The organism is Roseibium sp. AWQ4_254 (assembly GCF_056161025.1).
Genome location: NZ_JBSWYH010000030.1, coordinates 1 through 57,181 on the forward strand (window position 1 = coordinate 1; position 57,181 = coordinate 57,181).

Below are 57,181 nucleotides of genomic sequence, written 5' to 3' on the forward strand. Positions count from 1 at the left end.
ATCAACGAACTCATGCCTTGGTGTTACGCTGCAAAAGCAGCGTAACAGAGCGCGCCGCCGCCATGAAGACCGGCTTCACCGGACGGACACCCTACGTGCGGGAGACGCATAGGAGAGATACACACGGAAATAGTTTCCAGCCACCGCCCCACCCTCCTGTTATCGCAGAATAGCCACGGAATCGCGCCAGAATCACCACTGCTATGTCCTGTCAGTGAGGCCTTTTCCAACGGGGCGCCCGAACAGCTGAAGGAGACCGAGAACAAAAGACCCGGTTCGGCCTGCAAAAAAACGGAGGCAAAGCGTCTGCCTTGCCTCCGCATTCTATAAGCCCCCGCCGCTCCGGGCGGAAACGGTCAGATGATCATGTCGCTGTCCAGGGGGGTCAGCAAATGCCCGTCAGCATCATAAACGCTTGCATCCGCATCGACGTAAAAGACACGGTCTTCCTTGTAGCGGGTGGAAATCAGCACATTGAACATGTCGCCGTCGATTTCCATCTGCCCATCGTAGCGCACCGAAAGGAAGCTCTCGCTGTCATCGATGACAACGGTGTCGCCCTGGTTGGCAAAGATGAACAGACCGTCAGATGAGTCCAGCTTGCCGGCATCGCCGTGATCAACAATGAGCTGCTGATCTGCATCATTGTCGATATCAATGCCTTCAACCCCTTGAACATAGGCACTTAGAAGGCGCATATCCACCTGATCCAGGCTTTCGTCAAACTGCAATTTGTCGAAGCCTTCACCGCCATCGATACGCTTGTCGTCGTAATCAACGATGATTGTATCGTTACCGCTCCCTGCGATCAGCGTGTCTGCTCCTGCACCACCGACCACAATGTCATCACCGCCATAGGTCGCAATCACATCATCGCCAGCCTTGCCGTCGACATATTGACCGTCAGAGCTGCCGGCAAACATCGTATCATTGCCGTCGGTTCCGAACTCACCGTTTTCAGTGCGGTCGTCCTCGTCGATAACAGGAATTTCGTTGTCGTCCGTGACATCCCCGCTCGTATTGTCCCCCGTATCGGATCCGCCGCTATCGCCACCCAGATCGCTCTCTGCCAGGACTGTGACGCCGGAGGCCACTTCTTCTTTGGTAAGGTCATAACCGACAAAGGACAGGTCGGAAATGGCCACACCGAGATCCTTGTCGCTGTAAGGATCTCCCAGAAGCAGACTATGGCTGGTGCTGCCAATCTGCACCTGTCCTTCAAGTCCGGTCACCTCTTTCAGAAGCTCCCCATTGAGATAAACAGCTGCGACACCGGTTTCCCCGTTGAATGTGAAGGTCACATCGTTCCACTCATCAGCCGTCAGCTGCGGGAAGGACGACTTGATCCAGGTGCTGCCTTGATCGGTGGTCAAGGCTACGTTCAAAGATGTCGGAGTCATGAAGACAACGAAGCTGGAGCTGAAATTCAGCACACGGCCGCCGGCGCCGGTTTCCGAATTGAACGCGATGTCAAAGGAAACCGAGTATTTGGAATTCACAAAGAAATCCTGGCTCGCACCCACCTTGACCTTATCGCCGTTGAGGACCAGTCCCTCTTGACCATCGATCGTTTCCACCGCGACGTTCTCCCCGAGGGAAATCGTGTTGGCTTCGGAAGTGTTGTCGACAGCGACGCCACCCGAAATGTCAAGATCAAGGTAATTGGGGGATTCCAGGATGACCGACTTTTCGAGGACCACCTGCTCCCCACTCTCGTAGGTGATGGTCGCAGTCGCGGACTGCTTGCCATAGCCCGAGAAGGCGTGCTCCACCGCCGCACCCGACGCAGTCCCGCCGTCGGAGAAGGTCCACTCAACCGATGTTGCACCATCCGTCTGGTAATCTTCCAGCTGATAGCTCACCGAATTGGCGTCACGCCCGGTTCCAACATCCGCAGACACAAAGCCATCAAAACCAACGCCGGACAGGTCCGCACCCGCTGAGTCAGACAGCTCATCCGAGACAACCACAAGGTCCTTCAAAGACATCGTATCGGAGAAGTAGTTCGCGAAGACATCGCCAGCGTAATTTTCACCGTAAGGATTGTTTGTTTGAATGACCGTATTGTCGCTGGCGACTTGAGTGTCTTCATTCAGGCTGATTTTCGTTTCCGTGATGTTGTCCGTGACCGTCACATTCACGGCAGATTGCCTGATATTGATCGCCGGAACCTCGATCGACGACGGGGTGTCCTCCTTGCTGACCAGAGTGTTGTTGGCAATCACAAGGCCATCCGTTTCCCCAACAGTGATCCCGTGCAGGTGGCTGTTGATGATCAGATTGTTCTGGATCGTGAGGTTCTGGTAGTACATGTCCTCACCGCCGCCCAGCGAATCCACAACCTCATTGCGGATGAAAATAGACTGGGTCGGGTTGCCGTCCGCCTGATCCAGAATGTTGTTCTGAATGACAACGTTCTTCGTCGGCTCATCCGTACCGCTCGTCCAGAACTGGATCATGTCCAAGTGTGACTTGGTGTCCGGATGGGCGTCAAAATCATGGAGGTGATTGCCCTCAATGAGCACATCCGTGACCTCGGCAAAGTCCAGCCCGTCACTGGCCATGTTGTGCACATCGTTGTTCGTGACGGTCAACCCGTCCGTCTCGACGAATACCGCACCGCGGTAGAAATCGTACATTTCCGTGTTTGTCAGCGTGATGTTCGTCGAATCGTCGACGAACAGACCGAAAGCATTGCCGTATCCATCCGCCTTCGTGCCGGTGCCGGACGCATCGTCACCGTCAAACACGGAATTCGAAATCGTGATGTTTTCCGAATTGAGGACCTTGAAGGGTTTTACGTAATTCGGATCGCCTTCTTTATAGTCATAGTCGAAGGTGATGCTATCCAGCACAACATTCGAGGAATTGCCGACATAAAGCGCAGATACTGAAGCGGGATTGTCAGGGTCAGCAGACTTGATTGTGACTGTTGATGCCGGGTTGAAATCACTCAGCCCCAGACCGCCCCAATCTCCGCCTTCCAGGAGGATCGTTTCGCCGCCATTTGCCTTTGCGAGAGCTTCCTGCAGCTCTTCAGAGTTCGAGACCCGGTAGGTCGTCGTGGATTCCGATGTTGCGTCAAGCGTAGTTCCGGACATTGTTTGCCTCTCATAATGACCGTGCTGAGAGGAACCTACCAAGCCGCTGTTGATTGCCGGTTTAATACTGGAGTGACTATTGATGCAAAGTTTAAATAACTCTGTATTACCTTGTAGAACCGCATTTCCGCAATATTCCCTTAACGCTATTTTTTGTGAATCATGCAATAATTCACCATGTTTTCTCTGCGTATAAATTAAGGAATTGCGATTTTCTACTCTATTATCACTACCTACCACCGGCAAATAAAATGAATAAGCACTCACAACATTTATGCAAACCAGAGAAATTACACCAAAAGCAACCAAAAACAATTGACGCAGAGACGACCCTAACTTGCTCTTTTTTATTCCGAGCATACTATCAACCCCTTTTGAAAATTTCTTGACCGTTCACAGAAAAATTTTCGCATTCAGGCCCTAAACTCTCATGTGAATATTTCTCCAATAAGAAATCGAGCAATGCAATCAAAATTCGCGTTTCTTCCGAATGGCTGCGGCCGCAGGCTGTTAACGAAGCGATAACCAATTGATAGCCATGCGACCTTTCGCATGATAAGGAGTGCGCTGTTTTTTAAAAAGTGAGTTTTCCGAATGGATCTGTCCATTGTGATCGTCAATTGGAATACCATCGACATGCTGCGGGATTGCCTGAAGAGCACATTTCAGGGGCTGGGCGATTTGGCCGCGGAAGTCATCGTAATCGACAACGCTTCTTCCGACGGTTCACCGGATATGGTTGAACAGGAATTCCCGGATGCCGTCTTGATCCGCAATAGCGAGAACCGGGGGTTCGCAGCTGCGAACAATCAGGGTTTCGCCAAAGCTGCCGGACGGCATATCCTCCTTTTAAATTCTGACACACTTGTCCACGGAACCGTGTTGCCGGAAACGGTCCGGTATCTCGACGCGCATCCCGATATTGCTGTGCTTGGCTGCCGTGTTCTCAATCCAGACGGCACCATGCAGCCAAATACCAGCCGGTTTCCCTCCCTTATCAATCTGGTCATTCTGTCATCGGGTCTGTGGCGTTTCAAAGGCGTGCCCTTTTTCGACCGCTACCGGATGCTCAATTGGGACCGGCGCGACGCACGCGATGTTGAGGTTGTCGCGGGCTGTTACATGGCCGTACGAAGGAGCGCCATGGACCAGGTCGGGGTTCTGGATGAGGATTTTTACTTTTTCGGAGAAGAAGTGGATTGGTGCGTACGGTTCCGGAAAGCCGGCTGGCGCGTCCATTGTGCACCTGTCGGAGAGATCACCCATTTGGGCGGCGGCTCGGCACGCAAGCTGAACTTCAAACGCGACGTCATGCTGACGGACGCCACGATCCGCCTGCACCGCAAACACTACGGCAAGGCGAGCCGCTTTGGCGCCTGGACGATCCTGATGCTCTTTAATGGCAGCCGGTATCTTTACTGGAGCCTCATAGGCGCACTGACCCGCAAAACCGCAGCGCAGGACCGTGCCCACCACTTCCGCAAAGTGGTTGCTGAAATGCCAAAGAGTATCTGACCGTATTCCCTCCAGCTTCATCCGGGCCGCTTCATGGGACATGACGACAAATTGAAGGTGCTTGTCGTGGCACCGCATCTGAGCCTGCACGATGTCGGCGAAGGACCTCTCGCTCACCATCTGGTGAAAGCCATGTGCGCCCATGCCAACCTCACCGTCCTGGCGCTCGAAGCACCGAACGGGCCTCCCCTGGCGCAGCAACTGCCTGATGCCGACGTAATCACCTGGCCGGAGCCAGCCTGGACGGGCAAAAACCGCTTCGTCCGGACCATGCTTAAACCGCATGTCTTCTATCTGTCCAAATGTGTGAAGGCTTGGCTCAGCAAGGAAGTAGCCAACGGGCGGACGTTCGACATCGCCCATCAGATGCTGCCTGCAGCCCCACGATATCCGACGGCTCTGCGCTTCTTCCAGATCCCCTATGTGATCGGTTCCTTGGGCGGCGCCTTGCCAACCCCCAAAGCGTTCCGGGAGGAAGCCGGCACGGAAAAACTATCCACCAAGCTCAGGGTTCTTGATCCTGTGCGGTTCCGTTTCGACCCCTGGCTTCGGGAAAGCTATCGCAAGGCTGCCCTCGTTCTGGGCGTTGCGCCTTATATGCAGGAAGTCCTGTCTTCTGCGCCCATCCGCCGGTTTGAACCTTTCCTGACGATCGGCCTCGACACAGTCCCTCCCCCCGTCATGCGGTCCCGTAAGGCCGGTGAACTGACCCTTTTGAGCGTTGGCCGGACCACGCGTACAAAAGGGCTGCGCGATACGATCCGGGCGCTGGCCCAGCTCAAGGACCTGCCCGGCGTCAAGCTGGTCTGTGTTGGCGATGGCGACGACCTGCCCGCCTGCCGGGCAGAAGCTGAACAGCTCGGGGTTCAGGACCGGATCACCTTCGCCGGACGCCTCCCGCGCGACGCGGTTGAACACCACTATAAAACGGCTGATGCCCTGATCTTTCCGAGTTTTCGCGAAAGTATGGGGGCGGTTCTTTATGAGGCGATGCGCTGGAGCCTTCCCATCATCACCACCCGCATTGGCGGCCCTGGCAGCATTGTCGATGACACCTGCGGGCTTCAGGTGGATGTCGACACTCCGGCCCAGCTTGCCAGCGATCTGGCGGAAGCGATCCGCAAACTCGCGCTTGATCCGGATTACGGGCACCGGCTGGGAACGGCCGCCCGGACAAAGGTGCTGAGCAAAGCCCTTTGGGAGAAAAAGGCCGAGGAATTGATCAAGATCTATGACAGCGTCCTGGTAACACAAGCGGCATGATCATGTGCTTCCGCCAACCTCAACGGATCGAAAGGCACCGGTTTGCTTCGACGCATTGCAGTGGCGTCAACTTTTTTAACAAAGCGAATTGTGGCCGATGCCGGGACCTGATAACCGTCTCCAGACTTCAAACTGACGTTGTTGCGATTGTAAAAAGTGTTTCTTCATGACTGAGTTTCATTTCGTAGTACCCGTCAGACATCCAAAAAATGTGCGCAATGCCGACGAGCGATACGCAGCCATGGAAGAATTGTTCCATTCTTTCTCTGACCAGTCGATGCCGAAATTTGTCGTCAACATCGTTTGCAATCACGAACAGGACCTGCCAGAGCGGCCCAGCTTCGTCCAGCGGATTAATGTTGATTTTCCGCCGAATGAGATCATTCAGACAGCCTCATCTCCCAAGGCCGTCTATCAGTCTGTCCGCTTCGAAAAGGGGCACCGCGTGCGTGCCGGTTTCATGTCTTTGGCTCCGGAAGACTATGTCATGATTTGTGACGATGACGATCTCATCTACAGACATCTCGTCCAGACTGTGCTCGACGGTGATCCTGAAACCGCACGCTTCATTCGAAAAGGCTATTCTTGGATTTCAGGCACCCGGCAGATGAAAAAGCGGGTGCCTTTTCACAAGTTCTGCGGCACATCGCTGAACATTCCGGCCAAATTCTACAAATTTCATGACAAGAGGTCATCCGAAGAGGAGATCATTCAGGAGTTGGGCAGCCATCTCCTGCCTTTTGACAATATGCAGTCTGCGGGACGTAAGTTCAAAGCAATCGACTATTTTGCCGCGCTGTACCGGCTTCAAAGTGCAAATTCCACGCAGGTGGAGGTGAACCGCGCCAAACGCACTTCAGCGCCGTCCCCTCTCACCTTTCTTCACAAAGTAGGCCGGAGAACCAAGAGTCTCCTGAGGCCGGGAGGGTTTTCCGCGTCGGAGAACGCGTCTGCGGTTGCCTTTGAGGCCGGCGACTGGATGGAAAAGGACTTTCTCGGGCGCCCCCTCCTTGCCCACACGACAGCTCCGCTGGACAACAACCTTACAGACCGGGCTTGACCGAATGCTGCACACTCAAACTCCTGTGCCTTGCACGCCCTCTATCGAAAGCAAATCCGGCAGAAGTGTGAGCCGGTTTTGCGTCCAGATCAGCGAGGGCAGCGGCAAAGCGAATAATGATTAGACAAGTCGCATATCTGTTTGCTGGCAACGGGGCCGCCGCGGTCATTCCGTTCGTGCGCAATATCCTGATTGCACGGCTGATTTCCGTTGAAGACTTCGGCATCGCAGCAACATTTGCGTTGACATTCTCACTGATCGAGATGGTGACAAATGTCTCGCATGGACGGCTGCTCGTTCAGGCGCAGGAAGGCGACAGCGAAGAGTTTCAGGGCAATCTGCAAACCCTCCAGGTGTTGCGCGGTCTGTTGAACGCGGCGCTTCTTTTCGCCATTGCCCATCCTTTTGCAGCCTTCATGCAGGTTCCCCAGGCGGCCTGGGCCTATCAGGTCATTGCCCTGTGCCCGTTGCTGAGAGGATTGTCGCATTTCGACATTGTCCGCGAACAACGAGGCATGAAGTTCTCCGGTATTGCAATTGCGACTGCAGTGCCGGCGTTCGTGTCGCTTGTTTCGGCCCTCGGACTGTCTCTGGTGTTCGACGATTACCGGATCATGTTGTGGGCAATCATCCTGCAGCAAGCGTCCTATACCCTGGTCTCTCACATTCTGGCAACACGCCGCTACCGGCTGGACTGGGACTTGGCTGTCTTAAAGCAAGCGTTCTCTTTCGGCCTGCCCCTGTTGGGCAGCAACATCCTGATGTTCTTGATCTTTCAAGGGGACCGCCTCCTGATTGGCAATCAGATGGGACCTGAAGTCCTAGGCTGGTATTCCGTCGCCTTTCTGCTGGTTGCCACCCCCAGTCTCAATCTTGCCAACACCTATCAAACCCTGACACTGCCTGAGCTGGCCAAACGGCAGACGGACAATCCTGCATTTCTGGATCAGGCCCAGATCACTATCGAAGGCATGCTGTTTCTCGCTGCGGGTATGGTGCTTGGGGTTGCCTTCTTCGGACCCGCCGTCCTGATCCCGGTGTTCGGCACGAAATATGAGCCAGCCCTGTCGATTTTGGTGATTTTTAGTTGTGCACAAGCGCTGCGCCTTCTCCGGGCTGGGATTGTCATCACCTGGATCGCGCGCGCCAATACCAAATTGGTCCTCTACACCTCGCTCATTCGAGTTGTCGCCCTGCCCTGCGGCTATGCCACGCTGGTCAGCGGGTATGGCGTGAACGCGCTTCTGTTCTGCAACATTCTGGGAGAAATCCTTGCCATAGGTTTTGCGCTGGTCTATTCGAACCGGAAAAACTTGCTTCGGCTGCGGAACGCCCTTGTGCCGCTTGCAGCATTTCTCGCGGTTCTGACGCTCGCGATCGCAGATGCCCTGTTGTTCCCGCCTACTGCGGATCTTCTTAACAATCTTCACGTCTTTCTGTGCCTGCCCGTCCTGGCCTTCCTCTGTCTGACGTGGTCTCTGCATGCTGGCAGACGCTATCTTGGAGAGACTGTCTGGGAGCGGTACCGTGGCCGACTCTCGCTGAAAAGGAAGACAAATGGCTCCTAACTTCACCGAAAAAGCGCTGCATGCGGACCGTTCGGAGCCAAACCGGCTCCTTTTGCGCCTCTGGCGCTACCGGCGTTTGAGAAACCTTTGCTCCAAGCTGCTTTACCGGATGGAAGGCCCGCCCATGGTTTCGGCAACCCACCGGGCGATCCTGCAGCACTATCTGGATGTCGAAGTGGGGCTTCACAGCTATGGCGATATTCTTGGTTTCGGACGGTTGCCGCGCGGAACCCGCGTGGGCGCCTGGTGTTCCGTCGGACAGGAACTGATTGTACGTCGGCGGGATCATCCTGCCGAACGGCTGACGCAGCACCCTTATTTCTACAATCACAAACTAGGCTTTCTGGAAAAGGATTCCATCCAGTCCGACACGGACAACCCGCTCACCATTGGCAATGACGTGTGGATCGGCGACCGGGTGACGATCCTGTCCGGCTGTAAATCCATCGGCAATGGTGCAATCGTCGCAGCAGGTGCCGTCGTCACCAAGGACGTCCCCCCATACACGATCGTTGGCGGCGTTCCAGCAAAACCGCTGAAAATGAGATTTGACGAGGCGACGATTGCCCACCTCGAAGCGTCAAAATGGTGGCGCCTGCCCCTAAGACAGCTTCTGGAGCAAAAACATTTGCTGCTTGAGCGTCTGGGCGTGGAACAGGCCGCAAAAATTGAAAAATGGGCACAGCAACATTTTCACAACGCGAAGAAGGTATCATAAAGTTCAGTCTGGCGATTATCGCCATTGCGTTGCAGACAACCGGCAAAAACGTACAAGATCACTTAGCGAACGATAATTCCATTCTCATCCTAATTGCGCCCTTAATCATTCCCAGCGAGATCTTATGAGCATTTTGACAATCGGCCTTTTGTGGCACTCGGCGAATTCGGACAATCTGGGCGTGGGCGCCCTCACGGCATCCAATATCGCCATTATTGAAACGCTCTGTGCGCCGCTGGGCCTTGAGCCCCGCTTCAAGGTTCTCGGATGGCGTGACCCGGGACCCTGCTATATCGAGGGCGATAATGTGGAGGTTGTATCGCTCCGGACGCGCGATCTTGTGATGCCTTCAAAATTGCATTCGGCAATACGGGCCTGTGATCTGGTCATTGATATCAGCGCAGGCGACAGTTTCGCCGATATCTATGGCGCCGGACGCATCAACAAGAACTTTCTCGGCAAGCTCGCTGTCCTTCTGGCCGGAAAACCACTCATTTTCGGCCCCCAGACCATTGGGCCTTTCAAGGCACGCTGGGCCCATGTTGTGGCCAGCCTGTTCATGAAACGGGCCGCGCTTGTGACAACCCGGGACCGTCTCTCCAGTGAGTTCATTGCACCGCTCCAGCTTGGCGACAAGGCCATCGAGTCCACGGATGTGGCGATGCGCCTGCCCTATGATGCCAGCGCCTACCCGAAGGGGGGACGGCCGAGCATTGGCCTCAATGTCTCTGGACTTCTCTTCAATGGCGGCTATACCGGCAAAAACATGTTTGACCTCAAGGCCGACTACCCAAGCGTTGTGCGGAAGATCGTCCGAGCCCTACTGGAAGATGACAGCAAGCCGGAGATCCATTTTGTCGGACATGTCAATTCCGATATTCTGCCCGTTGAAGATGATTTCCGCGTGGCCGAGGCACTGAGCCAGGAGTTTACGGGAACGGTCCTTGCCCCGCGCTTCAAGAGCCCCTCTGACGCAAAGAGCTATATTTCAAGCCTGGACTTCTTCGCCGGAGCCCGCATGCATGCGTGCATTGCAGCTTTTTCTTCCGGTGTTCCTGTGGTGCCCATGGCCTATAGCCGCAAGTTTGAAGGCCTGTTTGGAACCCTCGGTTATGCCCGCACGACTGACTGCCGGACTGAAAGTGAAGAGCAGATTGTTGCCTCCGTCGTCAGCGGCTACCGGGACCGGGCGGTGCTCAAGGCTGAGGTCCAAGACGCCTTTGCAAAGGCGGATGCCCGCCTGAAGACGTATCAGGACCGGTTGATTGCCGAGATCGGAAAAGTCCGGGGCTAGCAGAAGATGACCTCTTTCAGATCCCCGGTGTTGAAAAAAGTCATGGACGCCAATCTGTGCGCCGGCTGCGGATTGTGCGCTGGTGTTTCCGGGGGGGCTGTCCAGATGCAGCTTGACGGCCAAGGGTATCTGCGCCCTCATCAAACTGGACCTCTCTCGCTGGGCAGTGAAAGAAAGCTGGAAGCAGCCTGTCCTGGCGTGACCGTTTCCCGGTCCATGACGGGCAGCAACCACCATCCAATCTGGGGTCCATTTGAAGAGGTTCATACAGGCTGGGCAACCAATGAAGACCTGCGATACCACGGCTCTTCCGGCGCCGTGCTGTCAGCGGTCGCACATCACCTTGTGAAAACCGGCCAGGTCGATTTCATCCTCACGATCCGGGATAGTGATGAGGATCCGATTTCCAACAAGACGCATGTTGCCGAGACATTCAAAGACATCTACCGGTCCGCAGGCTCCCGCTATGCGCCTTCCGCACCTCTGTCGGAAATTGACGCCTATCTTTCGGGTGACAAGCGCTTCGCCGTCGTCGCCAAGCCCTGTGACATTGCTGCCTTGCGTGCCCTTGCCCGCGTAGACAAGCGGGTCGACAGCAAAGTGCCTTTCCTGATGTCCTTCTTTTGCGCCGGGGTTCCGAGCCGGAGGGGATCTCTTGCGGTGTTGAAGAAATTGAATGTCGCAGAAGAGGACCTCAACAAATTCCAGTATCGGGGCGATGGCTGGCCCGGCTATGCCAAGGCCACGCGCCATGACGGAACTGTCGAAACCATGAGCTATCATGACAGTTGGGGCAAGGTTCTGTCGTCCTTTGTTCAGTTCCGCTGCAAGGTCTGTCCCGATGGAACCGGCGGCGCAGCGGATCTTGTCTGCGCAGATGCCTGGCACTCGGACAAGGATGGCTATCCCCTTTTTGAGGATGGGGAAGGCACCAGCCTTGTCATGGCACGCACAAAGCGGGGACAGGCTCTCCTCCACGAGGCCGTTGCAGCCGGTGAAGTCGCCCTCGCCTCTTTTGACATCGACACTCTTTTGACAATCCAGCCGGGCCAGACCCGCAGGTCCCAGGCCCTGCTGGCCCGCTTGCTCGGACTTTTTTTCAAAACCGGATGGCGGCCAGCCTATAAGGGGTTTTCGATCCTCAAAAACGCAAGATCCCTTGGTGCACGCGATTTTATCAGCAATCTAATCGGCACGTTCCGGCGGGCATAGTATCATGAAGCCAACGTCCATCTTCATTCCGCTTTTCCTGATTTCCCTTGCCATCCCGATGTTTTTCTTCGTCGGGCCGCTGCGTCTGTCCCCTTACCGGCTCTTCCTGTTGCTGGGGCTGGTTCCCGCTGTCATCATCTGGCTCACCAACAAGCGCTACAAAAAACTCCCGTCCGACTTTCTCATTCTGTTTTATCCCATATGGACCACGCTCTCGCTCACAGTCCTTTACGGCACGGACCGCTCGATTGAAGCCGGTGGTATGATCGCGATTGAGACGATTGGCGCCTATTTCATCGCCCGCGTTCTGATCTGCACCCCCGAACGCTTCAATCAGCTTTGCAAATGGCTGATTTTCATCATTTTGTTTCTAACTCCATTTGCTCTTTTCGAAACTGTGACCGGCCGCGTTCTTCCCATTGAGATCTTCCGGACAATTGGACGGACCTATGGAATTGCCATCACGGATCAACGCTGGGGCCTGGACCGCGTTCAAGGCCCCTTCGAACACCCCATTCTGTTTGGGGTGTTTTGCAGCATGGGCATCAGTCTCGCCTTCTATTACCGCTACAATGTCCAGTCAGCGTTCCAGCGATATATTCGAGCTTTCGCGGTGTTTGTCACCGCGGCCCTGTCCCTGTCCTCCGGCCCTCTGACCGGCATGTCGGGTCAGCTCCTGCTGATCGGCTATGACATGGTCACCCGTCACATCGTCAAACGCTGGCAATATATGCTTGCAGGGATCGCAGCGCTTTGGGTCACCATTGATCTTTTGTCGACGCGTTCGCCCCCGCAGGTCTTCATCACCTATTTCGCCTTCAGTCCGCACTCGGCCTATAACCGGGTCTTCATCTGGCGCTATGGTACCCAGTCGATCGTCAATCATCCGCTGTTTGGCATCGGCTATGAAGAATATGAGCGGCCATGGTTTGTCTATTCTTCCAGTGCCGACATGTTCTGGATCGTGCCTAGCCTTCAATATGGCATGCCGGCCGGCTTCGCGCTGATCATCGCCTTTGCCTATAACGCTATCCGGACATCCCGCGCCAAGATCGTGGACAAGAATGTCCTCATTCAGCGCCGGGCGATGATGTTCTGTCTTGTCGGAATTTTCCTGTCAGGCTGGACAGTTCATTACTGGAACGCAACTTATGCGATGGTTGTGTTCATGTTCGGCGCCTGCGCGTGGTTCTTCACCAATCAGGACATTGCGGTTGAAAAAACGGCTGATGAGACGGATGATGACGAAACCGGATCCAAAGCGGGTCCCCGCCGCCCGGTGAAGAATGCTCAAGCAAGGCCGCGCTACCCTTTCAACCGCTCAGGTGAAAGGTCTGTGTCAAAGCAGGACACCAAACGCAGTAGCCAGAGGCAGCTTTCATCAAGGCGTCAACAGCCGGAAGATTGATCAAGACGCCGGAAACGCCCTCTTGAGCGCATGAAACAAAGCTCACCTGATAGCCCTCTTCTGATGAGATTGGTGTCATACCGAGTGCAATTGATGAGGACCTATTTGACCGCGCTTGGCCGTTGAACGGAATTGGGACATCAAATAGGGCATCATCAATTGCGATGGGTATCAAATGCCCAGACCCAGCGATTTACGGATGTCCAAATAGACCACTTCCAGGTCTTTCCGGTCCGCCCTGAACAGCCGGGAAGAAAATCTCAAGGCAGCAAACGCCCCTTTAAATCGTTCACGACCGAACTCGGTTTTCAAGCCGCTCAGATACAAAACCAGTTTGTACAAGGTGAACATTTGAAAGGTGAATTTCAGTCCCCAGCTAAGATCTGAGCGTTTTGCCAGAACATACGCCATGTTCAGGATCAGGATAACGCCCATCGTGTAACCATTGTCCCGGCGTTCCGGGGACTTGTAATGATAGATCTGCGCGCGCCGCGCCCCGATCAGCAGACAGCTGTCCAGAACCCCCAAACTGGCATCCACGTCCTCATGGGCCGCGTACCGGCCCAGAGTTTCGTCAAACAGGATCGAGCGGATGACAGATGTGCGGAACGACATTCGAAAACCGCTCTGCCATTCCACCCGGACCGCATCATACTCACCCAGCCACTCAGGGGACGGTAGCGCTTCCATTTTCTGCCGGGCCAGAACAATGAAGGGGTTCTTGAAGACATTTCTTTCCAGATAATAACGCAGGCGGGCTACCGTTTTGCGCAGCCTGTCTTCCTGATTTTGCGAATAGCTTTCCTGGGCCAGTTCCTTCAGGGCCTCCGGCAGCTTTGTCGCTTCAGCGCTGCAGACCCCGCCGACGATCCCGTCCGTGTCCCGCTCATAGACGGCCAGGATCTCTTCCATGGCTCCGTCAAACAGCAGGGAATCATCATCAGGAAACAGCACGATCTCATGCCTCACCAGTGCCAGACCAATATTGCGCTGCTTGCTGGTGCCTGGCTCGCTGACATGAAACTCGATCTCAAAATTGAACTTCTCGGCACAGGCCTGCGCAACCGACCGGCTTTCCTCCGGATTGTCACTAGAGTCGATAATGATCAGCTGAGAGGGAGGACGGCTTTGGGTGAGCATCAAGGGCAGGCTCAATTCCAGAGCTTTGGCTCTGTTCCGCGTCGCAATAACGATCGAATAATCGGTTTTGGTATCACTCATGGGCTCTAAATGTCTTTCCGTTTGCAATCCGCCGGTCCGGAACCTTTCCGCTAAAAACACACTCCGGAAAAGATCTCATTCTCTGGGCTTCTTAACTCAGAACACAAAGCCCGTACTCACGTCTGCTGCACACGCTCAGGCTACATATGTGCAGCACATTTCCACACTTACCGCTAGCAGGCCCGGCAAGATCCGGCTCGTTCACGCCGTTGGCTCACCCTCCATATTTGACCTTCAGGGAGTGCAAAGCCGCGCTCAGCTGTTCCAGCCGCTCCGCCCGTTTCGCCTCCGCGCTCAGGTAAGGCCGCTCTGCCTTGACCTTGTTGAAATAGTGCGCAACGGAGTCCGCTCTTTTCGCGTTCAGGCTGTTCATGAGGCCGGTCCTGCGCGCCACATTCACACCACCGACCAAGCTGGTCCTCGCGTCGCGAAGCGTAAGTTTGACCTTCTTCTTCGCCCTTGCGAGCGCACCGGGGTTGGACCGGGGCGGCGGGCTGGTGCGCACATCGAATGTGTCATTTGGCACCTGGATGCGCTCAAGGGGCCGGTCGCCGAAACCGGTTGGCCGTTTCTGAAACACCGCATCCAGATAATCAGACGCAGGCAGCGCAAAGGGGTCATAGGGCAAGTCGAGGGACATGCACCAGTCCAGCCATTTGAATTTCAGCACCCTGGAGGGTGAAGCCACAGGAATCCAGGGGGTGCGGAAATAGTCCGCAATGATGGCCCCATGCAGCGATTCCACAATGGCCAGGTCCGCACCGGCCAGGGCCGAGAAGACTGTTTCGCAGGTATCCAGAGGGTCCACAAACGTTACGTCTGAACGCGCGCAGGCGCCTTCCCAGTTTCCATAAAAGGCACTCTCCCAATGGGGGATGAAGACGGTTCCCTTCCGTTCGGGAGAAAACTCTGCCCAGCGCGGGATGTTGTCGATCAGCCAGGCGCCATCGGTGATGGCGAGCTTCGGATCCAGCCCCAGGAACCGGGCCGTCAGCGGCCCGCGCACGGCAAAGAAATCCCACGCAGCGACATCTGCCTTTGACGGCAGATTTCCGTATCCGGAACCGGTCCCAAAGACGACCTTGTTGCCCGGAACGACATTCAGGCCATGGGACAGGAGCGATCCAATCCCCACAAGAACGTTGTCATCTTTCCTGTCGAGCAATTCGGGAATGAGAGCGGGCCACAGCCAACTGTTCAGGTAGTCCCCGAAGTTCGTTGTGACGTGATGGTAAAATAACTTCATTCCAAAGGCCCCGATGTCAAAGAAATGCAATCTCGTCACGCGCTGTGACCAAATCTGGTTTCATGAAGAGAGTTAGATTCAAAGATGTTAGAGGTCGGTTCTAATTTGTTCGTGATTTAGTCAAGCTGTTCACACCAAGGATGCAAGATATTTTCCATAATCCGTCTTGCCAAACAGCTTGGCATGTTCCAGCAGTTTTTCCTGATCGATCCAGCCATTGTTGAACGCGATTTCCTCCGGGCACCCGGATTGCATGCCCTGGCGGACAGACAGGGTTCTGACAAAGTTGCCCGCATCCAGAAGCGATTGATGCGTGCCCGTGTCCAGCCAGGCATAACCGCGCCCCATCCGCTCCACATTCAAGGAGCCTTCGCGCAGATACATTTCCAGCAAGGTCACGATTTCCAGTTCGCCCCGGGCGGACGGCCTGACATCCCGGGCCCTACGGGGAGCGTCCCCATCCAGAAAATAAAGCCCCGTCACCGCATAGTTGGATGGGGGCACGGCGGGCTTTTCGATGATTTCCTCGGCAAGCCCATCCTGGTTGAATTTCACGACGCCGTAGCGCTCCGGATCGGCCACATGATAGCCGAACACCGTTCCGCCAGACTCGCGATTGTCCGCAGCAAGCAGCACTTCGGGCAAGCCGTGGCCGAAGAAGATATTGTCTCCAAGCACCATGGTGGAGGGGGCAGCGTTCAAAAACGCTTCCGCCAGCAGATACGCCTGTGCAAGACCATCGGGCGACGGCTGTTCAATATATTCAAAGCGCATGCCCCATTGGCTGCCATCGCCCAGCAACCGCTTGAATTGGGGCTGATCTGCCGGTGTGGTGATGATTGCAATCTCCCGGATGCCGGTCAGCATCAAGACGGACAACGGATAGTAGATCATCGGCTTGTCGTAGATCGGCATCAGCTGCTTCGACACGGCCATGGTCAGCGGAAACAGTCTGGTGCCTGACCCGCCGGCCAGGATAATGCCCTTGCGCTTGGTCATGACATATCCCCCAAGTCTTTCAAAACCTCTGTGATCCCGGACCGCCAGTCCGGACGTTCAAGACCGAATACCGAAAGGGAACTGCATTCCAGCCGGGAATTGGCCGGGCGCCTGGCAGGCGTCGGATAGGCTGAGGCCGGAATATCTTCCACCTCAACCGGACGGTCTGCTTGTGCAAAAATCTCCCTGGCAAACGCTGCCCAGCTCACATCCGGAGCACCTGAAAAGTGGTACGTGCCGGATTTCTCCGGCGCTGTCTTGAGCTGGGTCAGTATTGCAACGCAGGCGGCCGCAATGGCGGCTGCTGGTGTGGGTCCGCCAATCTGGTCCGCAACAACCGTCAACCGGTCGCGGCTCTCGGACAGGCGCAGCATGGTTTTCAGAAAATTGGAACCATGGGCGGAGAACACCCAGCTGGTGCGCAAAATCGCATGGTTGGCCCCTGAGGCGCGAACCGCGACCTCCCCTGCCAGTTTGGTTCTGCCGTAAGCCCCAAGCGGTCCTGTTACGGCCTCGGGGGGAAAAGGTGTCTCCCCCTGGCCATCAAAGACATAATCCGTCGAAATATGAACAAAGGGCACACCCAGCTCGCAGGCCGCCTCGGCCATCGCCGCGGGTGCGTCTCCATTGATCTTGAGCGCCAGCGCCTCTTCTTCCTCAGCCTTGTCGACGGCTGTATAGGCCGCAGCATTGAGTATGCCGTCCGGGTTCTTGCTGGAAATAATGTGCCGGATTGATGCAATGTCCGCGAGATCAACAACGTCCCGGCCCAGAAAAGCGGCATCGGGCAGCAGCTTGCGCAACTCGCTTGCTACCTGCCCGGACGATCCGAAGACCAGAATCATGACTTTGCACCCGGTGCGGTTCCGAGACGCTTGCCGACCCCCTTGCGGTCCTGCAAGGCCCGCCACCAGGGCTCATTGTCCAGATACCATTGAACCGTCAGCTCCAGGCCCTCTTCCACGCTGACGCTCGGACGCCAGCCCAGCTCGTTCCGAATACGGGCGGGATCAATCGCATAGCGCAGGTCGTGGCCCGGACGGTCCTCAACAAAGGTGATCTGATCAGCATAGGACCCTTCCGGTTTCGGCCGTTTGTGGTCCAGCAGGGTGCAAATGGTCCTGACCAGATCAATATTGCGCCGCTCGTTCTCGCCGCCAATATTGTAGCTGCGCCCGGGCGTGCCCTTCATGAGGGCCAGCAACAACGCATCGGCGTGGTCTTCCACATAGAGCCAGTCGCGCACATTCTCGCCCTTGCCATAGACCGGAATCGGCTTGCCGGCGAGCGCGTTCAAGATCACAACCGGGATCAGTTTTTCCGGAAAATGGAACGGTCCGTAATTGTTGGAGCAATTCGTGACGATGACCGGCAGGCCATAGGTTTCGTGCCAGGCGCGCACCAAATGATCTGACGCTGCCTTTGACGCTGAATAGGGACTGCGCGGATCATAGGCTGTTGTCTCCTGAAACAGCCCCGTTTCGCCTAGTGACCCGAACACCTCATCCGTGGAAATGTGATGAAACCGGAAAGTTTCCGGCCGGCCGGCATCCTCCCAGTAGCGGCGGGCGGCCTCAAGCATGTTGAACGTGCCGCCAATATTGGTCTCGATGAAATCGGACGGGCCGTCAATGGACCGGTCAACATGGCTTTCCGCAGCCAGGTGCATCACTGAATCGGGTCGATGCTCTGCAAAAATGCGTTGCAGCGCCTGCCGCTCCCGGATGTCGGCCAGCTCAAAGGCATAGGCTGGATTGTCTGCGACCTGTGCAACGTTCTCCAGGCACGCAGCATAAGTCAGCGCATCGACGTTCACAACGCTGTGCCCGCGCTGGACCGCAAGCCGGATGACTGCCGACCCGATGAAGCCTGCACCACCTGTGACAAGAATTTTCATGGAAATCCTCAATATTCAAAAGGGGTTTGAAAGTCCGCAAGCGGCGTCGCAACTTTGTCTTTTTCAGACAGGACCGGCTCAATTCCCCTCAGCGGCCAGGCAATCCCGCAGCTGTCCCAGCGCACGGCTCCGTCACAGTCGGGTGCATAAAAATCGGAGCACTTGTAGATGATTTCACTGTCGGGCTCGAGGGTCATGAACCCGTGCAGAAAGCCCTCGGGAACAAACATCTGCTTGCCGTTTTCAAAACTCAACTCCGCCCCCGTCCATTTGCCATAGGTTGGCGAGCCACGCCGAATGTCGACCGCCACATCGAAAAACCGGCCCCGCCCGCATCTGACCAGCTTGGCCTGGGCATGGGGCGGACTTTGAAAATGCAGCCCCCGCACCGTGCCTGTCTGGCGGCTGAGCGAGTGATTGTCCTGAACGAAGTCAGTCTCAATCCCATGTTTTGCGAAAACCTGCTGGTTCCAGCTTTCGCAGAAAAACCCCCGGTCGTCCCCGAACCGTCTCGGCGTGATCAGAAAAACGCCGGGCAGTTCCGTATCTTCGACAATCATTTGGCCTCTCAATCAATAAACTTAATGTCTTCCCGAGCCGCCGACCAAAATGCTGGTCTTCCGGCCCGATGCGGTCCCTGCTCGCGGTTTCCAGCCCCCTGAACAACCGGCCTTTTCACCTTCCCAAACGGAAGATCCTCAGGAGCGCGGCGCGACTATACCTGTTTAATCCCAAGAACACGAAATTTAATTGACTGTTTTAGGGTTTTGGTAAACCTGACCAAGTGTTTGGATGGCTTTCAGACACCTAGGTGCCGGCGATGCATCTGCGTCAAAGCGCATGGCTTGGGCCTCACCTCAAAGATAGCCAGTCTGTGCATCGGCCCCGTAGCGTGATGAAGCCCGGACACTTGCTGCGGGACAGAGCAGATGGTCAACTCCCAACAAACACAGGGCGGCGTCGCCGACTGAACAGCCTATCAACCCGTGTAAGCTGCCGATTCCACACTCTGTCTGGAGCGTCTTCCTGACAGAGACATTTTGCACCGCACAAGAAGAATGGCTTTTACCCTTAAGGAAGAGCCCTCAAGGTCAATGCGCTCAATATTTTGGTCGTAAAAAAAATCCCAACAACTCCAATTCGTTATGCGGCTGAATGAATGCAATTCATCTGATTTCCCGTGCAACTTTTCCTGAATTTTGGCGTTGCATTGGATATCTCTTTCGTTTAACGTCCCATTAACCAGATTTATGGCGACCACAGTTTTTTTAGTGGGCATTGAATTGATGAAGTTGATTAGCGCCTGCGGTTTTCGTGGGTTATTGCGGGAAAAATATAAGAGTTTTTGAAATGACTGATGATGTCTATGGTTTTCACAACACGGACGTGGATCGCTCCCTTGCGACGGCAGATCCTTCAAATGGCTCTCACATTGTCAAACGCGGGCTGGACCTGATTGGGGCTTCGGTTGCGCTTGTTCTGTTTTTGCCGCTTCTTCTTCTTATTGCGCTCGCCGTAAAAGTGACCAGCAAAGGACCCGTCCTGTTCCGCCAGAAGCGGCACGGTCTCCACGGCAAAACCTTTGTCGCGTACAAGTTCCGCTCCATGTACACGGACAATTGCGATCAGACTGGTGTGCAGCAGACCGTGAAGGATGACCCGCGTGTGACCCCGGTCGGGCGTTTCTTGCGCCGTAGCAATCTTGACGAGCTGCCGCAGATCCTTAACGTTCTGAAAGGCGAAATGTCGCTCGTCGGCCCGCGGCCGCATGTGCCCGGGATGCTCGCCAATGGCGTGCCTTACGAAGAGTTTGACCGTCGCTACCAGTCCCGTCACAGGGTCAGGCCCGGCATTACCGGTCTGGCGCAAGTACACGGTTTCCGTGGCGAGACAAAAGATGCCTATGCGGCTTCCATGCGGCTTCACTATGATCTGAAATATATCGAGGTCCGCTCAACCTTGCTGGACCTCAAGATCATTCTGGATACCGCAATCCACGAACTCTTTCGTGGCAAGGGGTATTAGGGAAAACCCCGTTTCATTGAATTTGCCTTTCGCGTTCTGAAGTCAGAGTTTCAAACGCATGAGGCAAAATCCAGGCAAGATACAAACGGCCACGGAGACCTGTCTCCGTGGCCGTTTTGCATTTTCCGAACAAGCTGACTCGCCCTGTCCGTGCGGTTATTTGACACCGTTCACATTGAGAAAGGCCGAATAGAGCGACGTCGTGCCGGCAATGAACAGCCGGTTGAGTTTCGGACCGCCGAAACAGACATTGCCGACAATCTCCGGAATGTGGATCTTGCCGATCAGGACCCCATCCTGGTTGAGGCAATGCACGCCATCAGCGGCAGAACTCCAGATGCGGCCGTCCCGGTCCAGACGGAAGCCGTCAAACACGCCTTTGGTACAGGCCGCAAAAAGGCTCCGGTCCGTCAGGCTTTTTCCGTCAGCGCCGACCTTGAACTTTTCGATATGAGCCGGCCCGTCCGCATCATGGGTTGTCCCCGTATCGGAGACAAAGAGCCATTCTTCATCGGCCGAAAAGGCGAGACCGTTCGGCTTGTAAAAGCCGTCCATGACCATCTCGACAGCCCCCGTTTCAGGGTCGGCGCGAAAAAGATGGCAGGCACCGATTTCGCTCTCGGCCCGCTCTCCCTCGTAGTCCATCAAGATGCCGTAGGACGGATCGGTGAACCAGATGGACCCGTCCGACTTCACCACAACATCATTTGGCGAGTTCAGGCGCTTGCCGTTCCAGTGGGATGCTATGACAGATACCGATCCGTCATGTTCGGTCCTCGTGACCCGGCGGGTCAAATGCTCACAGGAGACAAGACGGCCCTGGGTGTCCACCGTATTGCCGTTGGAATTGTTTGACCCGATGCGGAACTCAGAAACAGACCCGTCGGTCTCGTCCCAGCGCATCATGCGGTTGTTGGGAATGTCCGACCAGACCAGATACCGTCCGGCGGGAAACCAGGCCGGACCCTCAGACCAGCGCGCGCCGGTCCACAGGCGCTCCACCCGCGCATGCCCGATAAAACAGGCTTTGAATTCCGGCTCGATAACCTCGAAACCGGTTCCTTCCAACACTCCAAACATCATGTCTCCCGTCATTCATAAGACTGATCCGGAAAGACAGGCTGTTTGCCGCCCTCTCCCCGTTTCACCATCCTGTTTCCCGGATGTTCCTGCCCTGGCCCCCAAATGGCCTGGTAGGTACCAACTGCCCTGCCCTGCCGCTGAAAGCACAGGAACAGCGCAACCAGACCCAGCCACCAGAAGACCAGGCTCAGCCCCATCCACCTGGGTGCGTTCGCCTCCCACAATCCGGTTGAGATGACCAAAACGGCGAGCGCCAGGGCAATATAGCCGCAACTCTTGTGGAAGGCTTCAAAAAGGAGACGATGCGGGGTCATGTCATAATGGTCCCCGCGCAGAGACCCATCAGGGCGCCGGTCCGTGGGGCCGCCTTTTGAGCCTCTGAACAGACCGGACACAGCCTGAACAACTGCCAGACCCAGCACGGCGTATCCCAAAACCCGGTGCAGAATGGCCGAACCGCTGTTTTGAGGTGACAGGAGCACCAGGCTCAATCCGACAACCGACAGGACGAGAACCAGCGCCTGCGACATCCAGTGCCACCGCCACCACACTTTGTTATCCAGTTCACGGGGCCAGTCCTGTCCCGGCAGGACCTTGAAGAAACGGGCGATCATGATCGCCAGAGGTGTCAGGATGCCCCATCCGATAACCATAACCCGGGCATGCCACGACAGTATGGCCCCCACATCATGGGGCCTTGCCGGGTCCATCGGAGAGAGCAGCCACTCCAGGATCATCCCTTGACTGCTCCTGCCGTCATGCCGGTGATGATCTGTTTCGAGGCAACAAAGGTGAACAGGATCGGCGGGATCGCCAGCAGCATCCCGGTGGCCATGATCACCCCCCAATTGATGTCATATTCAGTAATTGAATTGACGATGGTGACCGGAACGGTGCGTGTCGAGCGGCCGGACAACGCATTGGCCAGCAAAAATTCGTTCCAGGCGATGCGGAAAGTGAAGATGGCTGCGGCCGCAAGACCGGGCTTGATGATCGGAAGGACGACCAGGAAGAACACCTGGAAAGGATTGGCCCCGTCCATCCGGGCCGCCTCTTCGAGCTGGATCGGGACCTGCACAATGAAACTCTGAAGGATCCAGATCACAAAGGGCAGGTTCATGGCCGTATAGATCAGGATGAGACCCGTATAGGTCTGGTCCAGGCCGAACTGGAACGTCCAGATCCCGAACACCGGCACCAGAAGCACCGCAGGCGGCACCATACGCATCAACAGCGTTGTCATGGACACCGCCCCCCGGCCCATAAAGCGGAACCGCACCAGGGCATAGGCCGCCATGCAGCCGATGGTCAGGGTCAGGCCGGTAGAAATCAGACCGACAATCAGCGAGTTGACGAGCGCGCGCCCAAAGGTCGGATCGCAATAGTCGACATGAGCCGGTTCGTACCACAGGAAATTGCACAGAACCGTCTCGTAGTTCTTAAGTGTTGGCGAGAAGAAGAAGGCCGGGACCGATGCATCATAGACGTCAACATTTGTCTTGAAAGACGTGGCAAGCATGAGGGCGATGGGGCCAACACTCATAACCACAAGAGCTGCTAAAAGGGCATAGAAAGCCGGATTTTGGTTTTCGCTTCTGACAGCCATTAGCTTTCGTCCTTTTCAGCGGCAACCCGTTGCCGGGCGAGACGGGCTTCCTGCACCCGGTTGTAGGCAAACATGCCAATGGTCAGCGCCATCAGCACCATCAACAGCAGGTTTGACATGGCGGCCGCCTCCCCCAGATCCTGGAATTCCTGAGCGGTCCGGAAAATTCTCAATGCCAGGATTTCGGTGGACAGGCCCGGCCCGCCATTGGTGAGCACGAGGATCACTTCCAGCACCTTGAAGGCATCGATGAGGCGCAGCAGCAAGGTGACGATCAAAACCGGCATCATCAGCGGCAATTTGATCAGAATGATTTTCTGCCACTCGCTGGCCCCGTCAATCTCCGCAGCCTCCAGCGCGGAGCGCGGCAGGGATTGCATGGCCGCAAGGGCGAGAATGAAAATGAAGGGCGTCCATTGCCAGACATCGGCAATTACGACTGCAATGAAGGACCAGGTGCTGTCGGACAGCCAGGGAATGCCGTCAAGGCCAAAACTCTTCAAGGTACGGTTAAAAATACCCACTGTCGGGTGGTACATGTAGCGCCACATCAGACCGACAACGATCGGCGCGATCATCATAGGCAGGATAAATACTGTCCGCAGCAGGGACATGCCCTTGATATTGCGGTCCAGAAGCAGGGCGAGCCCCACCCCGAGGATCATTTCCAGCGTCACAACAACAGCTGCAAACCGGATGGTGACCCAGAAACTTTCCCGGAAGGCTCCATCGCCGAAAAGGTTCACATAGTTGCGGACCCCTATAAACTCGGCCTGTCCGATCCTCTGGCTCGGGCTCCAATCCAGAAAGCTCGCATAGATCATGTATCCGATGGGATAGAGCAGCGCGAAGATCAGAATGATCCCTGCAGGCGCCAGAAACATGTAAGGGGTCAGCCGATTGGCCTTGAACGCAATGCTCATTGCGGTGTGCTTTCACCGGTCTTGGAGGAGCGCCCCGCAGCCATGCTGCGGGGCAAGGGTGTTGGATTACTGGGTCCAGGTGTAGTACCCGGCCTCATCCATGAGGGCTTTGGTGCGCTCTGCGACGCCGTCCAGCGATTCCCGCACCGGAGCGTCTTCCACGATGATCTTGGACAACGTCGTGCCGAGATCCGCGTTGATCTTGCCCCAGACCGGAATGATCGGGCGCCAGTCCGGGTCAGCGTTTTTCAGAGCCTCACCGAAGGTCGCCATATGCGGGAACTTCTCGTTCACATCCGCATCCGCGTGGGTGGAGTATCTGGACGGGTTGCCACCCGCCAGGGCTATGAGCTTGTCCGCCTTCTTGGAGGTCAGCCACTGCATCAGCAGGAAGGCTGCATCCTTGTTCTGGGCGTTTTTCGGAATCGCGATGCCGAAGCCGCCGGTCTGTGAGCCGGCCCGGACACCAACCGGGTGCGGAGCCCAGCCAACCAGTCCGACAACCTTTGACTTCTCAGGATTGTTGACCTGGCCAGCAAACACCGTGGAATCCAGGAACATGGCAGAATTGCCTTGCAGGAACGAGGCACCGGCTTCGGCAAAGCCAAAGGTCTTGGCGCCTTCGGCCCCGCAATCAACAATCTTCTTCAGGGCTTCGGCTGCCTTGACACCGGCTTCATTGTTGACAATCGGCTGCCACTCATCATCGAAGATCCGTCCGCCGAGCGGTGCAAGATGCAACAGGAAGGCATGGCTGGCATGGTGGCCGGAGGCTGCACGCGAGGCAAGACCGCCCATGCCCGGCTCCAGTTCCGGGATCTTGCAAGCAAGGTCCAGAAGCTCGTCATAGGTTTCGGGGACCTTGAGACCATGCTTTTCAAATATATCTTTTCGATAGCCGAGAATGGAGGTCTCGGACCCGAACGGCAGGCCGAACAGAGACCCGGTCGGCCCCGGAAGGTAGCCCTTCTTGCCGCCTGCAACGCCGATATTGGCCACATAGCCATCAATCAGGTCTTCAGCGTCGTAATTGGGATCTGCCAGTTTCGGGTTCATGAAAAAGCGGGCCAGGTTTTCCAGCTGGTCTGCATAGACATAATCCGCCTTGGAGAAGACCACATAGGCGATCAGGTCATAGTCGCCGCGGTTCTTGGTCAGCTCAAGGGTCTGACGCTCCCGCATCTTCAGGTACTGAAGCTGGTCAACTTCCACCTTGATGCCGGTTTCCTTGGTGAATTCCGGCAGAACTTTCATGACCGCATCAAAATGCGGGTGGGCCGGGAAGTTCACGACCAAGGTTTCCCCGGCATGCTCCTCATAAGGATTTGCCAGAGCGGCAGTCGCCCCGAGCGCAAGACCCGCGACAGCACAGACCGTCGTTTTCAAATACTGCAGCATGTATTCCTCCCTCACAGACAAGAGGCCATCACCTGATGGCGTCCTCGGTTTCGCGGTCGAACATGTGAATCCCCTCCCTGTTGACCGCAAATCGCAATGTTTCGCCCAAGGCAATGGGCGTCTCGGACTTCAACTCGACCTCAACCTTCTCGCCGCCGCAGTCACACAGGAGCACGGACTGGGCCCCGATATATTCAGAGACGATCACCTTCAGATCGATGGACTCGTGCTCACCGGCACCCGGCTGGTAAGTCAGGTCAGACGGGCGGATGCCAAGGATCACAGAGTTGGAACCAGCAGCTGACAGGGCCGCCTTCTTGTCCTCCGGCAGCGCCAGATCAAAACCGTTGCCACAGACAAAAGGCTGGTCGCCGCGGTGCTGGATGTCCGCATGAAGAAAGTTCATGGGCGGCGAGCCCAGGAACCCGGCCACGAATTTGTTGGTGGGCCGCTTGAACAATTCCTCTGGAGTGCCCTGCTGCTGGATGAAACCGCCATTCATGACCACGATCCGGTCGCCCAGGGTCATGGCCTCGATCTGGTCATGGGTCACGTAAATCATATTCTTGCGCACCTTCTGGCGCATCAGCGCCAGTTCGGCCCGCATTTGACCGCGCAATTTGGCATCCAGGTTCGAAAGAGGCTCGTCAAACAGGAACGTGCCCGCATCCCGGGTAAGCGCCCTGCCCATGGCCACGCGCTGGCGCTGACCGCCCGACAACTCGCCGGGTTTTCTGTGCAGCAGACCGGTCAGACCGAGCATTTCGGCGACTTCCTGAACCTTTTGATCGATTTCCGCACGGGGCCGGCGCTGCAAACGCAGAGCAAACGACATATTCTTGGCCACATTCATATGCGGATAGAGTGCATAATCCTGAAACACCATGGCCAGGTCTCTGGCTTTCGGCTCCAGAGCACTGACCGCGCAGTCACCAATGAAGATTTCCCCGTCGCTCACCGTTTCAAGACCCGCAATCATGCGCAGCGTCGTGGACTTGCCGCACCCGGACGGTCCGACGAGCACGGTGAACTCGTTTTCTTCCATATCGAGATTGATTCCGTGAAGGACCTCGACATCGCCGTAGCGCTTGACGAGGTTCTCAAGTCGGATACACGGCATTTTTCCTCCCAAGGCGCCATATCCGGCGCAAAGCCTTGTTGTTACCGGTCACATTATCACGAATGTTACCGGTAACAAGTGAAAAGTTCTCATTGCTTCAAAATTTAATGATTCATGATGAATACATCTGACGGGAAGATTTCCAAAACCTCACGCAAAAGATGTATCAAGACAAAAAGGCACATTATTTCAGAGGATCCTTGCCTGCTTGTGCGCCAAGTATCCTTGGGACCGCAGGAACTCGGCCAGCTCCCCTGCTGCGTCCAGTGTTGCGCAATACACTGATTGCGCCAGCTTCACCTGAAAGCCATCAGCAGCTTTGCCGGAATTCGCTTTCCGCCGGAACATGGACATGCTGCGCCGGGCCGGGCGTCTTTGCGCCGGCAAGCAGGATGTCCTTCAGCAGCCTCCCGGCTTCCCTGCCGATGCGTACCGGATCCACAACCACCGTCGACAGGCTCGGCGTTGCAAAGCGCGACACTTCAAAATTGCCAAACCCGGTCAGCGCGATGTCTTGCGGGATACGCAGCCCCCCCGCCAGAAACCGGCTCTGCGCCCCAAAGGCAGCAAGGTCCGACACGCAGAAAACGCAATCGGTATCGGGAAACCGCTCAAGAAGCTGACCTGCTGCCTCAACCCCGGCATCAATCGTCATGGGCGGCACGCCAGACCGGATCATGCGGTGGGCGGACAGGCCCGCCGCAGTCATGGCCTCCACGAACCCCTTGCGCCGCTCCGCACCACGGGTCCAGTCATCCTGTTCTTCCCCCAAAAAGGCAATCCGGCTGTACCCCTTGCCGATCAGTTCCAGGGTCATGGTTCTGGCGGCCTCGAAGTTGGAAAAACCGACTGTGTGCTCAATCGGCTCCTTGGGGGTCTCCCAGATTTCAATCACCGGGACCGCAACGTCCCGCAACAGTTGAAGCGTGCGTTCCGTATGACCGTCATAGGACAGAACGATTGCCTCCGGGCGACGGCGGAGCATCGTCTCGATGATCTGCTCTTCGCGCTCCGCCGAATAGTCCGTATGACCGAGCAAGATCTGAAGACCGATATGCTCCAGCTCCTCTGTCAGGGCCTGGACGGTCAGCGCAAAGTGGAGGTTGTTGAGAGACGGCAAAAGGGTGGCCACAAAGCCGGATTTCTTGGTCGTCAGGCTGCCGGCCATCTGGTCAGGCACATAGTTCATCTGCCGGACGATTTTCAGGATGTGGTCGCGGGTTTCCGGCGACACAGGGCTGTCCTTGCGCAGAGCACGGGACACTGTCATGCGCGACACGCCGGCGGCTCTGGCAACATCGCGCATTGTGACTTGCCCCTGCTTGATATCGCTCTTTGACAAATCCGGCCTCATGCGAACAGTGAAAAATGTTCAAAGACACTGGGGGCGGCAGCCCCTAAAAATCAAGTCCCGATCATGCTGCGCCGCCACCGGCAGGGATCCTGCCGGTGGCGGTCTGACTGAAAAACAGCAGCGGATGGAGGTGGATGCCGGCCACCCCTGCCGTTCTGAAACTCAGCGGTTCAGCGCTCCAATGCCGGAGAACCGGAACGCTTCCTGCTGCAGAGCATCCAGCTCTTCGGCACTCATCTGGTCATGGGCAACGGTGATCCGGCCCAGGAAGACGAGCGGCAACTCGGCGGCCCGCTCTTCAAGATCCGCCCGGATCGCCTCGGCCGTCGCCGCACCGACATCATCGCCCATCCGCATAGGCGTAGCGTCCAGCTCACCCCGGCGGATGGCATCCAGCTCAAGGCCGGTGCCGCCCCAGCCGGTGGAGAAGATCTCCTTTTCCTTGCCGACGGCGACCTGCGCCTCGACGCTGCCCATGGCCATAGCGGTGTTGGCATTGTGGATGATGGTTGCTTCCGGATAGGCTTGCAGGATCAGGCTGGTGCCTTCATAGCCCCCTTCCTGCTGATACTCGCCATAGTGCTCATAGGCCACTTTCCAGCCGCCCTTTTCCATGACGCAGTCCTTGAAGTCACCGGAGCGCTGATTGTCCGTGATACCCGGAATGCCCCGGTTCATTGCCATCGTGACGTCAGTGCCGAGCCGGTCCAGCATATAGTCGCACATGACCAGCGCACCGGCAGCAGAGGAGAAGTCGAACCAGACATCAGGCTGGTTTTTCAGGTCCTTCAAAGGCGTGTGAAAGGCCCAGACATAGGTCCTGAAATCATCATTGCCGGCCAGCTTGTCGATATTGTCCGCCTGGATGGCTAACTCCGAAGGGCCGAAGATCACGTAGTCGTAGATGTCGCCGTCCTGCAGCACCTGGTTGGCGTAGGTGGATTGCAGCGAGTGTTCGATCTGACGGCTGGCAAATTCAGTGGTGTTGTATTTGATGCCAAGCTGATCCAGCCGCTTGGTGAGGGCCAGATAGTTGCGGGCCCAGAAGTCGGACGTATCCGCCGACGGGTATATCAGTGCGATTTCGACAGGCTTGTCCTGCTTGCCGGAGAACGGCACCGCGTCCGCCCCGACGACTGCCTGCAGCGCTTCAAGCTTGCCTTCAGCGTTCACTTCATCCGGCACCCAATGGTCCCGCTCGGCAATGCCCGGCAGCTCCTTGAGCGGCAGCTTGTCCTGTGCGATGGCGGCCGTGCCGCTCATCAGCAGAATGCATAGTGTGGATTTGAGCAGATGTTTCATCATGTCCTCCCTGTTGATGAAAGCAGTGAGTGCGGACCTTAACCGCTGGCCACGGGTGTGCCGGAGGTCAATGCCCCCACGAGCAGCAGACATCCGAGAATGGCTGCCAGTCCGCCCGAAAAGCGGACAAGCCGGAGACTTTCCGGCGTCGTGAGACCGGCCAGAAGGCCCTTGGCCCCGTCCCGGTCTTTTTTCTGCAGCCAGGTGTAGAGCGCGACGGATGAAACTATCACCGCGCCCGAGGCAACTGACTGCCAGAAAAACTCGATGCGCAACGTCACAAGGGCGTTGATCATCATCGACAGCAAAAGAACACCGGCAAAGGAGCCGAGCATCGATGCGCGCCCGCCGAAGAGAGACGTTCCCCCGACCACAACGGCGGCAATCACATGCAGATTGAAATAGGGGGCGGAGGTCGCCTGGATCGCGTTCAGCTTGCCGGTCAGCATGACCCCGGCCAGGGCCGCCGACGCTCCCATGAGCACATAGGCGTAGATCTTGTAGCGGTCGACAGCAACACCGGTCATTTCCGCAGCTTCCGGGTTGGAGCCGATCGCCACCGTGTAGCGGCCGAAATAGGTCTTTTTCAAAAGCCAGTACCCGATCATCATGGTGGCAATGCCAAGCACGACCGGAACCGGGATAAACCCGGGGATCTGTCCGCGGCCGATTTCCGTCAGAAGATCTGGAAAACGTGCCAGCACCAGCCCCTTGGCGATAACAAGCGCAAATCCCCGGTAGACCAGATCCATAGCCAGCGTGCCGATAAGATCCGGCACCTTGAATTTGGTGATCACGAGCCCGTTGATCAGACCGAACAGCGCTCCGATGACAAGCGCTACCAGGATCGCGACGGGCGCAGAAAAGCCGTACTGCTTGATCAGAAAGGCCATGATGATGCTGGTCAGGGCCGCCATCGAGCCGATGGACAGGTCAATGCCGCGCTGGGTGATGACAAAGGTCATGGCCATCGCCATGGGCATGTAGAGCGCCGCATCCAGCAAAATAAGATTGAGGTTGGACAGGCGGAAATACCGCGCCGGTTCCGCAACCCCCATGAACATCAGCACGGCCAGGATCATGACCATGGGGCCAATGATCGCGAGGAACGGTTCCAGACGGTCGGAGAAAGTGACCGGACCGGCCGGTTGAGTGGACTGTTCTGCCGTTGTCATTGGTTCCTCCTAGGCCGCTTCTTCCGCGCCCACGATCAGGGCGAGAACGTCTTTGGGGGTTGACTGGGCGACGTCGACAACCCCGGCGCAACGGCCCCGGCGCTGGACATGAACCCTGTCGGCGACTTCAAAAACATCGTCGAGCGAATGGGAGATCAGGATTACGGCAAGCCCCTGCTCTTTCAGAGCCTTGATCAACTTGAGTGTGCGGGCGGTTTCCTGGGGGCCGAGCGCCGCGGTCGGCTCATCCATGACGAGCACGCGCAGGCCCTCGTGATAGACGGCCCTGGCAATGGCAACCGCCTGCCGCTGCCCGCCCGACAGGCTGGACGTAGGCACATCGAGCGAGCGGAGCCGGACGCCCAGCCGTTCGAACAGGACACGCTCCGTCTCGCTGCGCATCCGCTTGTTGTCCAGCATGGTGATACCCAGGAACGACCAGGTCAGCTCATTGCCCAGAAACATGTTGGCGGACGGGTCAAGGTGATCTGCAAGGGCCAGTGTCTGGTAGACCGCATCAATGCCTTCAGCAATGGCATCGGAATGGCTGTTCATGACCAGCTTGGCGCCATCGATGAACATGTCGCCTTCCGACGGCTGATAGACGCCGGTCAGGATCTTGATCAGGGTGGATTTGCCCGCCCCGTTGTCCCCGACAATAGCAAGAACCTCGCCCTCATAGGCATCGAGATTGACATTCGATAAGGCGGTGACGCCCCCGAACCGCTTGGTAATGTTGCGCATTTGCACAAACGGTGCTTTCGACATGACCGTTTTCCTCATCCTCCTGGCATTTGCCGGTGAGCCAGATACAGCTTCCCCGTTCGCGGCAACGCCCCGTCCCGTTGGATTTTTTGTGCTTTGATTGTCGGCGGGCCGCTGGCGGCTGCAGCCAGCGGCCCGCCTTACACTCCGGCCTTATTTGCCCCAGATGGCGGAGTAAGCTTCCCGGTACGGCGTGTCCGGATCGAAGAAGTTGCTGTCGCCCATCTTCTCAAGTCCCGCCTTGGTGACAAGGGCCGGTGACGTGATGTAGCCGGAGCAGGCTTCGCCCTGCACCGCGCGGTTCAGCTCGTCGACAAGCTGCCATCCCTGGAGATTGAGCGGCTCGGCCACGGTGATGGCCTGATAGCCGCCGGTCCGGATCCGCTGGAAAGCGGCTTCCGAGCCATCGCCTGCAGAGCCCGCCTGGGGTCCGTCTTCCGGAGAGATACCAGCAGAGGCAAGAGCCGGACCCATGAAGTCGAAATAAAGATCGTTGATCGCCAGCGCATGGGTCCAGCTGTCACCGAATTTCTGCAACAGGCTTGTGGTCAGAGGCCCCATGCGGGTGGAGGTGTCGGCAATCGGTGTGTCCACATATTCCAGCACCTTGCCGCCGCCAGCTTCAACGGTTTCCTTGATCCGGTCGGCCTTGTCGATGGCGATCTGATAGGTGGAATCGGTGAAGATCACGACCCCGATATCCGATCCGCCATCCTCCAGCGCCCATTTGGCCGCCACTTCGGACACGGTCATGGCATCGGTCGATACATTGACAAAGATACCGCCCGGCGCATCACAGCCGATTTTCGGGCCGGAGTGCCAAGCCACCATGGGGATCTTGGCCGCCGTCACACCTTCCAGGGAAGCCTGCTGCTCGACCGCGTCAAACCCGTTGATGACGATCCCGTCCGGCTGCAGTGCCAGGGCCTGGCCGATTGCTGCCGTGCGGCCCTGGATCGACCCAGCGCCGTCCAGAACGCGCACCTCCCAGCCGATCTTCTGGGCCGCTTCCTCAACCCCGTTGGTCACACCCAGAATCCCGCCATTTTTCAGATCGGCAGCGACCACGACAATGGTCTTGCCATCTGCGGCGGCCGGACCGGTGGTCGGTCCGTCCCAAGGCGTTTCCGCCAGGGCCGGAACCGTCAGGCCAGCCAGCATCGTTGTTGCCAGAACCGTTTTCAAAAAGTCACGTTTGTGCATAGTTTCCTCCCATTGCAACATTACTTCTTCACCGCGCCCTTGCGGCGCTGTGCATACCCGGCGATGCCGATTGCGATCAGCAGCGTGACCCCGTTGAACAGGGGCTCGACCCAGAAGGAGCCGCCGAATTGCTGAATGCCGGAAATGCCCACGGCCAGAATGGCAACACCGACAATGGTGCCCCAGACATTGACCCGTCCCGGCTTGATGGTGGTTGACCCGAGAAATGCCCCGACCAGGGCCGGCAGCAGAAATTCAAGCCCGACACTGGCCTGGCCAATCCGCAGCTTGGAGGCCAGGAGCACCCCGGCCAGCGCCGTCATGGTGCCGGAGGCCATAAATGCCCCGATCACGTATTTACGTGTGGGAATGCCGTTCAGCTGGGCCGCCCGCTGGTTCGCGCCAATGGCATAAAGATAGCGGCCGACCGGCGTGTATTCGAGCAGCAGCCACATGCAGACCGTGATCGCGATCAGATAATACCCGGTTATCGGCAGACCGAAGACAAAGGTCGTGCTCAGGTCGTAAAAGCCTTCCGGCAGCACACCGACCATCTGGCGGCCGCCCGTGTGCCACAACGCTATGGCGTAAAGAACCGTGCCGGTGCCAAGCGTGGCAATGAAGCTGTCGATGCGGGCCACCTCCACCAGCAGCCCGTTGAAAAAGCCGCTCATGGCGCCGAGCAGCAGCACGATCATGACTGCCATCGGCCAGGGCAGCCCCAGCATGGTCTGCAGGCTGATCGCCAGAATGTGCCAAAGCACGATGCCATAGCCCACGGTCAGGTCGATCCGGCCCGCCGCCATGGGGATCATGGCCCCCAGGGACAGCAAGGCGATGATCGCCTTGTCGGAAATGATCGCGCGCAGGTTCAAGAGTGTCGGAAACGTCGTCGGCAGCAGGATCGAAAACAGCAGGATCAAGATCAGTGTCAGGATCACCAGCCCGTAGACCGGCAGAAACCGAAGGAGTTTGGCGCGCGCGGACAGGCCGTCCAATTCCGATTTTGTGGGTTCAAGCGCGTTGGATTCAAGTGATTGCATTCTCAGTTCCTCAAGCGGCTGCGACGTTACTGGCCGACGCGGCCTGAATCAGATTTTCCGTCGATAATTTTGTACCCGACAATTCCCCGACAATCCGTCCCTGGCTGAAGACGATCGCCCGGTGGCAGATGGTGGCGACTTCTTCAAAATCCGTCGACACAAGCAGGATACCGACCCCTTCCAGAAGGGCCTTGTTCAAAAGCGCGTAGATTTCCGCCTTGGCGCCCACATCGACCCCGGCGGTCGGATCTTCGCAGATCAGCAGCTTTCTCTTCGTCGCCAGCCAGCGGGCAATCACCACCTTTTGCTGGTTGCCGCCGGACAAAGCCTCAATGGCCAGGGTCTGGTCGTTCGGGCTGAGGGCAACATTGCGCCCGATTTCTTCGGCCTGTCTGGTTTCCGCCTCCGGCGACAGAACCGAAAACAAGCCCCGGCCAGTGGCGGCCGGATTGAGAAAGGTGTTTTCCCGGATGGTCAGCGGCAAGGCAACAGATTCTTCCGTTCTATCGCGCGCGACCAACCCGATACCGCAATCCAGAGCGGTTTTCGGTGTGCGCAGGTCCGGAGCCCCAACAGCGGCCAGATCGACCGAGCCTGAATGGGGCTCCAGACCATAAAGGGCGCGCGCGATTTCCTCGTGCCCAGCCCCGCGCAACCCGACAAGCCCGACCAGCTCATTCCGGTGCAAGGTGAAATCGACAGGCCCCGCATTGCCCGTCTTCAGCTCCTTGACCGAGAGAACTGGCTTCCCTCGGGGCTCGTCGAGTTTGCTCACCTGCCGGGTCTTGCGCCCGACAATCATATGAACAAGCTCTTCTGCGGTGGTGTGCTGGATTGCCCGCACCCCCACAAGCTCGCCGTCCCGGAGCACGGCCACCCGGTCCGCAATCTGAAAGATCTCGTCCAGCCGGTGGGACACATAGATCATGCCGACACCCCGCTCGCGCAGGGGCCTCAAGGCCTCGAACAGGCGCGACACCTCATCGGCCGGCAGTGAGGCTGTCGGCTCATCGAGAACCAGAAAGTCACACTCGACCGCCAACGCCCGTGCAATCGCCACAAGCGATTTTTCCGTGCGCGACAGATCCTGCACCCGTGTCGAGGGCGAAAAGTCGCAGCCCACCCGGGCCAAAGCCTCTTCGGCCAAACTGTCGGCGTCGCCCCAGTTGATCAGTCCGAATTTCTTGGAAAACCCCAGCGCGAGCGCCATGTTTTCGGCCACGGTCATCCACTCGATCATGCCCAGGTCCTGGTGGATGAAAGCTACCGATTGCCGCTGGCCAAAACCGCCCGGCCGATGCTCGTAAGGGGTGCCGTCGATTAGCACCTGCCCGGCATCCGGTTTGTGAATGCCCCCCAGGATCTTGATCAAAGTCGATTTGCCAGCGCCGTTCTCCCCAAGAAGGGCAACAATCTCACCGCGGTCAATCGCAAGCGAGACGTCGCGCACGGCATAAGTGCCGCCGAAATGCTTTTGGATCCCGTCAAAGAAAAGACGGTTCTTAATACTGCCTGGCACAATTTTCCTCCCAATCGTTACCTTTTCCCGGGCCAGCCTTCCCAAGACTGGACGATAGGTTACCGGTAACGTAGTTTTATCATCCGCCTGACACATATCGGAGTCAACCCAAAAAGTTATCGATAACGTTTCCAGAAGGAATTTTGAAAATAGATAATAAAAACAAATCGATAAGCCTATCTGAGGTCGCCAGGGCCGCCGGTGTGTCAAAAATGACGGCCAGCCGGGTCCTGCGCGGGGACGGCGGCTATTCGGAAAAGACCCGCCAGAAGGTGATGGCGGAGGTGGACCGGCTGGGCTACCTGCCCAACCGCATCGCGACAGTTTTTGGCGGTGACAAGCGCACCACATTTGTTGGCGTCAGCATTCCCGATCTGGGCAATGAAGTCTTCTCCCATGTGCTGGAAGGGATCGACCGCAAGCTGGCCGGATTCAATCACCAGACCGTTCTGGGCATGACCCAGCATGCGCTGGAAGAGGAAGAAAACTGGATCGAGACGGTGCTGTCCTGGCAGCCGGCCGGGCTGATCGTAACCGGGCGGGCGCACACCCCGCGTGCGCTGCAGCTGCTTCGAAGCGCTGCCATTCCCCTGGTGGAAATCTGGGATCTGAATTCCAGCCCCGTCGACATGTGCGTGGGTCTCAACCATTTCGACAGCGGTTATGACATGGGCCGGTTCCTGCTCTCCAGAGGCTATAAGCGGGTTGGGTATGTGGGCACATCCCGCAACACTGCCAATGCGGCCGCTGCCCGGCTGAGCGGATTTTCCAAGGCGGTGTCAGATGGCGGCGGCAAGCTGACCAAACAGCTCTGCCTCAATGACATTCCAGGCTTTTACCCAGGGTTTTACGGCACTGAACAGCTGCTCTCCGCAGAACCGGGTGTGGAGGCCATCTTTTTTCAGAACGACAATATGGCGGTGGGGGCCGTGCAGTTCTGCCAGGCCCAGGGCATTTCCATTCCAGGAGACCTTGGCATTGCAGGCTGGGGGGAGCTGCCGATTGCCTCCGTCCTGCCCTACCGGCTGACAACGGTGGCCGTGAACCACCTGCGCATCGGCCAACTGGCGGCGGAGAACCTGCTGCTGCGGATTGCCGGGGTCACGGCTCAGCCCGTGAACGATGTGGGCTTTACGCTGGTGCCCGGCGACACTGTATAGCAGGATCTCTAGTCACCCTGATCTGCAGTTCGTCTCATGTTCCAGCGAGTTCAGAACGAACTTCACACTCATGAGGGTGACGGGAAAGCCTATCTTTCTAGTGTGGTTTTCGGAATTGGAATACGCTACGGCGCGCGCTGCACAGATGAGGTGTATTTCAATTCAACCACACGAGAGCGCCCTTCAGGCACTGGACCCGCCCGGGCTGAGATCAGGGGCGACGACGATCCGCTCGGCCGCCACGCTATTCCCGCCCTCCCCGCGCAACAGATGGCGGATGAGAATGCCGGTCCTGCGGCCAATCTCGGCCGGATGCGGATCGACAGTCGTCAGCGTCGGCACACAGATGGACGAAATATCATAGGCCCCGAACCCGGCAATCGCGATGTCTTCGGGTACCTTGACCCCCTTGCGCATGCATTCGGTCAAGGCTCCGAACGCGGACAGGTCGGAAACACAGATCACCGCCTGCGTATCGGGATGATCTGCGAGCAGCCGGGCCATGGCATCCGCCCCTTCGCGCATGGAGATCGGCGGCTCCCCGGCCCCGATCAGACGCCCGGCCGGCAGGCCCTGTTCTTGCATGGCGCTGACAAAACCCCGGCGCCGGTCGGAGCCACGGGTGTCCCCATCCGTATCCCCGCCGATAAAGGCGATGCGCGTGCGCCCGGTCTCAACCAGATGGCTGACCAGAGACCGCATAGTCTGGGCATTGGAAAACCCGACCACATGCCCGATGGGCTCTTCCGGCAGGTCCCAGGTCTCGACCACCGGGATCTGCGCCCGTTCCAGAAGCTGGCGGGTCTTGGGCGTATGCCGCCCTCCGGTGAGCACAATCGCTTCCGGGCGGCGCTTTAGAAACTGTTCGACAATCTCTTCTTCTTCGTGAATGTCGTAATTGCTATAGCCCAGAAGAACCTGGAGATCCCCTTCCTTGAGTTCTTCAGACAGGGCCCCGACCGTATCGGCGAAGTTGGCATTGTTCAGCGAAGGAATGGCAACTGCGACGAACCCGGTCCGCTGGGAACGGAAGGTGGCTGCGTTGCTGTCAAAGACATATCCCAGCGCATCAGCGATCGCCAGAATCCGCTTGCGGGTCTCTTCCCCCACAGACGCATGCTGCTTGAAGGCCCGGCTGACCGTCATGACGGAGACCCCCGCCTCCTGGGCCACATCCTTCATGGTTACGGCGCGCTGCATTCTGTCTCCGTTCACTTGCCCTTGTCTTCCCCTGCTCCGGGACGGACCAGCCCCTTACCGGTCAGACATAGTCACTTCAGCGCCAAGGCTGCAAATGTCTGACCGGTTGAGACACCGCTCAAACACAGATTTCGGCCCGGCGGCTGCCAGTCCCAGCTCAGGCGCCTGATTTATATTCGCCGGCTTCCGTCACATGGTGGTGGATATGACCATCGAAAAACTCCGCAACAATCTCTCCGGTCACATCCCGCGACCGGGTCCGGGCGTCGCTGACCAGTGCCCCGTCCATCGCGGCCCGGTCCGGATAGGTTATGGCCAGGATCAGGGGAAATTCCGGCGCGCCTTCGTCCCGCTCCTCGCCAAACATGACCCGGACATCGCTGTTGCCGGGAAACTGGCGCCAGAGCGGCACCAGCCGGTCGGTGACAGCTGCACGGAACGCCTCCGTGCGGCCGGGTTTGATGCTGCCTTCAAACAGGGCAAAACGGGTAATCATTTGAACTGCTCCTTGTCCGGTCCCTTGAAAAATTCCATCAGTGCCGCCTGGTCCTCGCCGCCAAGACCGGCTGCCGTCAGCATCCGGTGGACCTCGGCACAAAGCGCGGTCAGGGGCATGGAGGTGTTGCTGCGGCGGGCAAGGTCCAGCGCGCCGTTCAGATCCTTGACCATATTGTCGATCCGGCCGGTGCGCCGGTAATCGCGCGCGACAAAGCGGGGCATATATTCCTGAAGCAAGGCGCTGTCCGCCCTCCCGCCTTTGAGGGCAACCGGGATCTTGGCCGCGTCAACTCCCGCATCCAGCGCCAGCTGGGCGGCTTCCGCCACCGCCAGAAATCCGAGCCCGCACAGAACCTGGTTGATCAGCTTGGTGGTCTGCCCGGCGCCCGCCGGTCCCATATGGGTGTAGTTGGCACTCACATGTTTGAGCACTTTGTGGGCATCAGCCACGTCCTGCGGGGCGCCGCCGGCCATCAACGTCAGCTCCCCTGTCAGGGCCTTCGGGGCTCCACCGGAGAGCGGGCTGTCCACCCACCGCAGGTCCGCCTCAGCCGCCCGTCCGGCGAGCCCCCGTGTTGCGTCCGGATCAATGGACGACATGTCGATGATCAAGGTTCCCGGCCGTGCGCCCTCGGCAACACCGCCGGATCCGAAAACCGCTGCTTCGACGATTTTCGGGGAATTCAAGCTGGTAATCACCGCATCCGACTGCCGCGCGGCCTCAGCCGCACTGGGCGCCGCAACAGCGCCCTTGGCCACCAGCACGGCGACCTTGTCCGGATCCAGGTCAAACACACAGAGCCGGTTGCCGGTTTCCAGCAAGCGGGTGCCGATGGCCCCGCCCATGGCACCAGCCCCGATCAGGGCGACATTTTCACTCATTTCGGCTCCTTTCCGAGCGCTGTCAGAAACTGCGCGACAATCTGGCCGGGCGGTTGATCAATTGAGGCTTTAACCGACCTCTCGTCGGCCGCCGGGGGCTCCAGAGTCGCCAACTGGCTGTCCAGAAGGGCCACCGGCATGAAATGGCCGGTGCGGTGCTGCATCCGCCCGCTCAGCACCTCGCGCGTGCCTTCCAGAAAGAGAAAGGTCACGGGGCGGCCCGCCTTTTCGGAAATCCGCTCCCGGTACACACGCTTGAGGGCAGAGCAGGCAATCACGGTCGGTTCGGTTGCCGCTGCAAAACGGCCGCCGATCCGGTCCAGCCAGGGCGCCCGGTCCGTGTCGTCCAGCGGCTCACCCCGGCTCATCTTCGCGATGTTTTCTTCCGGATGCAGCGAATCCCCGTCGAAGAACGCCGCCCCGATGGCCAGTGAGAACCGTTTGCCGATCTCGCTCTTGCCACAGCCGGACACCCCCATCATCACATAAGCGTCCGTCACAGCGACACCGAGATGCCGCCGTCCACAAAGACCGTGGTTCCATTCACGAAGGACGACGCCTCAGAAGACAGGAAGATGCAGGTGCCAACCAGTTCCTCAACCTTGCCCCAACGGCCTGCCGGGGTCCGTTTTTCAAGCCATGCGCTGAACTCCGGATCATTGACCAGCGCCGCATTGAGCGGCGTGTCGAAATATCCGGGCGCCAGGCCGTTGCATTGCAGGCCGTGTTTGGCCCAGTCAGTGGCCATGCCCTTGGTCAGGTTGGCGACCGCCCCCTTGGTCATGGTGTAGGGGGCAATGCCGGGACGGGCCAGGGCGGTCTGAACGGAACAGATATTGACGATCTTGCCGCGCCCGCGCCCGATCATGTGCCGGGCCACCGCCTGGCCCACATGAAAGACCGAGGCAATATTCGTCTGCAGCAGGCGCTCAAACGCGTCGGCCGGAAAGTCCTCCAGCGGCGTGCGGTGCTGCATGCCCGCATTGTTGACCAGAATATCGATCGCCCCGGTGCCATCTTCAAACCGGTCCACGGCTGCCCGGGCCGCCGCATGATCGGTCACATCAAAGCCGAGCTCATGGACCATGTAGCCCTCGGCCCTCAGGCTTTCGGCTGCCGCCCGCAGTTTGGCCCCGTCCCGCCCGTTCAACACAATTTCCGCACCGGCTTGGGCAAGGCCGCGTGCAAGGGCAAATCCGATCCCCTGGGAGGACCCGGTGATCAAGGCCCGTTTGCCGGACAGGTCGAACAAGGCGAGGCTCATTTTCATTCCTTCACTGCGAAACAATTGACATGGTGATTTGTTATGTTATCGATAACATAACTTGTCAAGCCGAGAGCACATAAAATGAGAAAAGCTGATATTCTCCAGGTTGGCCCTTATCCCGAGTGGGACCAGGGCCCGCTGGACCAGGCCTTCACCATGCACAAATATTTCGAAGCCGGCGACCGCGCTGCCTTTCTGCAGTCGGTGGGGCCAAGCATTCGCGGGATCGCAACCCGGGGTGAATTGGGGGCGGACCGGGCCATGATCGACGCCTGCCCCAACCTGGAAATCATCTCCGTCTATGGGGTCGGCTTCGACGCTGTTGATCTGGACGCCTGCCGGGAAAAGGGCATCCGCGTGACCAACACACCGGATGTCCTGACCAATGATGTGGCAGATCTGGGCGTCGCCATGATGCTGGTCCAGTCCCGCGGCATGATTGGCGCGGAAAGCTGGGTGCGCGATGGCAGCTGGCAGGAAAAGGGCCTTTATCCGCTCAAATCCAGGGTCTGGGGCAAACGGGCCGGTGTGCTGGGCCTTGGCCGGATCGGATTTGAAGTGGCCAAGCGTCTGGCCGGTTTCGATCTGGAAATCTCCTATTCGGATGTGGCCGCGAAAGACTATGCAAGGGACTGGCGCTTCGTGGCCGATCCGGTGGCGCTGGCAAAAGACTCCGATTTTCTGTTCGTCACTCTGGCCGCGTCCGCGAAGACCCGCCATATCGTCAACAGACAGGTGATTGAGGCACTCGGCCCTGAGGGCATGATCATCAATATCAGCCGCGCCTCCAATATCGACGAGGACGCCCTTCTGGACGCCCTGGAGGACGGGCGGCTCGGATCGGCAGCGCTCGATGTGTTTGAAGGCGAACCCGCACTCAACCCGCGCTTTTTAAAGCTGGGCAATGTGCTGCTGCAGCCCCACCACGCGTCCGGCACCTTTGAAACCAGAAAGGCCATGGGCCAGCTGGTCCGCGACAATCTGACGGCCCATTTTGCAGGCGAGGCCCTGCCCACCCCGGTCTTGTGAGGCACTCCATGAAATCCATCGTCATCCACGCTGCCAGGGACCTGCGCATCGAGGAGCGCGAAGCTGCGCAGCCCGGTCCCGGCGAGGTTCAGATCGCCCTGGCCTCCGGCGGTATCTGCGGATCCGATCTGCATTATTTCAACCATGGCGGCTTTGGCACCGTGCGCCTGAAGGAGCCCATGATCTTGGGCCATGAGGTCTCCGGCCATATCACCGCCCTGGGCGAAGGTGTTACCGGTCTGACACTTGGCCAGCTGGTCGCCGTCTCCCCCTCCCGCCCCTGTGGCACGTGCCGCTACTGCCGTGAGGGCCGGTTCAACCAGTGCCTCAACATGCGGTTTTACGGCAGCGCCATGCCATTTCCGCATATTCAGGGTGCCTTCCGGCAGGTGCTGGTGGCCGAAGCGGCCCAATGTGCGCCCGCAGATGGGTTAACCTCCGGCGAAGCGGCCATGGCCGAACCCCTGTCGGTCTGTCTGCATGCCACCCGGCACGCAGGGCCGATGATGGGAAAATCGGTGCTGGTGACCGGCTGCGGCCCGATCGGCATCTTGAGCATTCTGGCCGCCCGGCGTGCAGGGGCCGACCTGATCGTCGCAACGGACCTGAGCGGCTACACGCTGCAAAAGGCCAAGGAAGCCGGGGCCGATCTGACCCTCAACATGTCGCAGACCCCGGACGCGCTTGAGCGCTTTTCCGCCGACAAAGGCACATTTGACATTCTCTATGAATGTTCCGGCGCGGCCCCTGCCCTGTCCGCCGGGATCATGGCGCTGCAGCCCGGAGGCACCATTCTCCAGCTCGGCCTGGGCGGTGACATGACCTTGCCGATGATGGCCATCACGGCCAAGGAACTGGTCCTGAAAGGCTCGTTCCGGTTCCACGAGGAATTTTTCACCGCCGTCAGCCTGATGCAAAAGGGGTTGATCGACGTCAAGCCGTTCATCACCCAGACCTTTGCGCTGGAGGACGCCGTCACTGCCTTTGAAACAGCCGGCGACCGCAACCAGGCCGTCAAGGCCCAGATCGCCTTCGCCTAGATCAAGTCGCGGTTCATCGGATTTGCCTTTTGCTACCGGACATTAGAAATGCCAGTGCAAAAGACAAAGCGGTTTAACACCTGATGAACCCGTCCTGCTCAGAGAAAAGTGCCGGAGAGACCATTGGCCTCTCCGCTGCATTTAGGGGTCGAGTCCGGTGGGGCGGAGGCAGACTCGTACGATAACGAATGCAGCCATTCGTTTGAGCCGCAGCTAAGGTCTGCTTGGAGCCCGTCCAAGACCTTCGGGGCGGTGCGCTGAATTCGAAAATGGGCGGGAAGAAGACTTTTACGGCATCAAGGACTAAAGTCCGGAAGGGATCCGGAAGCGGACGTCGCTAGACTCTTTCCATTTTAGATTGCATAACTCTCTCGGATAAGTTGCTTTGCAACCCAATTACATACGGGGCGATTATTGAAAGGTGATAACTTGCAGGTATTGCGTGATGACTTCTTGAGAGCGGCTGTCGAAATTGGTCGGAGCGGCGAGAACGATACGCTCCCATATGATATGGATGCTGGATTTATTCGTGATAACGCTGAGGGTTTTGCAGATATATGCTTTAATCTGTTCCATGAGATCGATCAGAAGAGCTTCAAAGACGCGAAAGATTTTTTGGACGAGCTCACGATAGGCGCTGAGCGACTACTAGCGCCGTCTGGTTCCAATGGATTTAGGATCACGACGAAAATACATCCGTTTTGGAATCTGTATCTGAATGGCCTAGGCCTTGCCATAGCTCAAGCGAATGAACCAAACCGCAGTGAGCGGGTCCACTCCTATAGGTTAGGAAACGAAGCGGCTGCCTTCTTTGACCGCAGCCGCTCTTGGCGAACCTTCAAGGAAGCGACGCTCAAAGAAGAAGCGCTAAAGGTAGATGGATGCATGGTCGTTCAAACGGACATCTCAAGCTTTTATGAGCACATTTACCATCACCGGCTCGAGAACGTCATCAAGGATTTGGGCGCTGCAAACTCGAGCGTGGCCTTGCAAATTGATCGCATCCTAAGCAAACTTGCGGCAGGGCGATCTTTCGGGCTTCCCGTTGGAGGTCAATGCGCACGCATCCTCGCCGAAACTATGATGACACCAATCGACAGATCACTGTCTGATGCAGGTATCGTCTGGCATCGGTACGTTGACGACTTCACGCTTATTTGTAACTCACGCCAGCACGCATACGAGGCTCTGTCAGCGTTGTCCCATGCGCTTGCTGACTATGGTCTTTCGCTGAACCGCACGAAGACTACGACCTTGAGTGCGAAGCATTATACTGACTATGTAGCGGCACAACTCGGTGAAGGTGAAGATGCAAGTGCCGACCTGAGAGACTTGGATTTGCACTTCGATCCTTATTCCGACACGGCACAGGCGGAGTACGAGCAACTTAAGGAATCGTTCAAAAAGATTGATGTTCAATTTCTCATTGATCTCGAAAAAGACAAATCTCAGCCGGATAGCTTCGTCGTTGCGCAAATTAGTCGCGCGTTAAAATTTCAAGAACCCAAAGTCGCCGCTCAGCTATGCGAAACACTTCTAGATGTAGGGAATCTAGACTCGTTTCGTGCGTCTTGGTCTAAGATCATGCGTGGCGTTTATGCAGTCCGAGCAAAAGACGAGTTTTCAGAATTCCATCCTGATATAGATCAACTTCTTGATCGAGTAATAGTGGCGGCTCCCCACCTGCTCATGCCAGAAGTCAATCTACTTCATTTTTTACGCACTATTCGTTTCGCGCGAACGGATGCTCGAGGAGTGTTCGTTAGGAATAACTTCGAGCGCAGCTCATCAGCAGCAATTCGGAGAGCCTGTATTGACTGTTGGCACCATTGGCAAGATCGAACGGGTTTCAATTATGTGCGCAACAGATGGCAAAATTTGACGCCCGATGAGCAGCGAATGTTTTGGATTGCAGCTAGAAATTTCGGAGATGAAGGTAGGCATGCGCGTCAACAGCTCCGCGGTTCACTCGCGCAATCTTGGCGCCTAGGATTCGAGCATGACGGGGCACCGACATTTGCGGCGTGTTACCAAGACTGGGTAAAAAATGACGCTTAAAAGGCTTCCATTTCGCGATCCCAGGACGGTAGCAAGGGACATTCCCGGCGTCCTAGATGGTCCTATTCCCTCGGCTAAGTGGAGGGCTGGTAGCAGCGCTGAATCGGGATGCGTTTTATTACTCTGGTTTGGCTCCAGTACCCGATAAGTTAGTGGAGCAAAGCCAACTTCAAAAGGCAATGCTTTTTGAATTGTCGATAGCTCGCGCTGAACTCATCCTTTCCGGCCAAGCAGAGCCGGAATGGGCCGAATGCATTGCCATTGCATTGAAACGACAGAGCCGACATTACGATGCTCAAAAGCCAAACAGAGTCGAAGAAAGTGACCAGAAGGCCGCAGAGCATGCGGCTCTCAATCTTGTCGAAATGTTACGCCGAGTTGCCAAGGGAAAGGGTTCTCAGATCGAGCGAAGTCCGGTCATTCCTGGAATGGGATGGATTGCTTCGGGCACTGGAGACTTCGCTATAGGCAAAGTCTTGGTCGAGGTGAAGCACACAGACCGGAACTTCGTCGCAGGCGACTTTCGACAAGTCTTGATGTACTGGCTCCTTAAGTACGCGAGTGCGATTGAGCACGATGATGAAATCTGGACTGACTGTTTGCTTTTAAACCCCCGGAGGAATTGCGGCCTCGCGTTCAATTTCGATACACTTTTGCAGTCAGCTTCTTCTAACTCCAATAGAGTGGTTCTGTGCGAGGCATTGCGCTCGATTGTGGAGCATGAAATCGTTCGTAGGTAAGGCCTCTCGGCGTGACCATGATTGAACCGCACCGGGAATGATGGCTTTGAAACGTAGCTTCGTACTATCGAACGTCCCCAATAGGCCGCATAGGAGTCGTTGGACAAATTGATGTTGAATGGCAGCTCAGGGCCGTTTGTTCCATTTGATCTAAGGTCGGCTGCGTCCCGCATTGTGTGCGTTCATGCGCCCTGCAGCGAATGGCAGGTGTCCGTTTGTGGCACCCGTTCTGAGGATTTCATCGGTCCAGCTATGAGATACGCTTGAGCGGCAGATTTTTTGCTGTTTTCAGACGTCAGTGTAACTGAACCCTGAACGAGCCCCTTGTGGACACTTATACCAACCTCAATAGATAGAAACCCATCTGATGGCGCTGGTCCGGATTGGCCGGCAAGGCGCGTTGCGCAGGACGGCCTGGTTGGCCGTTCAAGCGGCGCAACGCAGTCCGGCGGGCCGGAGCAGGCCACCAAGGCCGTGTTTGAGGACTGTTCAGCTGCGTCCCAGGTTTTGAACGATAAACCATATCGCCCTGCAACCTGCTCCTTGCCGAACAGTCTCCAAACACGGTCAGATCGGTTCCTATCTAGTGAGGTTGGTATTCCGTACGATCCAGCCCCCTACCGGAGCGGACCCCATTTACACTTTCAGCCTCAAAGCGTCAAACATCTGCGCCGATGGCGTTCAACGCGGCCGTTGCCACCTCGATATCCTGCTCCCCCGAGCCGGAGCCGATGCCGATGCCGCCTAAATGGCAGCCGCCGAGGGAAATGGGCAACCCGCCGGGCAGGCCCGTAACCTTGCCATCCGTCGCCAGCCCGATGAAGGGGCGCACCGCTTCCGGAATATTCGTGCTTGGGGCGGCAATGGAAGCAGCGGTCAGGGCTTTTGCAAGCGCACTCTTGCGGCTGAGAAACTTGGCGCCGGTCATGCGGATTTCGGCCAGCACCTCCCCGCTCGTATCAACGATCACAATGCATTGCGGCTGACCAAGCTCTTCCGCGCGCGCAATGGCCGCCGCCAGCATGACCATGGCTGCATGGTGCGTCAGTACTTTTGTGTCCTTGGTATAGTCCATTTATCTCTCCCCCGGTTCAGGTCTGCCGGTCTGTCCTGCTTTTCGCGGCTGTCTTTCAAGGTCATGACGGCGCGGGTCCATCGCTGCTGCTCCTGCCAGAAAAGACCCAAAACACTCAATCAAAAAATCCTCATAACACTTTGTATTTACGACAAAAAACCCTCCAATCGAGCCGAGCATAGATTGCATCGTGACTGCGATTGGAGGGTTTTTGAAGCGTGAAGACCAATCAGCCGCCGAAATCGTCAAGCATGATGTCTTCCCGGTCCACCCCGAGATCAAGCAGCATGTTGATCACGGACTGGTTCATGATGGGAGGGCCACACATGTAGAACTCACAATCCTCAGGCGCCGGGTGATCCTTCAGATATTCGTCGTAAAGGACATTGTGAATGAAGCCTGTATAGCCGGTCCACTCGTCTTCGGGCAGCGCGTCGGACAAGGCGACATGCCACTCGAAATTCTCGTTTTCTGCTGCCAGCTGGTCGAAGTCTTCCACGAAGAACATCTCGCGCTTGGAGCGGGCCCCGTACCAGAAGCTGATCTTGCGCTTCGACTTGAGCCGCTTGAGCTGGTCGAAGATGTGGCTGCGCATGGGAGCCATGCCCGCACCACCGCCGACAAAGACCATTTCCTTCTCCGTTTCGCGGGCGAAGAATTCGCCGAACGGACCGGAAATCGTAACCTTGTCGCCCGGCTTCAGGTTGAAGATGTAGCTGGACATCTTGCCGGGAGGAATGCCCTCAGAGCCCGGAGGCGGCGACGCCACGCGGACGTTGAGCATGATCATGCCCTTTTCTTCCGGGTAGTTGGCCATGGAATAGGCACGCTCGACAGGCTCGCTGACAGCTGATTCATACTGCCACAGATTGAACCGGTCCCAGTCGCCGCGATAATCGTCTTCCACGTCGAAGTCGGTGTATTTCAGCTTGTGGGCCGGAGCCTCGATCTGAATATAGCCACCGGCCCGGAAATTCACGTCCTCGCCCTCGGGCAGTTCGAGCACCAGCGCCTTGATGAAGGTGGCCACGTTCTCGTTGGAGCGGACCGTGCATTCCCACTTCTTGACGCCGAAGACCTCTTCGGGAACTTCGATTTCCATGTCCTGCTTCACGGCCACCTGACAGGACAGGCGGTCGCCGCAAGCCGCTTCACGCTTGGTGATGTGGCTTTCTTCCGTCGGCAGGATGGACCCGCCGCCGGAATGAATCTTCACCCGGCACTGGGCACAGGTGCCGCCGCCGCCGCAGGCGGAGGGAACGAAGAGTTTCTGCTCCGCCAGGGTCTGCAGCAGCTTGCCGCCGGCCGGCACGGAGATGGTCTTCTCCCCGTTGATGCTGATATTGACATTGCCGACCGAGACGAGTTTCGACCTTGCGGCAAGAATGACCGTGACAAGTCCGAGCACGATCAGGGTAAAAAGGAGAATTCCTAGTCCAAACGTTGCCAAAGGGCTCTCCCGTTACAGTTTGACGCCGCTGAAGGACATGAAGGCAAGCGCCATCAGCCCCGCGGTAATGAAGGTGATGCCCAGGCCCTGAAGCCCTTCGGGAATGTCCGAATATTTCAGCTTCTCCCGGACACCGGCCATGGCGGTGATGGCCAGGGCCCAGCCGAAGCCGGACGACACGCCATAGGTGACCGACTCAGCCAGATCGTAGTCCCGTTCCACCATGAACAGCGATCCGCCCAGGATGGCGCAGTTCACCGTGATCAGCGGCAGGAACACTCCGAGGGCGTTGTAGAGAGGCGGGAAATACTTATCGAGCACCATTTCCAGGATCTGCACCAGCGCTGCGATGACACCGATATAGGAGATCAGCCCCAGGAAGGTCAGATCGACATTGCCGAACCCGGCCCAGGCCAGCGCGCCCGGCGCCAGCAGATAGGTCAGGATCAGGTTGTTGGCCGGAACCGTGATCGCCTGCACGATCATCACCGAAATGCCAAGGCCGATGGCCGTGGAAATCTTCTTGGACACGGCGATGAAGGTGCACATGCCCAGGAAGAACGAGAGCGCGAGGTTCTCGACAAAGACCGCTTTAACGGCAAGAGAAATCAGCTGTTCCATTAATGCGCTTCCACCACCTGGATCTTGTATTCAGCTTCCTCGGCCTGTTCCGGCTTCCAGGTGCGGAAGCCCCAGATCAGAAGACCGATGATGAAGAAGGCCGATGGCGGCAGCAGCAGCAGCCCATTGGGCACATACCAGCCGCCATTGTTGACCGTGTTCAAGATGGAGATGCCGAACAGGCTGCCGGAGCCGAACAGCTCGCGGATAATCCCCACCAGCATCAGAATCAAACCATACCCCATGCCGTTGCCAATGCCGTCGACAAAGGAGGCAATCGGCGGGTTCTTCATGGCGAAGGCTTCCGCACGGCCCATGACGATGCAGTTGGTGATGATCAGGCCGACAAAAACCGACAGGGTCTTGGAGACCTCAAACGCATAGGCCTTCAGCATCTGGTCCACGATGATCACCAGCGAGGCGATGATCACCATCTGCACGATGATCCGGATCGCACCCGGGATCTGGTTGCGCAGCATGGAAATGAACATCGAGGAAAAGGCGGTCACCAGGGTCACGGCAACGGCCATCACGAAGGCCACCTTCAGCGAGGACGTCACGGCCAGCGCCGAACAGATGCCAAGAACCTGAAGGGTGATTGGGTTGTTGTCGACCAGCGGATCGATCAACATCTCTCTCTTGGTCTGCGCCATCAGATCTCTCCTGCTTTGAGTTTGGCCAGGAAGGGCCCATAACCAGCCGCGCCCATCCAGAACCGGACCATGTTGTCGACCCCGCGCGAGGTCAGCGTAGCCCCGGCCAGAGCATCGACATGATATTGCTCACCTTGAGGCGGCGCTGTTTTTGACACGGTGATCAGCAGATTGCCGTCCGGTCCTTCCAGCTTCTTGCCCCGCCACAGGGCGCGCCAGCGCGGATTGTCGACTTCCGCCCCGAGGCCCGGGGTTTCCCCTTGAGAATAGAACTGCAGGCCAAATATGTCGTTGCCGTTCGCTTCGAGGGAAATATAGCCCCACATGGTCGACCACAGGCCATAGCCATGGATCGGCAGAACCACCTTGTTCAAGCTGCCATCCGCGTTCCGAAGAAGATAGATGACAACGTATTTTGACTGGCGGCCGATGGAGGCCGGGTCGTCCGTCAAGGCAATGGAGGTCGCAGGGTCAGCTGCCGCCGTCTTTTCATCAAAGGTCGCCGGATCGAACTTGTCGGTGAAGTCGCCGGTCGCCAACTCAAGCACATGGGGCTCGAACTGGGAGAAAGCCTCGGCCACATTGGCCTGCGGGTCGTAGAGCCCGGCCACCTGCAGAATGTTGATCTGCTTGTCCCGCAACTTGTTGGCTTCCTGAAGCGGACGCAGCGACACGGCGGCCGCCGATACGATCATTGAGGCCACAAGGCACAGGGTGACAGCCACGAACACCGTTTTCGGGACGGAATCAGGCGGGAGGTCCAGGAACCGGCGCAACGCACCCTTGCTCTGGCTTTTTTCAATCTGTCCGTTGTCTTCAGCCATTGCGTTTCGTCCTGCGTTTGATGTTTGCCTGGACCACGAAATAGTCGATCAGCGGTGCAAAAACGTTACCAAACAGAATTGCCAGCATCATTCCTTCTGGGAAGGCCGGATTGATCACGCGGATCATGACTACCATGAAGCCAATCAGCGCGCCGTAAAAGTAGCGCCCGAGATTGGTATGGGAGGCCGAGACCGGCTCGGTGACCATAAAGGCCAGACCAAAGGCATACCCGCCAACCACAAGATGCCAGTACCAGGGCATCGCAAACATGGGGTTGGTGTCAGAGCCTATCAGGTTGAGCAGCGTAGAAAAGCCGATCATACCCGCCAGACAACCGACCACTAGGCGCCAGTTGGCGATCTTGGTGATCAGCAGGAAGGCCAGGCCGATCAGGCAGGCCAGGGTCGAGGTTTCGCCGATGCTGCCCTGGATCGTGCCAAGAAAGGCATCCATCCAGGTCACCCCATGGGCCGCCAGCTGCTGATAGCCGTCAGAGGCGGTGATGGACAGGGCGGTCGCCCCGGAGAACCCGTCAACCGGAGTCCAGATCGTGTCCCCGGACATTTGGGCCGGATAGGCGAAATACAGGAACGCCCTGCCCGTCAGTGCCGGGTTGAGGAAGTTCTTGCCCGTGCCGCCAAACACTTCCTTGCCAATGACAACCCCGAAGGAGATGCCAAGCGCAACCTGCCACAGCGGCGCTGAGGCCGGCAGGATCAGGGCGTAAAGCATGGAGGTGACAAGAAAGCCCTCATTTACCTCATGGCCGCGCACGGTGGAAAAGATCACTTCCCAGATCCCGCCGACCACAAGGGTCGTAATGTAGATGGGCAGGAAGTAGAGCAACCCGTGCGCGATGTTGGCGAAGGGATTGGCCGGATCAAATCCGATTCCCAGAGCCTCGATCACAGCGGCCCGCCAGCCAGACTGGCCGTGAACCGCAATGGCGGCATTGACCTGGAAGCCCACATTGTAGAGGCCGACCAGAATGCAGGGGATCGTTGCGAGGACCACGTAGGTCATGATCCGCTTCATGTCGATATAGGACCGCGCATGGGGCGCGGCGGTGGTCACCGTTTTCGGAGTGTAGAGGAAACTTTCCACCATCTCGTAGAGCGGGAAAAATTTCTCGTATTTGCCGCCCTTCTCGAAATGAGGCTCAACGCGGTCAAAGAAGCTGCGCAAACCCAAGGTCTAGCCCTCCTTTTCGATTTTGGAGAGACAGTCGCGGAGTGCGATGCCATATTCATATTTTGCAGGGCAGGCAAAACCAACCAGCCCCAGATCTTCCTCGTCAAGCTCCAGGGCGCCGAGCGCCTGTGCCTGATCCGTATCCATTACGAGCAGGGCGCGCAACAGCTGAGTGGGCAGAAAATCCTGCGGCATTAGCTGTTCAAACGTGCCGATGGGCACCATCGCCCGGCGCCCGCCATTCAAATTGGAGGTCATCGCATAGAGCTTTTTCGACAGGGCCGAGCCCAGAACCGGCTGCACCGCAAACCGCGAGGGCATTGGACGAATCCAGCCCATCGGCGTCTGTTTATGGTCTTCCTCGATCAGGGTGATCTGACGGGCATACCGGCCGAGATAGGCGCTGGGTCCCTCCCCGAGACGTCCGCTCAGGATTGACCCGGAAATCATGCGGACCGGAGCATCAGATCCCAATTCGTCCGCGCAGAGCTCTTCCATGGAGGCCCCGGCAGTGGTGCGGATCAGCCTCGGCTTGGCCGCGAGCGGACCGGCAAGCGCAATCACCCGCTCCGGATCGTATTTGCCCGTTTCCAGCAGCCGGCCAATGGCAATCACATCATGATAGCCGATGGTCCAGACCGTCTTGTCACCGCCTGGAACATCCAGGAAATGGATATGGGTACCGCTGAGACCGGCCGGATGGGGCCCGGAAAACTCGGCGCTCTCCACTCCCTCGATCCCGGCTCCGGGGACCTGCGTTCCGGCCGCATGGCACAGATAGGTCTTGCCAGCGCTCAAGGAGGCAACAGCCGCCAGCCCCTTTTCAAAGGCGGCACCGCTGTCTGCAATGATCAGGGCCGGGTCCGCAGAAAGCGGCTCGGTGTCCATGGCATTGACGAAAATAGCGGCCGGGCGGGCCGCCGGATCAGGCACTTTGGAATAGGGCCGCGTACGGAACGCGGTCCAAAGACCAGAGGCGCACAGGCGCTCTACCAACCCCTCCGCCGTTGTCACATCGCCGACGGCGGAGAAGTCCACTGGCTCGGCGGCCGACGCATCGGCTTCGATTTCCACACTGATCAGCACACGCCGTGCGCCCCGGTTGATTGCCTTGACGCGTCCCGAAACCGGCGACGTTACCATCACGTCCGGGGTGTCTTTGTGGAAAAACACAGGCGCACCAACGCCAATCGGATCGCCTTCCTGCACCACCAGCCTTGGCTTCAGGCCGACATAGTCCGCAGCCAGAACGGCCGCAGTCCGAATCCCGCCTTTATTGGTGATCTCTTGAACCGGCGCGCCCGACACGGGCAGATCAAGACCTTTTTTGAGCTTAAAGCTATGCACGCATATGGCCTCCAGACTTCATCAAGCCGCCATATGCTACGTTTTTGCTCGGGTAAAAAGTGCTAAATTGCGTGTTGCCTAAATTTTTTTGTTGAATCAGCACTCGAAAGGCAGGAAAAGCCCCCTTGACGCGCGACGATTGTCGCTTTGGACCTTTTGGAGACGGTTACCTTGCCAGCGAACATTAAATTCTCCCGGCGTAGCTTCATTCTCATGTCCCTGTCCTTGGCAGCCTGTAAGGGCGGCTCGGATCTTGTGGAACTTTCCGGTTCGACAATGGGAACGACCTATTCCGTGACTGCTCTTGATCCCGACCGGCGGATCGACGCGGCTGCCCTGAAGGCGGCGGTGGAGAAAAACCTTGCAGCCGTGAATGCCCAGATGTCCAACTGGGATGCTGGCTCTGAAGTTTCCCGCTTCAACGCCCACCGCTCCACTGAACCGATGACCGTGTCCCAATCGCTGGCGCGTGTCGTCGCAGCTGCCAAAGACATCAACCACGCCAGTGAAGGCCAGTTCGACATCACGCTGGGCCCGGTCATCGAAGCCTGGGGCTTTGGTGCCAAATCCACCGGCCATCACGGCACACCGGACCCGGCTGTTGTGGCTGCGGCCTTCAAGACGGCAGGCCGTGACGGGCTGCATGTCAGCGGCAACACGCTGCGCAAGAGCCATCCGGACACGGAAATCTACCTGCCGTCCATCGGCAAGGGCTATGGCATCGACCAGATGGCTGCAGCCGTCAAATCCTTTGGCCTGACCGACTACATGGTGGAAGTTGGCGGGGACATCTATGTGTCCGGCCACAATGCAGACGGCATGAAGTGGCAGATCGGCATCGAGACCCCCGACACCATGACCCGTCAGGCCTATCAGATTGCCAGTGTCAGCAATATGGGCATGGCCACGTCCGGCGACTACCGGAACTATTTCGAGCAGGACGGTGTGCGCTATTCGCACATCATCGATGCACATACGGGCAAGCCGATCACGCACCACACGGCGTCGGTCACGGTTCTGGCGGAAAACGCCATGCAGGCGGATGCCTGGGCAACCGCGCTGCTGGTTTTGGGCACCGAACGGGGCATGGACCTGGCGAATCAGCGCGATATGCCCGTTTTGTTCATTGATCGGCACGCCGAGGGTACCCATAAAGGGTTTGTATCCTCCGCCAGCAAGCGCTTCACGGCGCTTCAGGCCTGATCATAGGAACGGAAACCGACGTGCTGACCTTTGTTCTTGCATTCGCGCTGCTGCTCACGGTCATCGTGGGCATGGCCATCGGCGTGATTTTTTCAGGAAAGACCATCAAGGGCAGCTGCGGCGGGCTGAATGCGATTGCCGATGCGGACAAGTGCCTTGTCTGCAGCAAGGAGATCGACCCCGACAGCCCGCTGCGCGAGCGGCTTGCCTGCCCGCGGGCACGCAAGATGCTGGCAGAGATGGAAAGCTGACATCAGACCGCCGGACTTCAAGCTTTTGTGACCTGAAAAAAGGCGGTGCTGGTTCAGCCCGCCTTTTTTTCTGGACGCCCTGACACAGCGCCTCCTCAGGCCCGGCTCAATTGAGGGGCACGAAGGCCACCAACCCCAGGCACAGCGCGGCCGCAAGGCCGAACATCCACAATTGCCAGCGTGGCCCCTCGCGCACCCAGACCCGGCGGTACTGATAGCCCGCAAAGCAGGCGGCAACGAACAGGATCGTTGCAATCAACGGCGTAAGACTGACGTCTGACAATTTGGAGTGTTCCTAAAGCCGGCTTTTTTCGGTTAAGCTGGTCCTGCTTTACGTTGGGAGACAAAGCAGGGAGCCAAAAAATCATGCCCAGCTCTTATCAGGCCCCGAGCCGGAAAGACAAGATGCACGTGACCACACACAGCCAGACGCCACAAACGAACCGGTCGACGGAGGCGGCCACCGTCCGCAAGCTTCTTGAGACCAAAGGCCAGGAGGTGTTCGCACTGCGCCCGCAAAACACCCTTCACGAGGCCGTGGAACTGCTGCGCGACAAGCGCATCGGCGCCGTTCTGGTCAAGGACGCGGACGGCCGTTTGCAAGGGATTTTGTCCGAACGCGATATTGTGCGCCGCCTTGCGGAAACTCCGGGCCAGACCCTGTCGCAAAAGGTGGAAGACATCATGACGCGGGATGTGGAAGTCTGCACCCCGGACGATCCGCTTCTGTCGGTTCTGCGCAAGATGACCGACGGCCGCTTTCGCCATATGCCCGTGATCGAGGATGGCGCCCTTGCCGGAATCATCACCATTGGCGACGTGGTGAATTACCGGCTGAATGAACTGGAATACGAATCGATGAAGCTGAAACAGCTCATCGTCGGCTAGACCGGACTGCATGCCGCCAAATACGATCTGTTTTTCCTGTTGCGTTGACATCTTTGATGTCCTGCCGCGACAGGAAAATCGGGTTGACCGGGATGAACATCATCCCAGCCCACGGCTGGGCGCCTGCAGGGAATCGATTTTTGCTGGCTGAGATTTTGTCCCCTCCTGCCCTTTTTGCGGCCGGGACGTCGTGGTCCCTATCCGAACGCCCCATCTCACCTTCTTGTCGTTCCTGCGAAGGCAGGAGCCAGGTACACATGGCTGCTCACAGCCCTCCCACCAGCGCAGCCGCCGGAAGCTGCGGCAAAAAAGCATACATGAAAAGCCCATTCCCCTTGGCGTAGGCCTGAAACAAATCAAAACACCATTGAAGATATTCGCCTTTCCTGCTTTGAAGCGGAGAGAGCTGTGAGTGTTTCGAGGAGGACGATATGAGCGCGGCAGACAAGACGGCATCCGTCACCGCAGGTGGAGCCCTGTTTGGCAAGCTGAAGGCGCTCGGGGTGGACTATGTCTTTGCCAATTCCGGCACCGATTTTCCGCCGGTCATCGAAGGCCTGATCGAGGCCTCGCAAAAAGGGCTGGACCTGCCCGAACCGGTCACTGTGCCCCATGAGCATGTGGCCGTCGGCATGGCCCATGGCTATTACCAGATTTCCGGCCGCCCACAGGCGGTGATGCTGCACACCAATGTGGGACTGTCCAACGGGGCCACCGGCCTTATCAATGCCTGGTGCGACCAGATCCCCATGCTGGTCCTGTCCGGACGGACGCCGGTGATGGAGGGTGGCCGGTTTGGCGCCCGCACCGTTCCCATCGGCTGGGGGCAGGAAATGTTCGACCAGAGCGCCCTGGTGCGCGAGGTGACCAAGTGGGACTATGAGCTGCGCTTTCCCGAACAGATTGCCGGACTGCTGGACCGGGGCTGGGCCATTGCCAGTTCCACCCCGAAAGGCCCGGTCTATCTGAGCCTGCCCCGGGAGGTTCTGTGCGAGCAGACACCCGCGAACGGGCTTGGAACCCCTTCCCGGCAAACACCTGTCACAGCCGCACCCTGCCCCAAAGCCCTTGAGGACGCCGCCCGGCTTCTGGCCGGGGCCAGGAACCCGCTGGTGCTGGCACAGCGCGGCGCCGGATCGCCGGAGGCGTTTGCGGCCCTTTCAGAGGCGCTGACTGCCTGGGCCCTGCCGATTTCCCTTTATTGGGCCAATACCCCGGCCGTGCCCCTCTCCCACCCGATGCAGGTGGGTGCGGCGCCGGAAGCCCTGCTGGAAGAGGCTGATGTCATTTTGGTGGTCAACGCGCTCGCCCCCTGGTGGCCGGACAAGGTGAGGCTCCGGGACGGCGCCAAGGTGATCCAGCTGGGTCCGGACCCGCTGTTCAGCCGCACACCGGTGCGCACCTTTCCCGCTGATCTCACCCTTGCCGGGGAAACTTCGGAAACCTTGCTGGCCCTGTTCCAGGCGATGGCTCCGCTGGCCCGGGACGAGACCCTCCTGGCCGAGCGCCGCACCAAGGTCACCCACCTTTCCGCCGCCCGGCGCCGGGACGTTACCGCCCAGGCCGAGGCCGGGAATGCCAGCCCCATGAGCAAGGAGTGGGTGAGCCTGTGTTTGGGCAAGGCGATCAAGGCCCAGGCGGAAACAGGCCGCAAGGCCACGGTCTTTCACGAGCTGGGCTGCCCGCTGGAGCCGCTCGATGCGGACAGTCACAACAGCTATTTCCAGGAGCCCCATTCCGGTGGCCTCGGCTGGGGGCTGCCGGCAGCCCTCGGCGCCCAACTGGCGGACCGGGACCGGCTGGTTTTTGCCACGATGGGCGACGGCAGCTACATGTTCGCCAACCCGGCCGCCTGCCACCAGGTGGCCGAAGCGCTCGAGCTGCCGGTCATCACGCTGGTTCTGAACAATGAGGAATGGGGCGCCGTGCGCCACTCGGTCACCAACACCTATCAGGACGGCCACGCATCCCGGGCCAATGACGTGCCGCTGACCAGCCTCCGCCCGAGCCCGGACTTCACCAGAACCGCCGAGGCGAGCCGCGCCTATACCGAAACCGTCACCGACGGCCCCGCCCTCCCCGGCGCCCTCGCCCGGGCCATTCAGGTCGCCCTAAAGGAAAAACGCCAGGTTCTTTTGAACATCGCGATTGCACGGGTGTGAGAAAGGGGGAAAGGCGCTGTGTCCTGCGGACCTGACTTTCGGCCGCCAACAATCAGCTCTGGCCACCTTGCACCCGGCTTTGAACCAGAGGGATTCGACAAAAAAGAAGGGCCGCGTTCCGGCACGCAAACCATTGGTTCAGGAGGGCAAGTCAACTCTCTCTGCGGCTTAGAATCTAACCCATTTCTCCGGGCACGGCATTTGGGAAAATGGCGGGCCGAAGCCGACGAAACCGAGAACGATACCTACGCTATAGCCCTAAACACTGATTGACAAACTCGATGTCAGAGCCTCTCGCGACAGTCAAAACTATCAGAGCAGACCTCCATGCCCCGCGCGGCGAAAGTCAGGTCCGAGCCCATACCTGAAGAGGAAAACAGCTTTCTCAAAAGCAGAAAGGGTGTCAAACAAGAGCATGGTTCTTCGCGCAGCAACTTACTCCGACGCATCAAGCATCGCAGCTATCTCAATCGAGGTATGGATAGGCACCTACCTGAAGAAAGGCGTGAGTGCATTCTTTGCGGATTATGCACTAGAGTCTGTGGACATATAGGATTCACAGATCGTGTTTTTTGTGATTCAAGCTTCCTTTTGAGGAGGCTCCCATGCGCAGCGAACGTTTT

General features: G+C 57.8%; 50 protein-coding genes and 1 pseudogene. 18 read left to right on the plus strand and 33 right to left on the minus strand.

Features of this window, described 5'->3' with window-relative positions; all coding sequences use genetic code 11:
- Positions 1–356: 356 nt before the first annotated feature.
- Positions 357–3,101, minus strand: coding sequence for a right-handed parallel beta-helix repeat-containing protein (locus ACXAIC_RS20075; protein ID WP_475184315.1), 2,745 nt, complete (start codon positions 3,099–3,101; stop codon positions 357–359).
- A gap of 594 nt (positions 3,102–3,695) precedes the next feature.
- On the opposite strand from ACXAIC_RS20075, the gene ACXAIC_RS20080 reads away from it, so the two are divergent.
- The 8 genes and pseudogenes from ACXAIC_RS20080 to ACXAIC_RS20115 all read left to right on the plus strand — a co-directional run bounded on the left by ACXAIC_RS20080 (position 3,696) and on the right by ACXAIC_RS20115 (position 13,139).
- A complete protein-coding gene (locus ACXAIC_RS20080) occupies positions 3,696–4,616 on the plus strand; it encodes a glycosyltransferase family 2 protein (protein ID WP_475184316.1) in 921 nt (306 codons plus the stop codon).
- 33 nt (positions 4,617–4,649) lie between these two features.
- Positions 4,650–5,879 carry a glycosyltransferase family 4 protein gene (locus ACXAIC_RS20085; protein WP_475184319.1) on the plus strand — a complete coding sequence of 410 codons (1,230 nt, stop codon included), beginning with the start codon at positions 4,650–4,652 and terminating at the stop codon, positions 5,877–5,879.
- A 166-nt stretch (positions 5,880–6,045) separates the two neighbouring features.
- On the plus strand, positions 6,046–6,939 hold the full coding sequence (locus ACXAIC_RS20090) for a hypothetical protein (RefSeq protein WP_475184322.1): 894 nt from the start codon (positions 6,046–6,048) through the stop codon (positions 6,937–6,939).
- A 116-nt stretch (positions 6,940–7,055) separates the two neighbouring features.
- The gene (locus ACXAIC_RS20095) at positions 7,056–8,507 is read left to right on the plus strand and encodes an oligosaccharide flippase family protein (RefSeq protein ID WP_475184325.1); all 1,452 of its coding nucleotides are present in this window, start codon (positions 7,056–7,058) and stop codon (positions 8,505–8,507) included.
- A 385-nt stretch (positions 8,508–8,892) separates the two neighbouring features.
- A pseudogene (locus ACXAIC_RS20100) lies at positions 8,893–9,040 on the plus strand (chloramphenicol acetyltransferase); the annotation flags it as partial.
- Positions 9,041–9,349: 309 nt separating this feature from the next.
- Positions 9,350–10,519, plus strand: a complete 1,170-nt coding sequence (locus ACXAIC_RS20105; protein ID WP_475184326.1) for a polysaccharide pyruvyl transferase family protein — start codon at positions 9,350–9,352, stop codon at positions 10,517–10,519.
- Positions 10,520–10,717: 198 nt separating this feature from the next.
- Complete coding sequence (locus ACXAIC_RS20110) at positions 10,718–11,731, plus strand: Coenzyme F420 hydrogenase/dehydrogenase, beta subunit C-terminal domain (RefSeq protein WP_475184328.1); 1,014 nt, start codon at positions 10,718–10,720, stop codon at positions 11,729–11,731.
- 4 nt (positions 11,732–11,735) lie between these two features.
- The gene (locus tag ACXAIC_RS20115; RefSeq protein ID WP_475184333.1) at positions 11,736–13,139 is read left to right on the plus strand and encodes an O-antigen ligase family protein; all 1,404 of its coding nucleotides are present in this window, start codon (positions 11,736–11,738) and stop codon (positions 13,137–13,139) included.
- A 171-nt stretch (positions 13,140–13,310) separates the two neighbouring features.
- Here ACXAIC_RS20115 and ACXAIC_RS20120 read toward each other — a convergent pair whose 3' ends face one another.
- The 6 genes from ACXAIC_RS20120 to rfbC form a co-directional block, all read right to left on the minus strand.
- Complete coding sequence (locus tag ACXAIC_RS20120) at positions 13,311–14,360, minus strand: glycosyltransferase family A protein (protein ID WP_475184334.1); 1,050 nt, start codon at positions 14,358–14,360, stop codon at positions 13,311–13,313.
- 214 nt (positions 14,361–14,574) lie between these two features.
- Complete coding sequence (locus tag ACXAIC_RS20125) at positions 14,575–15,606, minus strand: glycosyltransferase family protein (protein ID WP_475184336.1); 1,032 nt, start codon at positions 15,604–15,606, stop codon at positions 14,575–14,577.
- Positions 15,607–15,735: 129 nt separating this feature from the next.
- Positions 15,736–16,605: a glucose-1-phosphate thymidylyltransferase RfbA gene (gene rfbA, locus ACXAIC_RS20130; RefSeq protein ID WP_475184338.1), complete on the minus strand. Its 870-nt coding sequence runs from the start codon at positions 16,603–16,605 to the stop codon at positions 15,736–15,738.
- Positions 16,602–17,450: a dTDP-4-dehydrorhamnose reductase gene (gene rfbD / locus ACXAIC_RS20135; RefSeq protein ID WP_475184340.1), complete on the minus strand. Its 849-nt coding sequence runs from the start codon at positions 17,448–17,450 to the stop codon at positions 16,602–16,604. Before rfbD ends, rfbA begins: the two co-directional genes overlap by 4 nt.
- A complete protein-coding gene (gene rfbB / locus ACXAIC_RS20140; protein WP_475184341.1) occupies positions 17,447–18,502 on the minus strand; it encodes a dTDP-glucose 4,6-dehydratase in 1,056 nt (351 codons plus the stop codon). Before rfbB ends, rfbD begins: the two co-directional genes overlap by 4 nt.
- Positions 18,503–18,510: 8 nt before the next feature.
- Positions 18,511–19,062, minus strand: coding sequence for a dTDP-4-dehydrorhamnose 3,5-epimerase (gene rfbC, locus ACXAIC_RS20145; RefSeq protein WP_475184343.1), 552 nt, complete (start codon positions 19,060–19,062; stop codon positions 18,511–18,513).
- Between the two features lie 790 nt (positions 19,063–19,852).
- Between rfbC and ACXAIC_RS20150 the strand changes: the two genes are divergently transcribed.
- Positions 19,853–20,527 (plus strand): sugar transferase, encoded by a 675-nt coding sequence (locus ACXAIC_RS20150; RefSeq protein WP_475184345.1) that lies wholly within the window; start codon positions 19,853–19,855, stop codon positions 20,525–20,527.
- Positions 20,528–20,683: 156 nt separating this feature from the next.
- Here ACXAIC_RS20150 and ACXAIC_RS20155 read toward each other — a convergent pair whose 3' ends face one another.
- From ACXAIC_RS20155 to ACXAIC_RS20215, 13 genes are all read right to left on the minus strand, one after another.
- Positions 20,684–21,607 carry an SMP-30/gluconolactonase/LRE family protein gene (locus ACXAIC_RS20155; RefSeq protein ID WP_475184347.1) on the minus strand — a complete coding sequence of 308 codons (924 nt, stop codon included), beginning with the start codon at positions 21,605–21,607 and terminating at the stop codon, positions 20,684–20,686.
- An 11-nt stretch (positions 21,608–21,618) separates the two neighbouring features.
- Entirely contained in the window at positions 21,619–22,347 is a 729-nt protein-coding gene (locus ACXAIC_RS20160) for a cytochrome b561 domain-containing protein (protein ID WP_475184349.1), read from the minus strand.
- On the minus strand, positions 22,344–23,216 hold the full coding sequence (locus tag ACXAIC_RS20165) for a carbohydrate ABC transporter permease (protein ID WP_475184350.1): 873 nt from the start codon (positions 23,214–23,216) through the stop codon (positions 22,344–22,346). Before ACXAIC_RS20165 ends, ACXAIC_RS20160 begins: the two co-directional genes overlap by 4 nt.
- On the minus strand, positions 23,216–24,139 hold the full coding sequence (locus tag ACXAIC_RS20170; RefSeq protein ID WP_475184354.1) for a carbohydrate ABC transporter permease: 924 nt from the start codon (positions 24,137–24,139) through the stop codon (positions 23,216–23,218). Before ACXAIC_RS20170 ends, ACXAIC_RS20165 begins: the two co-directional genes overlap by 1 nt.
- A gap of 66 nt (positions 24,140–24,205) precedes the next feature.
- Positions 24,206–25,537, minus strand: coding sequence for an extracellular solute-binding protein (locus ACXAIC_RS20175; protein ID WP_475184358.1), 1,332 nt, complete (start codon positions 25,535–25,537; stop codon positions 24,206–24,208).
- A 28-nt stretch (positions 25,538–25,565) separates the two neighbouring features.
- On the minus strand, positions 25,566–26,657 hold the full coding sequence (locus ACXAIC_RS20180; protein WP_475184360.1) for an ABC transporter ATP-binding protein: 1,092 nt from the start codon (positions 26,655–26,657) through the stop codon (positions 25,566–25,568).
- A 310-nt stretch (positions 26,658–26,967) separates the two neighbouring features.
- Positions 26,968–27,963 (minus strand): LacI family DNA-binding transcriptional regulator, encoded by a 996-nt coding sequence (locus ACXAIC_RS20185; protein ID WP_475184364.1) that lies wholly within the window; start codon positions 27,961–27,963, stop codon positions 26,968–26,970.
- 210 nt (positions 27,964–28,173) lie between these two features.
- Entirely contained in the window at positions 28,174–29,313 is a 1,140-nt protein-coding gene (locus ACXAIC_RS20190) for a substrate-binding domain-containing protein (protein ID WP_475184367.1), read from the minus strand.
- A 38-nt stretch (positions 29,314–29,351) separates the two neighbouring features.
- On the minus strand, positions 29,352–30,488 hold the full coding sequence (locus tag ACXAIC_RS20195; protein ID WP_475184372.1) for an ABC transporter permease: 1,137 nt from the start codon (positions 30,486–30,488) through the stop codon (positions 29,352–29,354).
- A 9-nt stretch (positions 30,489–30,497) separates the two neighbouring features.
- On the minus strand, positions 30,498–31,256 hold the full coding sequence (locus ACXAIC_RS20200) for an ATP-binding cassette domain-containing protein (RefSeq protein WP_475184374.1): 759 nt from the start codon (positions 31,254–31,256) through the stop codon (positions 30,498–30,500).
- Positions 31,257–31,406: 150 nt separating this feature from the next.
- The gene (locus ACXAIC_RS20205; protein ID WP_475184377.1) at positions 31,407–32,456 is read right to left on the minus strand and encodes a substrate-binding domain-containing protein; all 1,050 of its coding nucleotides are present in this window, start codon (positions 32,454–32,456) and stop codon (positions 31,407–31,409) included.
- A gap of 20 nt (positions 32,457–32,476) precedes the next feature.
- Positions 32,477–33,499 (minus strand): ABC transporter permease, encoded by a 1,023-nt coding sequence (locus tag ACXAIC_RS20210; protein ID WP_475184379.1) that lies wholly within the window; start codon positions 33,497–33,499, stop codon positions 32,477–32,479.
- A gap of 10 nt (positions 33,500–33,509) precedes the next feature.
- Positions 33,510–35,018: a sugar ABC transporter ATP-binding protein gene (locus ACXAIC_RS20215; RefSeq protein WP_475184384.1), complete on the minus strand. Its 1,509-nt coding sequence runs from the start codon at positions 35,016–35,018 to the stop codon at positions 33,510–33,512.
- Positions 35,019–35,161: 143 nt separating this feature from the next.
- Here ACXAIC_RS20215 and ACXAIC_RS20220 point away from each other — a divergent pair, with 143 nt between their 5' ends.
- Positions 35,162–36,178: a LacI family DNA-binding transcriptional regulator gene (locus tag ACXAIC_RS20220; protein WP_475184388.1), complete on the plus strand. Its 1,017-nt coding sequence runs from the start codon at positions 35,162–35,164 to the stop codon at positions 36,176–36,178.
- Between the two features lie 183 nt (positions 36,179–36,361).
- Here the strand turns inward: ACXAIC_RS20220 and ACXAIC_RS20225 are convergent, their stop codons facing one another.
- The 5 genes from ACXAIC_RS20225 to ACXAIC_RS20245 all read right to left on the minus strand — a co-directional run bounded on the left by ACXAIC_RS20225 (position 36,362) and on the right by ACXAIC_RS20245 (position 40,022).
- Entirely contained in the window at positions 36,362–37,378 is a 1,017-nt protein-coding gene (locus ACXAIC_RS20225; protein WP_475184391.1) for a LacI family DNA-binding transcriptional regulator, read from the minus strand.
- 157 nt (positions 37,379–37,535) lie between these two features.
- The gene (locus tag ACXAIC_RS20230; protein WP_475184393.1) at positions 37,536–37,874 is read right to left on the minus strand and encodes a hypothetical protein; all 339 of its coding nucleotides are present in this window, start codon (positions 37,872–37,874) and stop codon (positions 37,536–37,538) included.
- Complete coding sequence (locus ACXAIC_RS20235) at positions 37,871–38,758, minus strand: NAD(P)-dependent oxidoreductase (RefSeq protein WP_475184395.1); 888 nt, start codon at positions 38,756–38,758, stop codon at positions 37,871–37,873. The genes ACXAIC_RS20230 and ACXAIC_RS20235 overlap by 4 nt, the downstream gene beginning before the upstream one ends.
- Entirely contained in the window at positions 38,755–39,237 is a 483-nt protein-coding gene (locus ACXAIC_RS20240; protein WP_475184445.1) for a gluconokinase, read from the minus strand. The genes ACXAIC_RS20235 and ACXAIC_RS20240 overlap by 4 nt, the downstream gene beginning before the upstream one ends.
- Positions 39,238–39,254: 17 nt before the next feature.
- On the minus strand, positions 39,255–40,022 hold the full coding sequence (locus tag ACXAIC_RS20245; protein WP_475184397.1) for an SDR family oxidoreductase: 768 nt from the start codon (positions 40,020–40,022) through the stop codon (positions 39,255–39,257).
- A gap of 84 nt (positions 40,023–40,106) precedes the next feature.
- Here ACXAIC_RS20245 and ACXAIC_RS20250 point away from each other — a divergent pair, with 84 nt between their 5' ends.
- The 4 genes from ACXAIC_RS20250 (at position 40,107) to ACXAIC_RS20265 (ending at position 44,892) form a co-directional block, all read left to right on the plus strand.
- Entirely contained in the window at positions 40,107–41,054 is a 948-nt protein-coding gene (locus tag ACXAIC_RS20250) for a 2-hydroxyacid dehydrogenase (protein ID WP_475184400.1), read from the plus strand.
- A gap of 8 nt (positions 41,055–41,062) precedes the next feature.
- Positions 41,063–42,094 carry an L-idonate 5-dehydrogenase gene (locus tag ACXAIC_RS20255; protein WP_475184403.1) on the plus strand — a complete coding sequence of 344 codons (1,032 nt, stop codon included), beginning with the start codon at positions 41,063–41,065 and terminating at the stop codon, positions 42,092–42,094.
- Between the two features lie 429 nt (positions 42,095–42,523).
- Positions 42,524–44,152 (plus strand): RNA-directed DNA polymerase, encoded by a 1,629-nt coding sequence (locus tag ACXAIC_RS20260; RefSeq protein WP_475184405.1) that lies wholly within the window; start codon positions 42,524–42,526, stop codon positions 44,150–44,152.
- Between the two features lie 56 nt (positions 44,153–44,208).
- Positions 44,209–44,892, plus strand: a complete 684-nt coding sequence (locus ACXAIC_RS20265; protein WP_475184408.1) for a hypothetical protein — start codon at positions 44,209–44,211, stop codon at positions 44,890–44,892.
- A gap of 658 nt (positions 44,893–45,550) precedes the next feature.
- On the opposite strand, the gene ACXAIC_RS20270 is transcribed toward ACXAIC_RS20265, so the two are convergent.
- From ACXAIC_RS20270 to ACXAIC_RS20300, 7 genes are all read right to left on the minus strand, one after another.
- Positions 45,551–45,967 carry a GlcG/HbpS family heme-binding protein gene (locus ACXAIC_RS20270; protein WP_475184409.1) on the minus strand — a complete coding sequence of 139 codons (417 nt, stop codon included), beginning with the start codon at positions 45,965–45,967 and terminating at the stop codon, positions 45,551–45,553.
- Positions 45,968–46,196: 229 nt separating this feature from the next.
- On the minus strand, positions 46,197–47,417 hold the full coding sequence (gene nqrF, locus ACXAIC_RS20275) for an NADH:ubiquinone reductase (Na(+)-transporting) subunit F (RefSeq protein WP_475184412.1): 1,221 nt from the start codon (positions 47,415–47,417) through the stop codon (positions 46,197–46,199).
- 12 nt (positions 47,418–47,429) lie between these two features.
- Positions 47,430–48,038, minus strand: a complete 609-nt coding sequence (gene nqrE, locus ACXAIC_RS20280; RefSeq protein WP_475184414.1) for an NADH:ubiquinone reductase (Na(+)-transporting) subunit E — start codon at positions 48,036–48,038, stop codon at positions 47,430–47,432.
- On the minus strand, positions 48,038–48,691 hold the full coding sequence (locus ACXAIC_RS20285) for an NADH:ubiquinone reductase (Na(+)-transporting) subunit D (protein ID WP_475184419.1): 654 nt from the start codon (positions 48,689–48,691) through the stop codon (positions 48,038–48,040). The genes nqrE and ACXAIC_RS20285 overlap by 1 nt, the downstream gene beginning before the upstream one ends.
- Entirely contained in the window at positions 48,691–49,515 is an 825-nt protein-coding gene (locus ACXAIC_RS20290; RefSeq protein ID WP_475184421.1) for a Na(+)-translocating NADH-quinone reductase subunit C, read from the minus strand. Before ACXAIC_RS20290 ends, ACXAIC_RS20285 begins: the two co-directional genes overlap by 1 nt.
- Positions 49,508–50,707, minus strand: coding sequence for an NADH:ubiquinone reductase (Na(+)-transporting) subunit B (locus ACXAIC_RS20295; protein ID WP_475184425.1), 1,200 nt, complete (start codon positions 50,705–50,707; stop codon positions 49,508–49,510). Before ACXAIC_RS20295 ends, ACXAIC_RS20290 begins: the two co-directional genes overlap by 8 nt.
- Positions 50,708–50,710: 3 nt before the next feature.
- Positions 50,711–52,054 (minus strand): Na(+)-translocating NADH-quinone reductase subunit A, encoded by a 1,344-nt coding sequence (locus ACXAIC_RS20300; protein ID WP_475184428.1) that lies wholly within the window; start codon positions 52,052–52,054, stop codon positions 50,711–50,713.
- 171 nt (positions 52,055–52,225) lie between these two features.
- On the opposite strand from ACXAIC_RS20300, the gene ACXAIC_RS20305 reads away from it, so the two are divergent.
- Both ACXAIC_RS20305 and nqrM read left to right on the plus strand, forming a co-directional pair.
- Positions 52,226–53,257, plus strand: coding sequence for an FAD:protein FMN transferase (locus ACXAIC_RS20305; protein WP_475184431.1), 1,032 nt, complete (start codon positions 52,226–52,228; stop codon positions 53,255–53,257).
- Between the two features lie 20 nt (positions 53,258–53,277).
- Positions 53,278–53,508: a (Na+)-NQR maturation NqrM gene (gene nqrM, locus ACXAIC_RS20310; protein ID WP_475184433.1), complete on the plus strand. Its 231-nt coding sequence runs from the start codon at positions 53,278–53,280 to the stop codon at positions 53,506–53,508.
- Between the two features lie 106 nt (positions 53,509–53,614).
- On the opposite strand, the gene ACXAIC_RS20315 is transcribed toward nqrM, so the two are convergent.
- Positions 53,615–53,791: a hypothetical protein gene (locus ACXAIC_RS20315; RefSeq protein ID WP_475184435.1), complete on the minus strand. Its 177-nt coding sequence runs from the start codon at positions 53,789–53,791 to the stop codon at positions 53,615–53,617.
- A gap of 83 nt (positions 53,792–53,874) precedes the next feature.
- Here ACXAIC_RS20315 and ACXAIC_RS20320 point away from each other — a divergent pair, with 83 nt between their 5' ends.
- Both ACXAIC_RS20320 and ACXAIC_RS20325 read left to right on the plus strand, forming a co-directional pair.
- A complete protein-coding gene (locus ACXAIC_RS20320; protein WP_475184439.1) occupies positions 53,875–54,396 on the plus strand; it encodes a CBS domain-containing protein in 522 nt (173 codons plus the stop codon).
- A gap of 431 nt (positions 54,397–54,827) precedes the next feature.
- Positions 54,828–56,558, plus strand: coding sequence for a thiamine pyrophosphate-requiring protein (locus ACXAIC_RS20325; RefSeq protein ID WP_475184443.1), 1,731 nt, complete (start codon positions 54,828–54,830; stop codon positions 56,556–56,558).
- Positions 56,559–57,181 lie beyond the last annotated feature (623 nt).

Bases quoted from the DNA above. Each gene is read 5' to 3' on its own strand.
- ACXAIC_RS20075 (WP_475184315.1), bottom strand. From the start codon at position 3,101: ATGTCCGGAACTACGCTTGACGCAACATCGGAATCCACGACGACCTAC.
- ACXAIC_RS20080 (WP_475184316.1), top strand. From the start codon at position 3,696: ATGGATCTGTCCATTGTGATCGTCAATTGGAATACCATCGACATGCTG.
- ACXAIC_RS20085 (WP_475184319.1), top strand. From the start codon at position 4,650: ATGGGACATGACGACAAATTGAAGGTGCTTGTCGTGGCACCGCATCTG.
- ACXAIC_RS20090 (WP_475184322.1), top strand. From the start codon at position 6,046: ATGACTGAGTTTCATTTCGTAGTACCCGTCAGACATCCAAAAAATGTG.
- ACXAIC_RS20095 (WP_475184325.1), top strand. From the start codon at position 7,056: ATGATTAGACAAGTCGCATATCTGTTTGCTGGCAACGGGGCCGCCGCG.
- ACXAIC_RS20105 (WP_475184326.1), top strand. From the start codon at position 9,350: ATGAGCATTTTGACAATCGGCCTTTTGTGGCACTCGGCGAATTCGGAC.
- ACXAIC_RS20115 (WP_475184333.1), top strand. From the start codon at position 11,736: ATGAAGCCAACGTCCATCTTCATTCCGCTTTTCCTGATTTCCCTTGCC.
- ACXAIC_RS20120 (WP_475184334.1), bottom strand. From the start codon at position 14,360: ATGAGTGATACCAAAACCGATTATTCGATCGTTATTGCGACGCGGAAC.
- ACXAIC_RS20125 (WP_475184336.1), bottom strand. From the start codon at position 15,606: ATGAAGTTATTTTACCATCACGTCACAACGAACTTCGGGGACTACCTG.
- rfbA (WP_475184338.1), bottom strand. From the start codon at position 16,605: ATGACCAAGCGCAAGGGCATTATCCTGGCCGGCGGGTCAGGCACCAGA.
- rfbD (WP_475184340.1), bottom strand. From the start codon at position 17,450: ATGATTCTGGTCTTCGGATCGTCCGGGCAGGTAGCAAGCGAGTTGCGC.
- rfbB (WP_475184341.1), bottom strand. From the start codon at position 18,502: ATGAAAATTCTTGTCACAGGTGGTGCAGGCTTCATCGGGTCGGCAGTC.
- rfbC (WP_475184343.1), bottom strand. From the start codon at position 19,062: ATGATTGTCGAAGATACGGAACTGCCCGGCGTTTTTCTGATCACGCCG.
- ACXAIC_RS20150 (WP_475184345.1), top strand. From the start codon at position 19,853: ATGACTGATGATGTCTATGGTTTTCACAACACGGACGTGGATCGCTCC.
- ACXAIC_RS20155 (WP_475184347.1), bottom strand. From the start codon at position 21,607: ATGTTTGGAGTGTTGGAAGGAACCGGTTTCGAGGTTATCGAGCCGGAA.
- ACXAIC_RS20160 (WP_475184349.1), bottom strand. From the start codon at position 22,347: ATGATCCTGGAGTGGCTGCTCTCTCCGATGGACCCGGCAAGGCCCCAT.
- ACXAIC_RS20165 (WP_475184350.1), bottom strand. From the start codon at position 23,216: ATGGCTGTCAGAAGCGAAAACCAAAATCCGGCTTTCTATGCCCTTTTA.
- ACXAIC_RS20170 (WP_475184354.1), bottom strand. From the start codon at position 24,139: ATGAGCATTGCGTTCAAGGCCAATCGGCTGACCCCTTACATGTTTCTG.
- ACXAIC_RS20175 (WP_475184358.1), bottom strand. From the start codon at position 25,537: ATGCTGCAGTATTTGAAAACGACGGTCTGTGCTGTCGCGGGTCTTGCG.
- ACXAIC_RS20180 (WP_475184360.1), bottom strand. From the start codon at position 26,657: ATGCCGTGTATCCGACTTGAGAACCTCGTCAAGCGCTACGGCGATGTC.
- ACXAIC_RS20185 (WP_475184364.1), bottom strand. From the start codon at position 27,963: ATGCGCGATGTTGCCAGAGCCGCCGGCGTGTCGCGCATGACAGTGTCC.
- ACXAIC_RS20190 (WP_475184367.1), bottom strand. From the start codon at position 29,313: ATGAAACATCTGCTCAAATCCACACTATGCATTCTGCTGATGAGCGGC.
- ACXAIC_RS20195 (WP_475184372.1), bottom strand. From the start codon at position 30,488: ATGACAACGGCAGAACAGTCCACTCAACCGGCCGGTCCGGTCACTTTC.
- ACXAIC_RS20200 (WP_475184374.1), bottom strand. From the start codon at position 31,256: ATGTCGAAAGCACCGTTTGTGCAAATGCGCAACATTACCAAGCGGTTC.
- ACXAIC_RS20205 (WP_475184377.1), bottom strand. From the start codon at position 32,456: ATGCACAAACGTGACTTTTTGAAAACGGTTCTGGCAACAACGATGCTG.
- ACXAIC_RS20210 (WP_475184379.1), bottom strand. From the start codon at position 33,499: ATGCAATCACTTGAATCCAACGCGCTTGAACCCACAAAATCGGAATTG.
- ACXAIC_RS20225 (WP_475184391.1), bottom strand. From the start codon at position 37,378: ATGCAGCGCGCCGTAACCATGAAGGATGTGGCCCAGGAGGCGGGGGTC.
- ACXAIC_RS20230 (WP_475184393.1), bottom strand. From the start codon at position 37,874: ATGATTACCCGTTTTGCCCTGTTTGAAGGCAGCATCAAACCCGGCCGC.
- ACXAIC_RS20235 (WP_475184395.1), bottom strand. From the start codon at position 38,758: ATGAGTGAAAATGTCGCCCTGATCGGGGCTGGTGCCATGGGCGGGGCC.
- ACXAIC_RS20240 (WP_475184445.1), bottom strand. From the start codon at position 39,237: ATGGGGGTGTCCGGCTGTGGCAAGAGCGAGATCGGCAAACGGTTCTCA.
- ACXAIC_RS20245 (WP_475184397.1), bottom strand. From the start codon at position 40,022: ATGAGCCTCGCCTTGTTCGACCTGTCCGGCAAACGGGCCTTGATCACC.
- ACXAIC_RS20250 (WP_475184400.1), top strand. From the start codon at position 40,107: ATGAGAAAAGCTGATATTCTCCAGGTTGGCCCTTATCCCGAGTGGGAC.
- ACXAIC_RS20255 (WP_475184403.1), top strand. From the start codon at position 41,063: ATGAAATCCATCGTCATCCACGCTGCCAGGGACCTGCGCATCGAGGAG.
- ACXAIC_RS20265 (WP_475184408.1), top strand. From the start codon at position 44,209: ATGGTCCTATTCCCTCGGCTAAGTGGAGGGCTGGTAGCAGCGCTGAAT.
- ACXAIC_RS20270 (WP_475184409.1), bottom strand. From the start codon at position 45,967: ATGGACTATACCAAGGACACAAAAGTACTGACGCACCATGCAGCCATG.
- nqrE (WP_475184414.1), bottom strand. From the start codon at position 48,038: ATGGAACAGCTGATTTCTCTTGCCGTTAAAGCGGTCTTTGTCGAGAAC.
- ACXAIC_RS20285 (WP_475184419.1), bottom strand. From the start codon at position 48,691: ATGGCGCAGACCAAGAGAGAGATGTTGATCGATCCGCTGGTCGACAAC.
- ACXAIC_RS20290 (WP_475184421.1), bottom strand. From the start codon at position 49,515: ATGGCTGAAGACAACGGACAGATTGAAAAAAGCCAGAGCAAGGGTGCG.
- ACXAIC_RS20320 (WP_475184439.1), top strand. From the start codon at position 53,875: ATGCCCAGCTCTTATCAGGCCCCGAGCCGGAAAGACAAGATGCACGTG.
- ACXAIC_RS20325 (WP_475184443.1), top strand. From the start codon at position 54,828: ATGAGCGCGGCAGACAAGACGGCATCCGTCACCGCAGGTGGAGCCCTG.